Origin of the sequence: Lentzea alba (assembly GCF_011067745.1) — a bacterium.
In the GTDB taxonomy this organism is placed as follows: domain Bacteria; phylum Actinomycetota; class Actinomycetes; order Mycobacteriales; family Pseudonocardiaceae; genus Lentzea; species Lentzea alba.
Genome location: NZ_JAAMPJ010000020.1, coordinates 57,473 through 115,143, shown reverse-complemented (window position 1 = coordinate 115,143; position 57,671 = coordinate 57,473). Strand labels below are relative to the sequence as shown.

Annotated in this window: 45 protein-coding genes and 1 pseudogene (2 of these 46 running past the window's edge); 26 read left to right on the top strand and 20 right to left on the bottom strand. The window is 69.1% G+C overall.

What is annotated here, in order from left to right; all coding sequences use genetic code 11:
- From G7043_RS45675 to G7043_RS45645, 7 genes are all read left to right on the top strand, one after another.
- On the top strand, positions 1–385 hold the final stretch of the coding sequence (locus G7043_RS45675) for a molybdopterin oxidoreductase family protein (RefSeq protein WP_166055789.1). Its footprint begins 1,544 nt before the window's first position; the window shows 385 of its 1,929 coding nt (coding positions 1,545–1,929); its start codon lies off the left edge, out of view; its stop codon occupies positions 383–385.
- The gene (locus G7043_RS45670) at positions 370–1,842 is read left to right on the top strand and encodes an FAD-dependent oxidoreductase (protein WP_166055695.1); all 1,473 of its coding nucleotides are present in this window, start codon (positions 370–372) and stop codon (positions 1,840–1,842) included. The genes G7043_RS45675 and G7043_RS45670 overlap by 16 nt, the downstream gene beginning before the upstream one ends.
- A gap of 99 nt (positions 1,843–1,941) precedes the next feature.
- Positions 1,942–3,246, top strand: a complete 1,305-nt coding sequence (locus G7043_RS45665; protein WP_166055693.1) for an MFS transporter — start codon at positions 1,942–1,944, stop codon at positions 3,244–3,246.
- A gap of 111 nt (positions 3,247–3,357) precedes the next feature.
- A complete protein-coding gene (gene nirB, locus G7043_RS45660) occupies positions 3,358–5,814 on the top strand; it encodes a nitrite reductase large subunit NirB (protein WP_166055691.1) in 2,457 nt (818 codons plus the stop codon).
- A complete protein-coding gene (nirD, locus tag G7043_RS45655) occupies positions 5,811–6,125 on the top strand; it encodes a nitrite reductase small subunit NirD (protein WP_166055689.1) in 315 nt (104 codons plus the stop codon). The genes nirB and nirD overlap by 4 nt, the downstream gene beginning before the upstream one ends.
- The gene (locus G7043_RS45650) at positions 6,122–7,216 is read left to right on the top strand and encodes a uroporphyrinogen-III synthase (RefSeq protein WP_166055687.1); all 1,095 of its coding nucleotides are present in this window, start codon (positions 6,122–6,124) and stop codon (positions 7,214–7,216) included. Before nirD ends, G7043_RS45650 begins: the two co-directional genes overlap by 4 nt.
- A complete protein-coding gene (locus tag G7043_RS45645) occupies positions 7,213–7,866 on the top strand; it encodes a sirohydrochlorin chelatase (protein ID WP_166055685.1) in 654 nt (217 codons plus the stop codon). The genes G7043_RS45650 and G7043_RS45645 overlap by 4 nt, the downstream gene beginning before the upstream one ends.
- Before the next feature lie 93 nt (positions 7,867–7,959).
- Here the strand turns inward: G7043_RS45645 and G7043_RS45640 are convergent, their stop codons facing one another.
- Genes G7043_RS45640 through G7043_RS45630 form a run of 3 tightly spaced genes read right to left on the bottom strand, consistent with a single transcriptional unit; the run spans position 7,960 to position 10,608 of the window.
- Entirely contained in the window at positions 7,960–8,277 is a 318-nt protein-coding gene (locus G7043_RS45640) for an MGMT family protein (RefSeq protein ID WP_166055684.1), read from the bottom strand.
- 13 nt (positions 8,278–8,290) lie between these two features.
- Positions 8,291–9,280, bottom strand: a complete 990-nt coding sequence (locus tag G7043_RS45635) for an alpha/beta hydrolase (protein ID WP_166055682.1) — start codon at positions 9,278–9,280, stop codon at positions 8,291–8,293.
- A 17-nt stretch (positions 9,281–9,297) separates the two neighbouring features.
- Positions 9,298–10,608: a cytochrome P450 gene (locus G7043_RS45630; protein WP_166055680.1), complete on the bottom strand. Its 1,311-nt coding sequence runs from the start codon at positions 10,606–10,608 to the stop codon at positions 9,298–9,300.
- A 179-nt stretch (positions 10,609–10,787) separates the two neighbouring features.
- Here G7043_RS45630 and G7043_RS45625 point away from each other — a divergent pair, with 179 nt between their 5' ends.
- Both G7043_RS45625 and G7043_RS45620 read left to right on the top strand, forming a co-directional pair.
- On the top strand, positions 10,788–11,606 hold the full coding sequence (locus G7043_RS45625) for an SAM-dependent methyltransferase (RefSeq protein WP_166055678.1): 819 nt from the start codon (positions 10,788–10,790) through the stop codon (positions 11,604–11,606).
- A 103-nt stretch (positions 11,607–11,709) separates the two neighbouring features.
- Positions 11,710–13,797 (top strand): putative bifunctional diguanylate cyclase/phosphodiesterase, encoded by a 2,088-nt coding sequence (locus G7043_RS45620; RefSeq protein WP_166055676.1) that lies wholly within the window; start codon positions 11,710–11,712, stop codon positions 13,795–13,797.
- On the opposite strand, the gene G7043_RS45615 is transcribed toward G7043_RS45620, so the two are convergent.
- Positions 13,794–14,789, bottom strand: a complete 996-nt coding sequence (locus G7043_RS45615; RefSeq protein WP_166055674.1) for an alpha/beta hydrolase — start codon at positions 14,787–14,789, stop codon at positions 13,794–13,796. The two genes, G7043_RS45620 and G7043_RS45615, sit on opposite strands and share 4 nt — an antisense overlap.
- A gap of 16 nt (positions 14,790–14,805) precedes the next feature.
- Positions 14,806–16,119: a cytochrome P450 gene (locus tag G7043_RS45610; RefSeq protein WP_166055672.1), complete on the bottom strand. Its 1,314-nt coding sequence runs from the start codon at positions 16,117–16,119 to the stop codon at positions 14,806–14,808.
- A gap of 162 nt (positions 16,120–16,281) precedes the next feature.
- Between G7043_RS45610 and G7043_RS45605 the strand changes: the two genes are divergently transcribed.
- Both G7043_RS45605 and G7043_RS45600 read left to right on the top strand, forming a co-directional pair.
- A complete protein-coding gene (locus G7043_RS45605) occupies positions 16,282–17,097 on the top strand; it encodes an SAM-dependent methyltransferase (protein ID WP_166055787.1) in 816 nt (271 codons plus the stop codon).
- A 102-nt stretch (positions 17,098–17,199) separates the two neighbouring features.
- Positions 17,200–19,296 carry a putative bifunctional diguanylate cyclase/phosphodiesterase gene (locus G7043_RS45600; RefSeq protein ID WP_166055668.1) on the top strand — a complete coding sequence of 699 codons (2,097 nt, stop codon included), beginning with the start codon at positions 17,200–17,202 and terminating at the stop codon, positions 19,294–19,296.
- On the opposite strand, the gene G7043_RS45595 is transcribed toward G7043_RS45600, so the two are convergent.
- Both G7043_RS45595 and G7043_RS45590 read right to left on the bottom strand, forming a co-directional pair.
- The gene (locus G7043_RS45595; RefSeq protein WP_166055666.1) at positions 19,293–20,288 is read right to left on the bottom strand and encodes an alpha/beta hydrolase; all 996 of its coding nucleotides are present in this window, start codon (positions 20,286–20,288) and stop codon (positions 19,293–19,295) included. The two genes, G7043_RS45600 and G7043_RS45595, sit on opposite strands and share 4 nt — an antisense overlap.
- Before the next feature lie 17 nt (positions 20,289–20,305).
- The gene (locus tag G7043_RS45590; RefSeq protein ID WP_166055664.1) at positions 20,306–21,619 is read right to left on the bottom strand and encodes a cytochrome P450; all 1,314 of its coding nucleotides are present in this window, start codon (positions 21,617–21,619) and stop codon (positions 20,306–20,308) included.
- Positions 21,620–21,780: 161 nt separating this feature from the next.
- On the opposite strand from G7043_RS45590, the gene G7043_RS45585 reads away from it, so the two are divergent.
- Positions 21,781–22,596: an SAM-dependent methyltransferase gene (locus G7043_RS45585; RefSeq protein ID WP_166055662.1), complete on the top strand. Its 816-nt coding sequence runs from the start codon at positions 21,781–21,783 to the stop codon at positions 22,594–22,596.
- A gap of 221 nt (positions 22,597–22,817) precedes the next feature.
- Positions 22,818–24,818: a putative bifunctional diguanylate cyclase/phosphodiesterase gene (locus G7043_RS45580; protein WP_242643409.1), complete on the top strand. Its 2,001-nt coding sequence runs from the start codon at positions 22,818–22,820 to the stop codon at positions 24,816–24,818.
- A 45-nt stretch (positions 24,819–24,863) separates the two neighbouring features.
- On the opposite strand, the gene G7043_RS45575 is transcribed toward G7043_RS45580, so the two are convergent.
- A complete protein-coding gene (locus G7043_RS45575; protein ID WP_166055658.1) occupies positions 24,864–25,811 on the bottom strand; it encodes a chitinase in 948 nt (315 codons plus the stop codon).
- Between the two features lie 240 nt (positions 25,812–26,051).
- Here G7043_RS45575 and G7043_RS45570 point away from each other — a divergent pair, with 240 nt between their 5' ends.
- On the top strand, positions 26,052–29,189 hold the full coding sequence (locus G7043_RS45570; RefSeq protein ID WP_166055656.1) for an ATP-dependent helicase: 3,138 nt from the start codon (positions 26,052–26,054) through the stop codon (positions 29,187–29,189).
- Between the two features lie 172 nt (positions 29,190–29,361).
- On the top strand, positions 29,362–32,718 hold the full coding sequence (locus G7043_RS45565; protein ID WP_166055654.1) for an ATP-dependent helicase: 3,357 nt from the start codon (positions 29,362–29,364) through the stop codon (positions 32,716–32,718).
- Position 32,719: 1 nt separating this feature from the next.
- Here G7043_RS45565 and G7043_RS45560 read toward each other — a convergent pair whose 3' ends face one another.
- Both G7043_RS45560 and G7043_RS45555 read right to left on the bottom strand, forming a co-directional pair.
- Complete coding sequence (locus tag G7043_RS45560) at positions 32,720–33,247, bottom strand: hypothetical protein (protein ID WP_242643408.1); 528 nt, start codon at positions 33,245–33,247, stop codon at positions 32,720–32,722.
- 76 nt (positions 33,248–33,323) lie between these two features.
- Positions 33,324–33,704 (bottom strand): DoxX family protein, encoded by a 381-nt coding sequence (locus tag G7043_RS45555; protein WP_166055650.1) that lies wholly within the window; start codon positions 33,702–33,704, stop codon positions 33,324–33,326.
- Between the two features lie 62 nt (positions 33,705–33,766).
- Here G7043_RS45555 and G7043_RS45550 point away from each other — a divergent pair, with 62 nt between their 5' ends.
- Positions 33,767–35,188, top strand: a complete 1,422-nt coding sequence (locus tag G7043_RS45550) for a M20/M25/M40 family metallo-hydrolase (RefSeq protein WP_313888416.1) — start codon at positions 33,767–33,769, stop codon at positions 35,186–35,188.
- Entirely contained in the window at positions 35,185–36,228 is a 1,044-nt protein-coding gene (locus G7043_RS45545) for a potassium channel family protein (protein WP_166055645.1), read from the top strand. Before G7043_RS45550 ends, G7043_RS45545 begins: the two co-directional genes overlap by 4 nt.
- A 60-nt stretch (positions 36,229–36,288) precedes the next feature.
- Here G7043_RS45545 and G7043_RS45540 read toward each other — a convergent pair whose 3' ends face one another.
- The 3 genes from G7043_RS45540 to G7043_RS45530 all read right to left on the bottom strand — a co-directional run bounded on the left by G7043_RS45540 (position 36,289) and on the right by G7043_RS45530 (position 37,957).
- Positions 36,289–36,708, bottom strand: a complete 420-nt coding sequence (locus G7043_RS45540) for an RICIN domain-containing protein (RefSeq protein WP_166055643.1) — start codon at positions 36,706–36,708, stop codon at positions 36,289–36,291.
- A gap of 180 nt (positions 36,709–36,888) precedes the next feature.
- Entirely contained in the window at positions 36,889–37,341 is a 453-nt protein-coding gene (locus G7043_RS45535) for a hypothetical protein (RefSeq protein ID WP_166055641.1), read from the bottom strand.
- A gap of 43 nt (positions 37,342–37,384) precedes the next feature.
- Positions 37,385–37,957, bottom strand: a complete 573-nt coding sequence (locus G7043_RS45530; protein ID WP_166055639.1) for a hypothetical protein — start codon at positions 37,955–37,957, stop codon at positions 37,385–37,387.
- An 80-nt stretch (positions 37,958–38,037) separates the two neighbouring features.
- On the opposite strand from G7043_RS45530, the gene G7043_RS45525 reads away from it, so the two are divergent.
- Positions 38,038–38,706, top strand: coding sequence for a response regulator transcription factor (locus G7043_RS45525; protein ID WP_166055637.1), 669 nt, complete (start codon positions 38,038–38,040; stop codon positions 38,704–38,706).
- Between the two features lie 11 nt (positions 38,707–38,717).
- Complete coding sequence (locus tag G7043_RS45520) at positions 38,718–39,962, top strand: sensor histidine kinase (protein WP_313888415.1); 1,245 nt, start codon at positions 38,718–38,720, stop codon at positions 39,960–39,962.
- Positions 39,963–40,645: 683 nt separating this feature from the next.
- On the opposite strand, the gene G7043_RS45515 is transcribed toward G7043_RS45520, so the two are convergent.
- The 3 genes from G7043_RS45515 to G7043_RS45505 all read right to left on the bottom strand — a co-directional run bounded on the left by G7043_RS45515 (position 40,646) and on the right by G7043_RS45505 (position 44,048).
- Complete coding sequence (locus G7043_RS45515; RefSeq protein ID WP_166055633.1) at positions 40,646–41,539, bottom strand: neutral zinc metallopeptidase; 894 nt, start codon at positions 41,537–41,539, stop codon at positions 40,646–40,648.
- A gap of 12 nt (positions 41,540–41,551) precedes the next feature.
- The gene (locus G7043_RS45510) at positions 41,552–42,751 is read right to left on the bottom strand and encodes a neutral zinc metallopeptidase (RefSeq protein ID WP_278186060.1); all 1,200 of its coding nucleotides are present in this window, start codon (positions 42,749–42,751) and stop codon (positions 41,552–41,554) included.
- Between the two features lie 187 nt (positions 42,752–42,938).
- Positions 42,939–44,048 carry a neutral zinc metallopeptidase gene (locus tag G7043_RS45505; RefSeq protein ID WP_242643406.1) on the bottom strand — a complete coding sequence of 370 codons (1,110 nt, stop codon included), beginning with the start codon at positions 44,046–44,048 and terminating at the stop codon, positions 42,939–42,941.
- Positions 44,049–44,258: 210 nt separating this feature from the next.
- Here G7043_RS45505 and G7043_RS45500 point away from each other — a divergent pair, with 210 nt between their 5' ends.
- Genes G7043_RS45500 through nudC form a run of 4 tightly spaced genes read left to right on the top strand, consistent with a single transcriptional unit; the run spans position 44,259 to position 49,507 of the window.
- Positions 44,259–45,872 (top strand): DUF2207 domain-containing protein, encoded by a 1,614-nt coding sequence (locus G7043_RS45500; protein ID WP_166055630.1) that lies wholly within the window; start codon positions 44,259–44,261, stop codon positions 45,870–45,872.
- Between the two features lie 10 nt (positions 45,873–45,882).
- On the top strand, positions 45,883–47,166 hold the full coding sequence (locus G7043_RS45495; RefSeq protein WP_166055628.1) for a M16 family metallopeptidase: 1,284 nt from the start codon (positions 45,883–45,885) through the stop codon (positions 47,164–47,166).
- Positions 47,163–48,563 carry a M16 family metallopeptidase gene (locus G7043_RS45490; RefSeq protein WP_166055626.1) on the top strand — a complete coding sequence of 467 codons (1,401 nt, stop codon included), beginning with the start codon at positions 47,163–47,165 and terminating at the stop codon, positions 48,561–48,563. The genes G7043_RS45495 and G7043_RS45490 overlap by 4 nt, the downstream gene beginning before the upstream one ends.
- A complete protein-coding gene (nudC, locus tag G7043_RS45485) occupies positions 48,560–49,507 on the top strand; it encodes an NAD(+) diphosphatase (RefSeq protein ID WP_166055624.1) in 948 nt (315 codons plus the stop codon). Before G7043_RS45490 ends, nudC begins: the two co-directional genes overlap by 4 nt.
- Before the next feature lie 209 nt (positions 49,508–49,716).
- Here nudC and G7043_RS49100 read toward each other — a convergent pair.
- Positions 49,717–50,223: pseudogene (locus tag G7043_RS49100) on the bottom strand (NmrA family NAD(P)-binding protein); the annotation flags it as partial.
- Positions 50,220–51,425 carry an FAD-dependent monooxygenase gene (locus tag G7043_RS45475; protein WP_166055622.1) on the bottom strand — a complete coding sequence of 402 codons (1,206 nt, stop codon included), beginning with the start codon at positions 51,423–51,425 and terminating at the stop codon, positions 50,220–50,222. The gene G7043_RS45475 and the pseudogene G7043_RS49100, both read right to left, overlap by 4 nt.
- Positions 51,426–51,481: 56 nt before the next feature.
- On the opposite strand from G7043_RS45475, the gene G7043_RS45470 reads away from it, so the two are divergent.
- Positions 51,482–51,958, top strand: a complete 477-nt coding sequence (locus tag G7043_RS45470) for a MarR family winged helix-turn-helix transcriptional regulator (RefSeq protein ID WP_166055620.1) — start codon at positions 51,482–51,484, stop codon at positions 51,956–51,958.
- Here the strand turns inward: G7043_RS45470 and G7043_RS45465 are convergent.
- The gene (locus tag G7043_RS45465) at positions 51,947–52,966 is read right to left on the bottom strand and encodes a DUF2399 domain-containing protein (RefSeq protein ID WP_166055618.1); all 1,020 of its coding nucleotides are present in this window, start codon (positions 52,964–52,966) and stop codon (positions 51,947–51,949) included. The genes G7043_RS45470 and G7043_RS45465 overlap by 12 nt on opposite strands.
- 53 nt (positions 52,967–53,019) lie before the next feature.
- Between G7043_RS45465 and G7043_RS45460 the strand changes: the two genes are divergently transcribed.
- Both G7043_RS45460 and G7043_RS45455 read left to right on the top strand, forming a co-directional pair.
- Positions 53,020–53,637, top strand: coding sequence for a TetR/AcrR family transcriptional regulator (locus G7043_RS45460; RefSeq protein ID WP_166055616.1), 618 nt, complete (start codon positions 53,020–53,022; stop codon positions 53,635–53,637).
- A complete protein-coding gene (locus tag G7043_RS45455; protein ID WP_207312599.1) occupies positions 53,634–54,374 on the top strand; it encodes a maleylpyruvate isomerase family mycothiol-dependent enzyme in 741 nt (246 codons plus the stop codon). Before G7043_RS45460 ends, G7043_RS45455 begins: the two co-directional genes overlap by 4 nt.
- On the opposite strand, the gene G7043_RS45450 is transcribed toward G7043_RS45455, so the two are convergent.
- Positions 54,371–57,671: the 3' portion of a TIGR02680 family protein gene (locus G7043_RS45450; RefSeq protein ID WP_166055614.1), read on the bottom strand. It continues 815 nt past the right edge of the window; 3,301 of the gene's 4,116 nt are visible here — the last part of the coding sequence; its start codon lies beyond the right edge, outside the window — the gene reads right to left on this strand; it ends in the stop codon at positions 54,371–54,373. The two genes, G7043_RS45455 and G7043_RS45450, sit on opposite strands and share 4 nt — an antisense overlap.

Genomic DNA, 57,671 nt, shown 5'->3' with positions numbered 1-57,671 from the left:
CGCCGAGCCGCCGGACGACGAGTTCCCGTTGCAGGCCACCACCGGACGGGTGCTGCAGCACTACCAGTCGGGCGCGCAGACGCGCCTCATCGGCGAGTTGATGAAGGCAGTTCCCGAGATGTACGTGGAAATGCACCCGGACACGGCTTCCCGGGCCGGCCTCGCTTCCGGCGAGTCCGCCCAGGTCGTGTCCAGGCGCGGAACGGTGACGGCTGTCGTGCGGTGCGTGCCGAGCATGCGCGCCGACGCGGTGTTCCTGCCGTTCCACTTCCCCGGTGACGGGCGGGCGAACCTGCTCACCAACCCCGCGCTCGATCCCACGAGCCGGATGCCCGAGTTCAAGGTCTGCGCGGTGCGATTGGAGCGGGTATGCGACGAGTCGTGATCGTTGGCTACGGCATGGCGGGCGCACGGTTGGCCGACGAGCTGCGCCGCCGTGACCAGGACATCTCCATCACCATCATCGGTGCCGAGCCGCACGCCGCGTACAACCGCGTGCTGCTCTCGACGGTGGTCGCCGGGACCATGACACCGGGTTCGACCCGGCTGCACGACGAGAAGTGGGCCGCCGACCACAACATCGACCTGCACCTGAGCCACGAGGTCGTCTCGATCGACCGATCGTCACGCACCGTGACGGTGGAGGACACGCGGGGAGCTTTCGTTCGCTCTGACAGTACGGAAGGGCCCCGCGTGAGCCTGCCGTACGACGCGTTGGTGCTCGCTACGGGTAGTACGCCGTGGGTTCCGCCCGCCGAGGGGTTGGTCGAGGACGGGAAGCTGGCGGCCGGTGTGGTGGCGTTCCGGACGCTCGACGACTGCGCCGAGATCGAGGCCAAGGCCCACAAGGGTGCACCTGTGGTCGTCCTCGGTGGCGGCTTGTTGGGCATCGAGGCCGCGCGTGGCCTGGCCGGGCGCGGCTGCCTGGTCACGGTCGTCCACCCGGTCGGCCACCTCATGGAACGCCAGCTCGACCCCGGTGCGGGCGGCGTCCTGGCCCGCACCCTCGGTCAGCTCGGCATCGAGTTCCGCCTCAACGCGCTGGCCGCCAAGTACCTGCCCGGTGACGGCCTGATCCTCGACGACGGCACGCACGTTCCCGCTGAGCTCGTCGTGGTCTCCGCGGGTGTGCGCGCCGAAACGTCGTTGGCCGTCGAGGCGGGCCTGGAGGTCGACCGCGGCATCGTCGTCGACGACGCCCTGCGCACCAGCGACCCGCGCATCCACGCCATCGGTGACTGCGCCCAGCACCCCGGCACGGTCTCCGGCCTGGTGCAACCCGCGTGGGACCAGGCCGCCGTGCTCGCGGACCGTCTGACCGGCGCGAACCCGGCTTCCAGGTACCGCGGCACGTCTGTCGTCACCCGGCTGAAGGCTCGTGACGTCGACCTGGCCGCGCTGGGTGACGTCCACACCGAGGTGGACTGCCCGGACTCGGAGGTCCTGTGCTTCCAGGAACCCTCGCGCGGCCGCTACGCCAAGCTCGTGCTGCGCGACGACAGGGTGGCCGGCGCGATCGTCATCGGCGCACCGGACGCGGCCGCCACGATCACCCAGCTCTACGACCGCGGCATCCCCGCTCCGACCGACCGGCTGGCGTTGCTGCTGGGACGGGCGTTGCCGGCGGAAGCCGCGTCGCCGGCCGACTTGCCGTCCAGCGCGGTGATCTGCCGGTGCAACACCGTTTCCAAGGGACAGATCGTCTCGGCCTGGCGTGCGGGGGCGGAAACCGTTCCGCAGCTCGCGGAGGCGACCCGGGCGACCACTGGCTGTGGTGGGTGCAAGGACGCGGTGTGCGGGTTGCTGGACTGGCTCGGAGCCTCACAGCCCGCCTCGGCGTGATGTGCGGTGGAGTTCCCGTCGCCGTCATCGGCCAGAACCCCTCGGTAATCCGAGGTTCTTAGTTTTTCGGCAGTCGCCGAACCCTTGTGGAGGACATTCATGAGCCGCTGGATCGAGCACTGGGAGCCGGAGAAGCCCGAGTTCTGGGAGAGCACCGGCAAGCGGATCGCGCGCAAGAACCTGGCGCTCAGCATCTTCGCGGAGAACCTCGGGTTCAGCGTGTGGGTGCTGATGAGCATCGTCGTCGTCAGCCTCGGCTCGGTCGGCTTCAACTTCAGCGTGGGCCAGCAGTTCTGGCTGCTGATCGTGCCGAACCTGGTCGGCGCGGTGCTGCGGGTGCCCTACACGTTCGCGGTGCCGAAGTTCGGCGGGCGGGCCTGGACCACGATCAGCGCCGGTCTGCTGCTGATCCCGACCGCGATGCTGGCCTACGCGGTGACCACGCCGGGCACGCCCTACTGGTTCTTCCTGCTGACCTCGGCCGCGATGGGTCTGGGTGGCGGCAACTTCTCGTCGTCGATGGCGAACATCTCGTTCTTCTACCCGGAGGGCAAGAAGGGCCTGGCGCTCGGCATGAACGCCGCCGGCGGCAACCTCGGTGTCGCGGTCACGCAGCTCATCGTGCCGATCGTGATCACCATCGGCACCGGGGTCCACCTCGCCTACGCGGCGCTGATCTGGATGCCGTTCATCGTGGTCGCCACGATCTGCGCGTGGTTCTTCATGGACAGCCTGACGCAGGCCAAGCCGGACGGCCAGTCCTACAAGCTGGCCATGTCGAACATGCACACGTGGGTGATGTCGTTCCTGTACATCGGCACGTTCGGCTCGTTCATCGGCTTCTCGTTCGCGTTCCCGTCCCTGATCAAGATCAGCTTCGTCGACTACAAGGGCTGGGTGGCGCTCGCGTTCCTCGGTGCGCTGATCGGCTCGGTGGCCCGTCCGTTCGGTGGCTGGCTGGCCGACCGGATCGGCGGCGCGAAGGTGACCGCGGGCACGTTCGTGGGGCTCGCGATCGGCACGATCGGCGTGATCGTGAGCGTCGACTTGAAGAACTTCGCGCTGTTCTTCGGTTCGTTCATCGCACTGTTCGTGCTGGCCGGCGTGGGCAACGGCTCGACGTACCGGATGATCCCGGCGATCTTCCGCACGCAGTCCGACGACGACAAGTCGGCCAAGAGGCAGGCGGCCGCGGTGGTCGGCATCGCGGGCGCGATCGGCGCGGCCGGTGGCGTGCTGGTGAACTACGTGTTCAAGCTCTCGCTCGAGGGCTCGAAGACCCTGGCACCCGCGCTGACCGCGTTCCTGGTCTTCTACGGGCTCTGCCTCGCCACGACCTGGTGGTTCTACCTGCGGCGCAACGTGTTCGCGGCCCGGCCGTCGCTGGCCTACGCCGGCGTGTGACGCACGTCGCCTGAACTGCGGAGAGAGTTTCCTTTAACACCCGCGAAATATTGCGGACCTTGGGATGACACGCCGCCCGGTGAGCATAACCGGGCGAAGGAGGTTTGTCCGATGACCCAAACCCTGGTCGTGATCGGTAACGGCATGGTGGGCCACCGGCTCGTCGAGATCCTCCGTGACTCGTCGTGGCGGATCGTGGTGTTCGGCGAGGAATCCCGGCCCGCCTACGACCGTGTCGCGCTGTCGTCCTATGTGGACACCTGGAACTCGGCCGATCTGGAGCTCGGTCCGTTGACCGGCTGCGAACTCCGCCTCGGCGAGAAGGCCGTGTCCGTCGACCGGGAGCGCCGCGTCGTGGTGGGCGCTTCCGGCATCGAAGTCACCTACGACGCGCTGGTGCTGGCCACCGGCTCGGTGCCGTTCGTGCCGCCGGTCCCCGGCAGGGACCTGCCCGGTTGCCACGTCTACCGCACCATCGACGACCTGGACGACATCCGGGCGACCGTGGAGGCCGCTGACCGGCCCGGCCGGCACTCCGGCATGGTGCTCGGTGGTGGCCTGCTCGGGTTGGAGGCGGCCAACGCGTTGCGCGGCATGGGCGTCTCTCCGCACGTCGTCGAGCTGGCGCCGCGGCTGATGCCGATCCAGGTCGACGAAGGCGGTGCCGGACTGCTGAAGCGGCTGGTCGAGAAGCTCGACCTGACCGTGCACACCGGGACCTCCGCGAACTCCATCGAACGTGACGGCACGCGGTTGATCGCCAAGCTGGCCAACGGGCTCGAGCTCGACCTCGACGTCGTGGTGTTCAGCGCCGGCATCCGGCCGCGGACCGATCTGGACCTGGGGCTGGAGCTGGGTCCGCGAGGCGGGTACCTGGTCGACGCCGCCTGCCGGACCGCCGACCCGCGGGTGTTCGCGATCGGTGAGTGCGCTGCCGTCGAAGGTGTGGCGTACGGGTTGGTCGCCCCCGGTTACGCGATGGCCGAGGTGGTCGCGGACCAGATCTCCGGTGGCACGAAGGTGTTCCCCGGCGCGGACGTCTCGACGAAGCTGAAGCTGCTCGGTGTGGACGTGGCTTCGTTCGGCGACGCGCACGCCACCACCGAGGGCGCGCTGGAAGTCGTCGTGAACAACGCGGTCGCGGGCACCTACAGCAAGCTCGTGGTGTCGGACGACGCTCGCATCCTGCTGGGTGGCGTGCTCGTCGGCGACGCGTCGTCCTACCCGTCGCTGCGGCCGTTGGTGGGCAAGGAAGTCCCGGCCGCTCTGCTGCAGCCCGGTAGCGCGGTCGACGTGGAAATGCCCGCGGACGCGCAGGTTTGTTCCTGTCACGCGGTCACCAAGCAGACCGTCACCGACGCGATTCAGTCCGGCGTCGCCTGCGACATCGCCGAACTGAAGGCGTGCACCAAGGCGGGTACGGGTTGTGGCTCGTGCGTGCCGATGCTGAAGAAGCTCCTCACGGACTGCGGTGTCGAGCAGTCCAAGGCGTTGTGCGAGCACTTCACGTACTCGCGGGCGGAGCTGTTCGAGATCGTTCGCGCGACCCAGATCACCACTTTCACGACGTTGGTCGAGAAGCACGGCAGCGGTCGTGGTTGCGACATCTGCAAGCCCGCCGTGGCCTCGATCCTGGCGTCGCTGAACAACGGGCACATCCTGGGCGAGGCCCAGGTCTCGTTGCAGGACACCAACGACAAGTTCCTGGCGAACCTGCAGCGCAACGGCACGTACTCGGTCGTGCCGCGCATTCCGGGCGGTGAGATCACGCCGGAGAAGCTCATCGTCATCGGTGAGGTCGCCCGCGACTACGGTCTCTACACGAAGATCACCGGCGGTCAGCGCATCGACCTGTTCGGTGCGACCGTCGACCAGCTGCCGGAGATCTGGCGACGCCTGGTCGATGCGGGCTTCGAGTCCGGTCACGCGTACGGCAAGGCGTTGCGCACGGTGAAGTCCTGCGTGGGCACGACGTGGTGTCGTTACGGCGTGCAGGATTCTGTCGGCCTCGCCATCGAGCTGGAGCTGCGCTACCGCGGCCTGCGTTCGCCGCACAAGCTCAAGTCGGCCGTGTCGGGCTGTGCCCGTGAGTGTGCGGAGGCGCGCGGCAAGGACTTCGGCGTGATCGCCACCGAGAACGGCTGGAACCTCTACGTCGGCGGCAACGGCGGCTTCACGCCTCGCCACGCGGACCTTCTGGTGTCCGATGTGGACACCGCAGAGCTGATTCGGATCATCGACCGGTTCCTGATGTTCTACATCCGCACCGCCGACCGGCTGCAGCGCACCTCGGCGTGGCTGGAGGGGCTCGACGGCGGGCTGGAGCACCTGCGCGAGGTCGTCGTGGAGGACAAGCTCGGCATCTGCGCCGAGCTGGAAGCCGCGATGGAGTCGCACGTGTCCGACTACGCCGACGAGTGGCGTGGCGTGCTGGAGGACCCGGAGAAGCTGGCGCGGTTCACGTCGTTCGTGAACGCACCCGGCACCCCGGACCCCACGATCTCGTTCCGCGCTGAGCGTGGTCAGCGCGTTCCCGTCCAGCTCGGAATTCCGGAGGTCGTCAGGTGACCGTTGTCTGTGACTTCGACTTGTTGCGTCCCGAGCAGGGTGTGGCTGCCCTGCTGCCCGACGGTTCCCAGGTGGCGGTGTTCCTGACCGCGGACGGTTCGTTGCACGCGTTGGACAACATCGATCCGTTCAGCGGCGCCGCGGTGTTGTCGCGCGGCATCGTGGGCGATCGCGGTGGCGTTCCCGTCGTGGTGTCGCCGGTGTACAAGCAGGCCTTCGAGCTGGCCACCGGCAAGTGCCTGGACGAGCCTTCGGTTTCCGTCGCGGTTCGTGCGGTTCGCGTGCGTGATGGCGTAGTGGAGGTGACATGACCGCGCCGCTGGCGGGCTTCACCATCGGTGTCACCGCCGCCCGCCGCGCCGACGAGCTGATCGCCCTGCTGGAACGCAAGGGCGCCTCCGTCATCCACGGTCCGGCCATCCGGATCGTGCCGCTGCCTGACGACGCCGACCTGCACCAGGCCACGTCGGGGCTGGTGGCAGCGCCGGTCGACGTCGTGGTCGCGACCACCGCGATCGGTTTCCGCGGGTGGTTCGAAGCCGCTGAGGGGTGGGGACTGGCCAGCCGTCTGCACCGCGCGCTGGAGGGCGCCGTGGTGCTGCCACGCGGCCCGAAGGCCAAGGGCGCGGTGCGGGCGGCCGGGCTGGTCGAGGCGTGGTCGCCGTCGTCCGAGTCGAACGCCGAACTCCTGCAGTACCTGCTGCGCATGGGAGTCTCGGGCAAGCGGGTCGCCATCCAGTTGCACGGCGAGCCGTTGCCGGACTTCGTCAACACGCTGCGGGCCGCGGGCGCCGACGTGGTGGAGATTCCCGTGTACCGGTGGGAGCCGCCGGCCGACATGGGCCCGTTGCACCGGTTGATCGACGCGGTGCTGGCCGGCCAGGTGGACGCGCTGACGTTCACCAGCGCTCCAGCCGCGTCTTCGGTGCTGCGGACCGCCGGCCCGCGCCAGGCGGACCTGGTCTCGATGCTGCGACGCGACGTGCTGGTGGTCGGAGTCGGTGCGATCACCGCCGGCCCGTTGGTGGCCGCCGGGATCCCGGTGGTGCAGCCGGCCCGCTCGCGGATCGGGTCGATGGTGCGCGAACTGGCGGTGGAGTTGCCGGCGCGTGCCACCCGGTTGCGGATCGCCTCCCGGGACATGGAGATGCGGGCGCAGGCCGTGGTGATCGACGGCGAACTGCGCCCCGTCGCCCCGGCGCCGATGGCGGTGCTGCGCACTTTGGTGGCGGCTCGCGGACGGGTCGTTTCTCGTCAGGATCTGTTGGCCGCTTTGCCTTCCGGCGGCGAGGAACACGCGGTCGAGACCGCCATCGGGCGGCTGCGGACCGCGCTGGGATCACCGCAGATGGTGTGCACGGTCGTGAAACGCGGTTACCGCCTCGCTATGGAGCCCGCATGAAGCTCGTTCTGGCCTTCCACGGCACGCGCGACCCGCGCGGAGCCGTGGTGTGTGAAGAGATCGCCTCGCTGGTGCGGCCTTCGGTGGACGTGCCGGTCGAGGTCGCCTACGCCGACGTCCGGCAACCGGACGTGCGGTCCGTTGTGGACGGTCCGTGCATCGTGGTGCCGGTGTTCCTGGCCTCCGGTTACCACGTGCGCAAGGACATTCCCGAGCAGATCGGCCTGCGCCAAGACGTGGTGCTGACGTCGCCCTTGGGGTTGGACGCGGTGCCCGCGGTGCGGGATCGGTTGCGGGAAGCAGGTTTCCGCCGCGGCGACGCAGTGGTGCTCGCCGCGGCGGGTTCGTCAGACGCTCGGGCGTTGGCCGACGTTCAACGGGCGGCTCGGTTGCTGGGGGCTTCGGCGGTCGGGTATGTGGCGACCGCGACGCCCCGCGTGCCCGACGTGGTCGCCGATCTCGCGGCCGGGGCGCGGGGGCGTCGCGTGGCCGTTGCCTCGTGGCTCTTGGCACCTGGGACATTCCACGGGTCGCTCGCCGAGTGCGGTGCGGACGTCGTGTCCGAACCGATCGGGGCGCATCCTCTTGTGGTCGATGCGTTGCTGCGCAAGTACTACGAGGCTCGGGCCGTGTTGCTGCAATCAGCATGAGGCTGGTGCTGGTCCGGCCTCAATGGAACTGTTCCACCGGGTGGTTTGTTCGGGGTTGAGGGTCGCTGGGGACCGGCCGTGCGGGTGCCCTGGTCACCAGAGGCCTTCGGCTTCTTCCTCGCGCGCGTCTTCCCAGCGGTACTCGCGGAGGTTGACCTTGCCGTCGAGGTTCGGCACGCCCTCCTCGTGCAGCATCTGGAGCTGGGTGTCGCGCAGGTGCGGGGCGCAGGTGCCGTCGGCCTTCAGCACGCGTTGCCACGGCAGGTCGTGGCCGTCCTCGTTGAGGATGCGGCCGACCAGCCGTGGCGACGGTGCCTTGGCGAGATCAGCGATGTCGCCGTAGGTGGCGACGCGGCCGCGGGGGATGGCCTTGATGAAGTCGCGGATCCGCTCGTGGATCTCTTCGTCCATCCCCCGAGTCTAGCTAGAGGGTCTTCGACCAGTTGGCGACGACGGCGTGGTACTCCGGTGCGTTCGGGGCGTAGTTGATGGAGTGGCCGTAGCCGTTGAGGACGTAGGTGTCGAGGCGCGGCACGGCCGGGAAGAACTGGCCTTCGTCGGCCTTCAGAGCCGCGGCCGAGGAGCAGTCGCTGCCCATCAGTGGGAGGCCGGAGCTGCAGAAGTGGGTGTCGTTGCCCACGACGATCAGGACCGGGACGTTGATGTTGCGGCTGATCGGGATGATGACGGTGTTGAGCAGGATGGTGTCGACCGCTTCGGTTGCGGAGAAGACGTCCTTGGTGGCTTCGTCGAACGAGATGGCGCCGGAGACCAGCGGGCCCGGTTTGTGGAACGCGTTGTAGCGGGTGTCCGGCATCGTGGTGAGGTAGCCGAGGTCCAGGCCGGCCGGGATCATGTTGGCCAGCACGGGGACCACGGTGATGTAGTTCATCTTGTGCGTGAAGCCGGTGACCAGGACGCCGTCCACGTCGCGCCAGGTGCCCGCTTCGATCATCGCCATCGCGGAGCCGATGGAGTGGCCTGCGACGATCACCTTGGCGAAGCGCGGTTTCAGGGTTTGGACGACCTGGTGGACTGCGCTTGCCTGGGTTGAGGCGGTGACGATGGCGCTCAGTGGTTTGGAGCTCTTGCCGGTGCCCAGGCGGTCCAGGGCCAGGGTGGCGATGCCCGCTTTGTTCTGCGCGCGGGTGAAGGAGTGGGTGGCTGGGTCGAAGCCCACGTCCCAGTAGGACCTGTCGTAGGTGCCGCCGGGGATGAGGACTTGCACGGTGGTGGCGCCGCTGGGCACGCACAGCCTGGCGGCCATGGTTTCCTGCGAGGTGATCAGCGGGGTGAGGCCGACTCGCACTGGGTAGCTGACGTCCTGGCAGGTCGTGGCGGCCGAGGCGGGGAGTGGGGCGAGCAGGGTTCCGGTGGCGAGCAGAGCCGCGGCGCACAGCCGGCGGAAACGCATGGTGGAACTACCTCCAACTAGTTGCGGGGGACGGCTTTCATCAGCAGGCCGTCGGGGTACGGGGCGGACGTGAACTTCACGCGCGCCGGACGGGTGGGGACCAGCTGCCAGCGGGCGGCGATGGTCGCGAGGGTGATGACGATCTCGGTCTGGGCGAAGACGTTGCCCAGGCACTGGCGGTTGCCGCCGCCGAACGGGATGAACGCGCCGCGCGGAAGAGCGGACACGAACTCCGGTGTCCAGCGGTCGGGGTTGAAGCGCTGGGGTTCGGGGAAGTAGCGCTCGTCGTGGTGCAGGGCGTGCGGGCTGACGATCACCTCGGCGCCCGCAGGGAGGGTGACGTCACCGAGTTGCACCTCGGTGAGGGTTCTGCGCATCACGAACCAGATCGGGTACTTCCGCAGGGTCTCCTGCACTATCTGTCCTGTGTGGACCAACGAGCTCACGTCGGCGAACGTCACGGGGCGATCGCCGACGACCGCGTCGACCTCGGCGTGCAAGCGGCGTTCGATCTCGGGATGCTGCCCGACCTCGTAGAGCGCCCAGGCCAGGGCGATCGCGGTGGTTTCGATGCCGGCGGTCAGCAGGGTGAGCACTTCGTCGTAGGTCTGCTGGTCGGTCATGCCCACGCCGTCCTCCTGCGCCAGCAGGAGCATCGAGAGGACGTCGCCGTGGTCGGTGCCGTCGGCGCGCCAGCTCTCGATCACCTGCAGCACCACGGCTTTCATGCGGGCGATGGCGGCGTCGAATTCCCTGTTGCCTGGAATCGGGAGCTTTTCGACGAAGGACGGCGACAGCGCGCGGATCATGCCCTGCTGGATGACCGTGAAGATGGACCGGCGGACCTCCTCGACGGCGCGCTGCCCGATCTCGGTCGAGAAGAGCGCCTCACCGACGATGGTGACCGCGAGCTCCTGCATGTCGTTCTCGATGGTGCGGATCTCGCCCGGCTGCCAGCGCGCGGCCAGCGAAGCAGCAGCACGAGCCATCGTCGAGGCATACGCTTCAATTCGTTCCCGGTGGAACGCCGGCTGCATCATCCGGCGCTGTCGCAGGTGGTACTCGCCGTTCGACAGCAGCAGCCCGGTCCCCAGGTACGGCTGGAACTTGTCGAACATCGCGCCCTTGCGGAACTTCGAGCCCTGTGTCACCAGCACTTCGTGGGTCAGCGCGGGGTCGGAGACGAAGTACGCGTGCAGTGGACCGAGGTCCAGGCGCACCACGTCGCCGTGCTCGTGCAGCGCGTCGGTGAACTTGGCGCGCTGGGTGAGCATCGCCGGGGTGTGCCCGAGTAACGGCCAGCGGCGGGGGGCCACCGGGACGGGCATTCGGGCTCCTGCGGAGTTGGACCGAATGGGGACGGACCACCCTAGGAGCCGTTTGGGGGAAGACGACAGTGCCTGAACGGGTGGTTCCGAGTCACTCTGATGGTTCAGTGCACACACCGCTCGGGTGACTAAGCTCATGCGTCTTCCCCCGAACGCCACGAACCGAAGAGGTGTTCCCCGTGGCAGAGACCCAGGACTGGGTGCCGCTCGGCATCGACACGAACGTGCCGAGCATGGCCCGCGTCTACGACTACATCCTCGGCGGCGCCCACAACTTCGCCGCCGACCGCCAGGTCGGTTCCCAGATCGAGAAGCTCGTGCCGGGGCTGCCCAACGTGGCCCGGCTCAACCGGCGGTTCCTCGGCCGCGCGGTGAACTTCCTGATGGACCAGGGCATTCGTCAGTTCCTCGACATCGGTTCCGGCATCCCGACGGTCATGAACGTGCACGAGGTGGCGCAGGACCGCGACCCGGCTGCGCGAATCGTCTACGTCGACAAGGACCCCGTTGCCGTCGCGCACAGCCAACTGATGCTGGCTGACAACGAAAATGCTGCAATCGTGCAGGCCGACATGCGCGATCCGGAGGCCGTGCTGTCGGCGCCCGACGTGCGGCGGCTGCTGCGTTTCGACGAGCCGATCGGGCTGTTGATGCTGCTCATGCTGCACTGGGTGCCGGACGAGGACAGCCCGGAGAAGCTCGTCGCCCACTACCGCGACGCGCTGCCCGCCGGCAGCTTCATCGCGATGACGCACGTCGCCAAGGACCAGATCGACGAGAGCGTCGACCAGGCCGCCGCGGTGGTGAACCGGAGCAAGAGCGCCGACCAGATGCACATGCGCACGCACGAGCAGGTCAACGCGCTGTTCGAAGGTTTCGAAATGGTGGAGCCGGGCCTGGTCGGGTGTGGAGAATGGCGACCGGACGGACCCGGGGACTTCGCCGACGAGGCGTCCATGAACATGTTCTTGTACGCTGGCGTCGGTCGTAAGGACTGAAACCACCCGGTAGTGTCAGAGGATCACACTGTTGGCGCAACGGGCACCGACTGCCGGTAGGTAAACTGCCGAACACTCTCCAACCCATTACAGGGCAACGGGAATGACGAATCCGAGCCGAAGACCCGATGCCGCTCCACCTTCGGACACCGCCGCCGTCCGCGCGCGTGAAGCCTTGGCGCGCAAGTGGAGCTACCTGCTCAGCAGCGTCGTAGTCGTCGCGCTGAGCAGAGACGAGCTGGACGCCGAACTGGGCGGCCAGCTCGACGTGTTGTGCGCGGCACTGCACAACGAGCCGTTCGACCCTGCTCCGTTCGAGGAGGTGGGCGAGCGACTCGTCGCTCTGGGCTACGTGAACGAGCCCGGACTGAAGCGCACGGTCGACGTGCTCGGCAAAGGCCTGCTGGCACTGGAGGAGTTCCGCTCGATCGACCAGCTCACGGTGCGCGTCATCGGCGGAATCGGTGCGCTGACGTGCGGCTTCAGCGCGGCTCGCGGTCGCTCGATCCTGGACCAGCAGGAGAGCATGCAACGCTCGCTGCTCAAGGCCGCCCGCGACGCGCAGTGGGACCAGCGGCAGAGCGAGGCCAAGTTCGCGGGCATCGCGACCTCGTCCACGAACGGCATCCTGATCGTCGGCCTCGACGGGAAGGTGGTGTGGGCCAACGACGCGATCGGCGAGATCATCGGTCGGCCGCCGGAGCCGGGCGTCCGGCTCATGGAGCTCATCGCGCCGAACTCGATCGTGGCGTTCCGCGAGATGATGGAGAAGGTGCTCGCCGAGCGTGACGACTTCGAGCGGGAACCGATCCAGCTGCTGCGTGGCGAGGACGACCTGGCCAAGGTGACGCTCACCGCGTCACTGCTGCGTGACGGCGACAACAAGGCGAGTCATGTCCTCGTGGTCGCCGACGACGACACGGAACTCTCGCTGCTACAAGGAGAACTGCGCAGGCAGTCGCTGCACGACGTGCTGACCGGCCTGCCCAACCGGCAGTTCTTCACCACCCACCTGGAAACCGTGCTGCGCCGCGCCGATCCCGCGTTCGGCATCACGGTGTTCCACCTCGACCTCGACGCGTTCGGCCTGGTGTGCAACAGCCTCGGCGGCCGCGTCGGCGAGAAGCTGCTGCAACACGTGGCGCGCAGGCTGCGCGCGTTGACCTCCCGCGAACGGGCGATGGTCGCGCGGTTCGACGGCGACGAGTTCGGCATCGTCGTGGAGAACTCCGTGGCCACGCCGAACATCGCGACGATGATGGCCACCATCAACGCCGACCTGGCCGAACCGATCTTCGTGGACGACCACGGGCTCGCGGTCTCGGTGAGCGCCGGTGTGGTCCACCAGCCGTCACCCGACGTCGATCCCATCGAACTGCTGCGCATGGCGGATCTGGCGTTGCGGCAGGCCAAGAAGGACCAGCGCGGCCAGTGGGAGTTGTTCCACGGCAACCAGGACACCGAGGTGAGGCGCGACCACGCGCTGGCCGTCGTGATGCCGGGAGCGTGGGAGCAGGGCGACATCGGCGTGACGTACCAGCCGGTCCGCGTGCTCGCGACCGGTGAGCTGGCGGGCGTCGAGGCGGTGCTGCACTGGGACCTCTCGGACCGGTGCGCCGCGCTCGCCGACGCGACGGGCCTGATCCTGCCGATGGGCGAGTGGCTGATCAGGATCGCCGCCGGCCAGGCGCAGTGGTGGCGCCAGCGCGGTGAGCTCGACGCCCAGTTCGGCGTCCGGCTGACCCGGCACCAGTCGACGGACGCGGACCTGGTGTCCCGCGTCGCGAAGGTGCTCGAGGAGACCGGGATGCCGCCCGAACGGCTGACGCTGACCATGCCGGTCGGCGTGCTGAACGTGGCCGGCGCGGCGGAGAACCTGAGCACCCTGGCGGACATGGGCATCACGATCGCGCTCGACGACTTCGGCCTCGGGCCGCGCGACCTGGCCTGGCTGTCGGAGCTGCCCATCGTGTCCGTGGCGGTGCCGAAGGACCTGGTGTGGCGTCAGGACCCGCGCTCCGCCACGTTGGTCAAGGCCGTGCACGACCTGGGCGTGAACCTCTGCGTCGACGGCATCGAGACCGCCGAGCAGGCGAAGTGGTGGACGGAAGCGGGCGCCGACCTCGCGATCGGCGCCCACCTCGGGTCCCCGCTGGACGCGGGCGAGTTCCTCAAGAAACTCAAGGACTAGATGCTGCGCTGCCACGCGGTGACTGCCGCGTGGTACCCGGACGAGTCGGGCGCGTAGTTGAAGCAGTGGCCGTAGCCGCTGAGGATGAACGCGTCCATCCGCGGCGCCTGCGGGAAGAAAGGACGCTCGGACGCGATCAGTGCCCCGGTCGACGAGCAGTCGGCACCAAGCGGTGGGGTGCCGCAGAAGAAGTCCGCGGTCGACTGGACCGACATCACCGGCGCGGTGATGGCGCGGCTGGACGGGATCACGATGTTGTTCATGAGGATGGTGGTGACGGCCTCACCCGCCGAAGCGACGTCCTTCGTGGCTTCGTCGAAGTCCATGACGGCGGTGTTCAGCGGACCGGGCCGGTGGAACGAGTTGTAACGGGTGTTCGGCATCGTGGTCACGTAGCCCGGATCCAGGCCCAGCCTGCTCAGCCGAGGGTCGAGCGTGACCGGGATCAGGCTGGCCGCCGTGGGCACCACCCTGACGTAGTCCCACTGGTTGGCCAGGCCGGTGATCAGCACGCCGTCGACGTCGTGGTACGTGCCAGCCTCGGCGATCGCGATCCCCGAGCCGACGGAGTGGCCGCCGACCAGTACCTTCTGGAACCTGGGACGCAGGCTCTGGATCACGTGGTGCACGGCTTCGGCCTGGCTGGCGACGGTGACCAGCAGGCTCAGCGGTTTGCTGCTCTTGCCGGTGCCGATCCGGTCCACTGTCATGGTGGCGATGCCGGCGTTGTTCATCGCCAGCCGTACCGAGCGGGTCTCGGGATCGAGCGGGATGTCCCAGTACGAACTGTTGTACGTGCCACCGGCAACGAGGACCTGGACGGTCGTGGCGTCCTGCGGCACACACAACTTGCCGTACATGGTCTGCTGGGTGAGCCCGAAGCGCACCGGCGTGTACACGTCCTGACAGCTGGTCTGGACCGCGTTCGCCGGAGTGGGTACGGGGACGAGCAATGCGAGCAATGCGGCGGCACAAAGCCGACGGAGACGCATCGGGGACAACCTCCAACTAACGGGGGGCGGCCTTCATCATGAGGCCGAGGGGGTAGAGAGCATTGGTGAACTTGGTGCGCACCTGCTGGACGGGAACCAGCCGGTAGCGAGGGCAGATGGTCGCCACCGCGATGACGATCTCGGTCAGTGCGAAGTGGTTTCCGATGCACTGGTGGACGCCACCGCCGAACGGGACGAACGCACCCTTCGGCAGCTGCCGGACGCGGTCGGGGGTCCAGCGGTCCGGGTCGAAGCGGTCGGGGTCGGCGAAGTTCGCGGGGTTGTGGTGCATCGCGTGCGGGCTGAGGATCACCTCGGTGCCGGGCCGCAGGCGGACGCCCCCGAGGTCGACCTCCTCGGCGGCGCGGCGCATGAGGAGCCAGAGCGAGTACTTCCGCAGCACCTCATGCGCGACCTGGCCGAGGTAGGTCAGCTTCGGCACGTCGTCGAACGTCACCGGTCGTCCGGCCAGTACCTGTTCGATCTCGGTCAGCACCCGCTGTTCGATCTTCGGATTCGCGGCGATCTCGTGGAAGATCCACGCCAGTGCCAGGGCGGTGGTCTCGATCCCCGCGGTCAGCAGGGTGATGACCTCGTCGAAGACCTGCTGGTCGGTCATCGGCTCGCCGGTTTCGGTGTCCCTGGCCAGCATCAGCATCGACAGCACGTCGCCGTGGTCGGTGCCGTCGGCGCGCCAGCTCGCGATGACCTCGTTCACGATCGCGCGCATCCGGGCGATGGCGGCGTCGAACTCGCGGTTGGCCGGGATGGGCAGCTTCTCGAAGAACCCCGGTGAGAGCGCGCGCACGGTCCCGTTCTTGACGATCAGGAAGACCGACCGGCGGGCCTCGTCGATCGCTCGTTTGCCGATCTCGGTGGAGAACAGCGACTCGCCGACGATCGTGACGGCGAGGCCTTGCATGTCCTGTTCGACCTGCCGCACCTCGCCCGGCCGCCACCCCTCCACCAGTTCCCGCGTCGCGCGGACCATGGTGTTCGCGTAGCCTGCGATCCGGTCGCGGTGGAATGCCGGCTGCAGCATCCGGCGCTGCCGCAGGTGGAAGGTGCCGTTCGACATCGCGAGCCCGTTGCCGAGGAACGGGCGGAGCTTGTCGAAAATCTGCCCTTTGTGGAACTTCGGTGCGTCGGTCACCAGCACCTGGTGCATCAACTGGGAGCTGGTCACGAAAAAAGTTCGCTTCGGACCGAGATAGACTTCGACGAGATCGCCCTGAGCTCGTAAATTCGTGGTGAACTCGAATCTTTTGCGCAGCAACGGCAGAGTGTGCCCGAGAAATGGCAGCCTGCCGGGTGCCACCGGGACGGACATCATCGCTCCTCGCGACGTGGAAAGTGATGGACAACCATAGGAGTCGTTCGGCCCAGAGTGACAGTGCCCGATCGGGTGGCTTGCGTTCACACCAGCGGCCGAATCCAGTGCACTTGGTGGCTGACTAAGCTTGTGCGCCCACAACCTGAAGAGGTGATCGTCGTGCCCGACGAGCAGAACTGGGTTCCGCAGAGCGTGGACGTTTCTGTCCCGAGTGCGGCGCGGATGTACGACTACCTGCTCGGCGGTGCGCACAACTTCGCGGTGGACCGCCAGATGGGCGACAAGATCGAGCAATTGCTGCCACACGCGCGCAGTGCCGCCAGGGTCAACCGGGCGTTCCTCGGCCGCGCGGTGCGGGCCATGGTCGACGAAGGGGTGCGTCAGTTCCTGGACATCGGCTCGGGCATCCCGACCGTGGCCAATGTGCACGAGGTCGTGCAGGGGCTGGATCCCGAGTGCCGGGTCATGTACGTCGATCGCGATCCCGTGGCCGTCGCGCACAGCGAACTGATCCTCGCGGGTAACAACCGCACCGGCGTGCTACAGGCTGACCTGCGTGAACCGGAAAGCATTCTGAACAACGGCGAGGTGCGCCGGCTGCTCGACTTCGACCAGCCGATCGGTCTGCTGATGCTCTTCATGCTGCACTGGGTGCCGACCGAGGCGGACCCGTGGAGTTTGCTGAAGCGCTACCGCGAGGCGTTGCCCAGCGGGAGCTACCTGGCGATCACGCACTTCGCCGACGATCATGGCGACGAACGCATCACCGCCGCGGTCGAACGAGTGAACCAGGCGGGCGGAGACCAGGCCAGTCCACTCAGCTGGGAACAGATCGCCGCCTTCTTCGGTGATTTCGAGCTGCTCGAGCCGGGACTCGTCACCTACGCCGAATGGCGAACCTCCGGGCCTGGTGACATCTCCGCCGATCCAGCGGTGAACAGGCTCGCGTACGCCGGCGTCGCTCGTAAGCCGTAGAAACTCGATCGAGCGTCGCTGATTCACGCGGTCGGGCCAAAAGGAACCGGCCGACGGTGGGTAAACTGCCGGGCAATCTGAGCCCATGGTGAGGCAGCCTCAATGCCCAACCCGAGTCGAATACCAGACAGCACGCCGTCGCCCGAGGACAACGTCCGGGCGCGGTTGATGCTGGTGCGGAAATGGTCGTATCGACTGCAGAGCACATCGGCGATTCCAATGGGCCGGGAAGACCTCGACGCGAAACTGAGCGGCTTGCTCGGCGAGTTGTGCGAGATGCTGCACCAAGAACCGTTCGCCAGCGCTCCGATCGAGCGCGTTGGTGTGGATCTCGCGGCACTCGGATACCTCGGCAAGCAAGGGCTGCGCTGTTCCGCAGAGGTCCTCGGCAAGGGACTGCTCGCGCTGCCGGAGTTCCAGCCGGTCGAGCGGCACGCGATCCAGGTCGCGCTCGCGATCGGCGCGCTCGGGACCGGATTCGCCGGCGCCAACACCGAGTCCGTGCTGTCGCAGCAGGAGAGCATGCAGCGGTCGTTGCTCAAGGCGGTGCGTGACGCCAACTGGAATCTCAAGGAGAGCGAGGCCCGTTTCAACGAGGTCGTCACGTCGTCCACCAACGGTGTGCTGATCGTCGACCTCGACGGGCGGTTGCTCAGCACGAACGCGGCGATCAGTGAGATCCTCGGGCGCACCCAGGAGGAGCTCGTCGGCGTGCCATTGCTCGACCTCATCGTCCCCGGCTTCGCCGAGATGCTCCGCACGGCGATGGACGACCTGGTCGCCGGCACCGCGGAGAGAATCAGGCAGTCGCAGCGGATGGTGCGCAAGGACGGTGAGGCGGCGCGGTTGTCGTTGACCGCGTCGCTGTTGCGCGGTGCGGACGACGAGCCGGGCTATTTCGTCGTGGTGGTCGAGGACGGTACCGAGCTCGCGTTGCTGCAGAACGAGCTCAAGCGGCAGTCGTTGCACGACGCCCTGACCGGGCTGCCGAACCGCCAGTTCTTCACCACCCAGCTGGAGATCGCGCTGCGCAGGGCCGATCCCGAGCACGGCGTCACGATCTTCCACCTCGACCTCGACGCGTTCGGCATGCTGTACGACACCTTCGGCGCCCGGATCGCCGAACGGCTGCTGCAGCACGTCTCGCAGCGGCTGAAAGTCCTGCTGGCGAACGAGAAAGCGATGATCGCCCGGTTCGGCGGTGACGAGTTCGGCGTCCTCATCGAGAACACCGCGACCACTCCGGACATCGGCGCGATCATGAAGGGCGTCAACGACGACCTGCTCGAACCGACCTTTGTGGACGGTCGCGGGCTGGCGGTGTCGGTGAGCGCGGGCGTGGTGCACCAGCCGGGCCGCGACACGGAGCCGGTCGACCTCCTGCGCGCCGCGGAACGGGCGTTGCGCAGGGCCAAGACGGGCCGGCGCGGGCAGTGGGAGTTGTTCCACGCCGGCCAGGATTCCGAGGACCGCCGCGATGACGCGTTGGCCGTGGAAATGCCCGCGGCGTGGGAGAACGGTGAGATCTCCGTGCGGTACCGGCCGATCGTGCGGTTGGCCGATGGTGCGGTCAGTGGTGTCGAGGCGGCGTTGTACTGGGATCGTCCGGGGTTCGGCCACGACCGGTGCGCCGGACTGGCCGAGGCGACGGGGCTGATCCTGCCGCTCGGCGAGTGGCTGCTGCGGGTCGCGGCCGGGCAGTCGACGTGGTGGCGGCAGCGCGGGCAGTTCGACCAGCCGCTGGCCGTGCCGCTCACCGCGCACCAGGCGGCCGACGCGGACCTGGTCTCGCGCGTGGTGGGAGTGCTCGAGCAGACAGGGTTGGCGCCCGACCAGTTGATGGTCAGCATGCCCTGCGGGGTGTTGGCGATGGCCGACGCGGCGGACAACCTCACGGTGCTCGCGCGCATGGGTGTCCGGACCGCGATTGGCGACTTCGGGTTCGGGGCACGGGATCTCGCGTGGCTCGCGGAGCTGCCGATCGCGACCGTGGTGGTGCCGAAGGACCTGGAGCGGCGTCAGGATCCTCGTTCCGTGGCCCTGATTCCGGCCGTGCACGAGTTGGGCGTGAACCTGTGCGTCGACGGCATCGAAACCGCCGAGCAGGCGAAGTGGTGGACGGAAGCGGGCGCCGACCTCGCGATCGGCGCCCGCTTCGGGTCCCCGCTGGACGCGGGCGAGTTGTTGCAGCAGCTCTAAATGCTGCGCTGCCACGCAGTGACGGCATCGTGGTACCCGGCCGAGTTCGGCGCGAAGTTGAGGCAGTGGCCGTAGCCGGCGAGGACGAAGCCCTCCAGCCGCGGTGCGTTCGGGAAGAACGCCCTCTCGGAGTCCGCCAGCGCCTCGCCGGACGAGCAGTCGGCACCGAGCGGAGGGGTGCCGCAGAAGTAGTCCTCGCGGGCCTGCGCGGACAGCACCGGTGCCGTGACGGCGCGGCTGGACGGGATCACGATGTTGTTCATGAGGATGGCGGTGACGGCTTCACTCCCCGCGAAGACGTCCTTTGTGGACTCTTCGTAGTCCATCACCGCGGGGTTCAGCGGACCGGGCTTGTGGAACGCGTTGTAGCGGGCGCCTGGCGCCGTGGTCAGGTAGCCGGGGTCCAGGCCTAGCCTGTTCAGGCGCGGGTCGAGCGTGACGGGGATCAGGCTGGTCAGTGCGGGCGTCACCCTGGTGTAGTCCCACTGGTTGGCCAAGCCGCTGATCATCACCCCGTCGACGTCGTGGTACGTGCCCGCTTCCGCGAGCGCGACCGCGGAACCGATGGAGTGGCCCGCGATGAGCACCTTCTGGAACCTGGGGCGCAGGGTCGTGATCACGTGGTGCACGGCCTCGGCCTGGTTCAGGGTGGTGATCAGTGCGCTCAGCGGTTTGCTGCTCTTGCCGGTGCCGATCCGGTCCACCGCCATGGTGGCGATGCCCGCGTGGTTCATCGCCTGCCGCACCGAGCGGACGTCGGGGTCGACCGGGATGTCCCAGTACGTGTTCGTGTAGGTGCCGCCCGGGACGAGGACCTGGACCGTCGTGGCGCCCTGGGGTACGCAGAGCCTGCCGTACATGGTCTGCTGGGTGAGCCCGAAGCGCACCGGCGTGTACACGTCCTGACAGCTCGTCTCGACCGCGTTCGCGGGAGCGGGCACGGGAACGAGGAGTGCGAGCAATGCGGCGGCGCAGAGCCGACGGAGACGCATTGGGGAACAACCTCCATCTAACGGGGAACGGCCTTCATGAACAGGCCGACGGGGTAAACGGCGTTGGTGAACTTCGAGCGCGGCGGCTGCACGGGGACCAACCGGTAGCGGGGACAGACGATCGCCATCGTGATGACGATCTCGGTCAGGGCGAAGTGGTTCCCGATGCACTGGTGGATGCCGCCACCGAACGGGACGAACGCGCCCTTCGGCAGCTGCCGGGCGCGTTCGGGCGCCCAGCGGTCCGGGTCGAAGCGTTCGGGATCGGGGTAGAGCGCGGGGTTGTGGTGCATCGCGTGCGGACTGATGATCACCTCGGTGCCCGGCGGCAGGTGGGTGCCGCCCAGGTCGACGTCCTCCGCGGTGCGGCGCATGAGGAGCCAGATCGAGTACTTCCGCAGGACCTCCGTGGCCACCCGGCCTGCGTAGGTCAGCTTCGGCACGTCCGCGAAGGTCACCGGGCGTCCTGCCAGCACGTCGTCGATCTCGGCCAGCAGCCGCTGTTCGACCTCGGGGTTGGCCGCGATCTCGTGGAAGACCCACGCCAGCGCCAGGGCGGTGGTCTCGATCCCGGCCGACAGCAGCGTGATGACCTCGTCGAACACCTGCTGGTCGGTCATCGGCTCATCGGTCTCGGGATCTCTGGCCAGCATCAGGGTCGACAGCAGGTCGCCGTGGTCGGTGCCGTCGGCGCGCCAGCTCGCGATGACCTCGTTCACGATCGCGCGCATCCGGGCGATCGCGGCGTCGAACTCGCGGTTGACCGGGATGGGCAGCTTCTCGACGAACGCCGGGGACAGCGCGCGCACGATCCCGTTCTTGATGATCACGAAGACCGAGCGGCGCGCCTCGTCGATCGCGAGCTTGCCGATCTCGGTGGAGAACAACGACTCGCCGACGATCGTGATGGCGAGCGCCTGCGCGTCCTCCTCGACCCGGCGCACCTCACCCGGCCGCCACCGGTCCACCAGCTCGTGCGTCGCGCGGGTCATGACGTCCGCGTAGCCGGCGATCCGGTCGCGGTGGAAGGCCGGCTGCATCATCCGGCGCTGCCGCAGGTGGAAGGCGCCGTTCGACATCGCGAGGCCGTTGCCCATGAACGGGCGGAACTTGTCGAACAGTTGACCTTTGTGGAACTTCGGCGCGTCGGTGACCAGCACCTGGTGCATCAGCTGCGGGCTGGTCACGAACAACGTCCGCATCGGGCCGAGGTAGATCTCCACGAGATCGCCGTGACGTCGCAAATTCGCGGTGAACTCGAATCTTTTTCTGAGCATTGGCAAGGTGTGCCCGAGAAATGGCAGCCTGCCGGGTGCCACCGGCACGGACATCATCGCTCCTCGTGGCATGGAAAGAAGTGGCCACAATATGACCGTTCGGCCCAGGACGACAGTGCCCGATCGGGTGGCATGTGTTCACTCCGGTGGTGTAACCCCGGCTGCTTCGTGCCTGCCTAAGCTTGTGCGTCCAAAAACTCGAAGAGGTGGCCGCCGTGTCCGATGAAAAGAACTGGGTTCCGCAGAGCGTGGACGTCTCCGTGCCGAGTTCGGCGAGGCTGTACGACTACATGCTCGGGGGTGCGCACAACTTCGCGGTGGACCGGCTGATGGGGCAGAAGGTCGAGCGCGACATGCCCCAGATGCGCAGCGCCGCCAGGATCAACCGGGCGTTCCTCGGTCGCGCGGTGCGCTTCATGGTCGACCAGGGCGTGCGCCAGTTCCTGGACATCGGTTCCGGCATCCCGACCGTGGCCAACGTGCACGAGGTCGCGCAGGCTGCGGCGCCCGAGTGCCGGGTCGTGTACGTCGACCGCGATCCGGTGGCCATCGCGCACAGCGAGCTGATCCTCGCCGACAACGACCTCACCGGTGCGGTGCAGGCCGACATGCGCGACCCGGACAGCATCCTGAACAGCGCCGAGGTGCGCCGGCTGCTGGACTTCGATCAGCCGATCGGGCTGCTCATGCTGTACATGGTGCACTGGGTGCCGACGGAAGCGGATCCGTGGGGACTGATGAAGCACTACCGCGAGGTGCTGTCCAGCGGGAGCTATCTGGCGATCACGCACCTCGCCGCCGATCACACCAACGAGGGGGCCAGGGCGGCGATCGCCCGGATGAGCCAGGCGGGCGGGCAACTGGCCGTCGAACGCAGCCGGGACGAGATCGCGGCGTTCTTCGGTGATTTCGAACTGGCCGAGCCCGGCCTCGTCAGATTCGCCGAATGGCGGCCTTACGGACCCGGTGACATATCAGATGATCCCAGCGTGAACGACATCGCGTACGCCGGAGTCGGGCGCAAACCATAGAAAACGCCGATCGAGCGAGTGAATCACGCGGACGGTCGAGAGGCGACCGACCGTCTGTGGGTAAACTGCCCGGGATCTGAGCCCATTGCGAGGCAGTCCCCGGAATGTCGTACTCAAGTCGAATACCAGACGTCACGCCCTCGCCTCAGGACAATGCCAAGGCGCGACTCGCGCTTGCCCGGAAATGGGCGTATCGGCTGCTCAGCACGGTGTCGATCCCCATGGGCCGGGACGCTCTCGACGAGGAGCTGAGCAGCCGGCTCGACGTTCTGTGCGCGATGCTGCACGAGAAGGAATTCCCCGCCGCCGCGGCAGAACAGGCCGGGGCGGAACTGGCGGAACTGGGGTACCTCGGCCACCGAGGGCTGCGGTGCACCGCCGAGGTGCTCGGCAAGGGCCTGCCGGCGCTGCCCGAGTTCCAGCCCGTCGAGCGGTACGCGGAACGGGTCGCGCTCGTGATCGGCGCACTCGGGAGCGGCTTCAGCGCGGCCAACACCGAGTCGGTGCTCACCCAGCAGGAGAGCATGCAGCGGTCGCTGCTCAAAGCCGTGCGCGACGCCAACTGGAATCTCAAGGAGAGCGAAGCCCGGTTCAACGAGGTCGTCACGTCGTCCACCAACGGTGTGCTGATCGTCGACCTCGAAGGGCGGCTGCTCAGCACGAACGCGGCGGTCGGCGACATCCTCGGGTACAGCCAGGAGGACCTCGTCGGGGTGCCGCTGCTCGACCTCATCGCGCCGGGATTCACCGACGTGCTGCGGGAAGCGATGGCTGAGCTGGTCGCCGGCAGCGTGGAGCGGATCAGGCAGTCGCAGCGGATGCTGCGCAAGGACGGTGAGGCGGCGCGGCTGTCGCTGACCGCGTCGCTGTTGCGCGGCGCGGACGACGAGCTGGGCTACTTCGTCGTGGTGATCGAGGACGGCACCGAGCTCGCGTTGCTGCAGAACGAGCTCAAGCGGCAGTCGTTGCACGACGCGCTGACCGGGCTGCCGAACCGGCAGTTCTTCAGCACCCAGCTGGAGATCGCGCTGCGCCAGGCCGGTCCCGAGCACGGCATCACGATCTTCCACCTGGACGTGGACGCGTTCGGCATGATCTGCGACAGCTTCGGCGGCCGGGTCGGCGAGCGGCTGTTGCAGCACGTGGCCCAGCGGTTGAAGGCGTTGCTGGCCGGCGAGAAGGCCATGATCGCCCGGTTCGGCGGTGACGAGTTCGGCGTCTTCCTGGAGAACACGGCGGACACGCCCGCCATCGGCGTGATCATGAAGAGCATCAACGACGAGCTGCTCGAACCGACCTTTGTGGACGGTCACGGGCTCGCGGTGTCGGTGAGCGCGGGCGTCGTGCACCGGCCGGACACGGACGCGGAGCCGGCCGATGTGCTGCGGGCGGCGGAACGGGCGTTGCGCAGGGCCAAGACGGGGCGGCGCGGGCAGTGGGAGCTGTTCCACGCCGGCCAGGACGCCGAGGACCGGCGGGACGACGCGCTGGCCGTGGAGATGCCGGCCGCGTGGGAGAACGGCGAGATCAGCGTGCGGTACCGGCCGGTCGTCGAGCTGGCCGGCGGTGCGGTGAGCGGAGTCGAGGCGGCGTTGCACTGGGACCGTCCGGACTTCGGCGTGCTGGACCACGACCGGTGCGCGGGACTGGCGGAAGCGACCGGGCTGGTGTTACCGCTCGGTGAATGGCTGCTGCGAGTCGCCGGCGGTCAGTCGGTGTGGTGGCGGCAGCGCGGGCACTTCGACCGGGCGGTGGCCGTGCGGCTCACCGCGCACCAGTCGGCCGACGCCGATCTGGTCTCGCGGGTCGTGAGGGTGCTCGACCAGACCGGACTGGCGCCCGACCAGTTGATGATCAGCATGCCCGGCGGGGTGTTGCCGATGGCCGACGCGGCCGACAACCTCACGGTGCTCGCCCGTCTTGGCGTGCTGACGGCGATCGACGATTTCGGACTCGGGCCGCTGGACTTCGGCCAGCTCGCGTCGGAGCTGCCGGTGCAGGCCGTGCGGGTCGCGCGCGGTCTGGTGGCGACGCGGTCTCCTTACGTGGCGGCGTTGTTGCCGCTGGTGCGGGAGCGGGGTGTGGCGGTCGCGGTCGACGGGATCTCCAGCGCGGAGCAGGCCCAGTGGTGGCGTGCGGCGGGAGCGGACTTCGCCACCGGCGACCACTTCGGCGTGCCGCGCCCGCCGGGGGAGTTCCTGGAGGAGCTGGAACCCCGGTGACCGGACGGGGTCGGGGGCACGTCCGGTCACCGGAGGAGCTCGTCGCTACCCGGTGAACTTCGCCAGCGCCTTGGTGAACTCGTAGGTCTGCTGGTTGATGCCGCTGCAGGAGGAGCTCATCGCCCCGCAGTTGCCGCGGTCCCGGTTCACGGCCCAGAACGAGACGCGCGCGAGGTGCTTCGAGTTCGCCCACGTCACGATGTCGCGGAAGTTCTGCGGGGTGACGGTCTCGCCGGTGTCGGTCTTGCCGTTCATCGACGACAGGCCGCTGCGCCGGTACGCCGCGTCGTCCGTGAGCCCGAAGGTGGACTTGACGTGGTTCTTGAGGCCGTCGACCGCGCTCTTGGTGTAGGCGAACATGTCGCCGCCGCTGCCCCAGTCGAACGGCATGACGGCCCACGTGTCGATCGGTGCGCCGAGTTCCTTGGCGCGGGTGACCAGGCGCTTGCCCCAGGAGTTCGGGCCGGTGCGGTCGGTCGGCATGGTGATGACGGTCTTCACGCCGGGGTTGTTCTGCTTGATGATCTTCAACGCGCCGAGCACGCGGTCCTGGACCGTGTTGTTCTCGAACTCCTGCGCCTCGATGTCGATGTCGATCGCCTTGAGCGCGTAGGCGTCGATCACCTTCTGGTAGGCGCCGGCGAGAGCGCTGGCACTCGAGCACTTCTGGCCGAGCTTGTTGCCGGACCAGCCGCCGATCGACGGCACGGCGTCGCCACCGGCCGCGCGGATGTTGTTGATCAGGGTCTTGTCCGACCCGGTCAGCGAGCGGGTGCCGTCCCACTTCGGGTTGCAGCCGCCGTCGCTGAGGATGAAGGCGAGGGTGAACGACTTGATGCCGGTCTGCTGCATCACCGTGGCGGGGTTGGGCTGGCCGCCCCACTGGTACAGGTACGGCGCCGCGAGCACGGGGTTGACGGCCGCCTGCGCGGTCGTGGGCAGCATGATCGCCGCGCACGTGGCAGCGACTGCGCCGACGAGGAACCGCTTCATCAGTCCTCCAAGACTGCTCGGTCCAGGGCGGCGGAGCTGGCAGTGAGGGGGCTCACAACGTGTTCAAAAGTGGACTAGACCACCTCTATCTGTCAAGAAGGTAGTCGAAAACCGGGTAGTGGTTGATGAGGGGAGCTTTCATCAACCTCAGGTTGATGAAAGCTCCCCTCATCAACCTTCAGCGTGCTCCGATCGGCGGGCATCGCTGATCTTGTCGGTGCAGCGTGGTGAAATCGAGTCGTGGCACTTCCACCCCAGCTGGTCCGCCGGAAGCCGGAGACGCGCCCGCGTCCCCGGTGGGACGCCGCTGCCCAGCGGGTCTTCGGGCACGAGGGTTTCCTGCGGGTGCTCGGCGGTCCCGGCACGGGCAAGACGACGTTGCTGGCCGAGCTGGCGGCGCACGTCGTGCTGGAGCAGGGGGCTGACCCGGAGAACGTGCTGGTGCTGACCGCGAACCGCCGTGCGTCCGTGGCGTTGCGCGCGCACATCACGCGGTTGCTGACGGGGCGGTTGTCGACGATCCGCGAGCCGTTGGTGCGGACCGTGCACTCGTACGCGTTCGCGGTGCTGCGCAACCAGGCCGTGCTGCTCGGCGAGCCGCCTCCCCGGTTGCTGTCCGGGCCTGATCAGGACGCGATGGTCCGCGAACTGCTCGCCGGTGACGTCGATCTGGGCGCGCTGCAGTGGCCGGAGCGGTTGCGGCCGGCGTTGGAGCTGCCGGGGTTCGCGCACGAGCTGCGCGACCTGCTGTTGCGGGCGGCCGAACGCGGTCTGGGGCCGGAGGACCTGATCGAGCTCGGTGGGGAGCACGGGCGGGACGAGTGGGTGGCGGCCGGCCGGTTCGGGGCGCAGTACGAGGCGGTGAACCTGCTGTCCGGCATGGACTCCGCGACGGCGTACGCCCCCGCGTACGACGCTGCCGAGCTCGTGTCGAGCGCCTATGCGGCGTTCGTGAACGACGAGGAGCTGCTGTTCGGCGAACGGCGGCGGGTGCGGTACCTGCTCGTCGACGACGCCCAGCACCTCGATCCGATGCAGTACTCGCTGATCAGTTCGCTGGGGTCGGGTGCCGCGCGGTTCGTCCTGGCCGGTGATCCGGACCAGGCGATCTTCACGTTCCGCGGTGCCGATCCGGAGATCCTGCGGGACGTGCCGGGCGAGACCGTGGTGTTGCGGCAGTCGCACCGGATGACGCCCGAGGTCCGGGACGCGGTGGCCCGGCTGGCTGCCCGGCTGCCGGGTGCTTCTCCCGCGCGTTCGGTGCTGCCGGCCGACGGTGAGGGGTCGGTGCAGGTGCGGTTGCTCGCGTCGTCCGCGCAGGAGGCTTCCTGGGTGGCCGACCAGTTGCGGCGCTCGCACCTGGCCGATGAGGTGCCGTGGTCGCAGATGGCGGTGGTCGTGCGGTCGGCGACGTTGTCCTTGCCGGTCTTGCAACGGGCGTTGCTCGCCGCTGGTGTGCCGGTGGCGGTGCCGTCGGACGAGTTGCCGTTGGCGCAGCAGCCTTCCGTGCGTCCGTTGCTGGCTCTCGTTCGTGCCGCTGCTTCGCCCGGGTCGCTGGACGAGGACACGGCGGCGATGCTGTTGTCGTCCTCCTACGGTGGCGCGGATCCGTTGGCGCTGCGGCGGTTGCGACGGGGTCTGCGGCGGCTGGAGATGGCTGCCGGTGGTGACCGGCCGAGCGGTGAGTTGCTGGTCGAGGTCGTGGAGACCTCGGACCGGCTGGCCGCCCTGGAGGACGCGGAGTCGCTGCCCGCGCGGCGGATCGCGCACCTGCTGGCGTTGGCGCGCAAGGCGATCGAGGCCGGGAAGTCGGTCGAGGTCGTGCTGTGGGACCTGTGGACGGCGACCGGTCTGCAGGAGCGCTGGGTGGCGCAGTCGGCCCGGCGCGGGATGCCGGGCATGCAGGCGGACCGCGATCTCGACGCGATCGTGGCGTTGTTCGAGGCGGCCGCGAAGTACGTCGACCGGCTGCCCGGCTCTGGCGTCGCCGGGTTCGCGGACTACCTGGAGTCGCAACGGATCGTCGGCGACACGCTGGCCGCGGCCGCTCCGACCGGCGAGGCGGTGTCGGTGCTGACCGCGCACTCGGCGGCCGGTCGCGAGTGGGAGGTCGTCGCGGTGCCGGGCGTGCAGGAGGGCAGCTGGCCTGATCTGCGGCTGCGCGGCACGGTGCTGGGCGTCGAACGCATGGTGGACGTGCTGGCCGGCCTCGAACCGTCGGTGTCGGCGGTCGCGCCGATCCTGGCCGAGGAGCGCCGGCTGTTGCTGGTGGCCGCTTCCCGGGCCCGGTCGAAGCTGCTGATCAGCGCCGTCCGCGGGGAGGACGAGCAGCCGTCGCGGTTCCTCGACGAGATCGAGTCGTCCGCCGAGGACGAACGGAAGCTGCACCGGCCGCAGCGCGGTCTGGTGCTGGGCGAACTGGTCGGTGAACTGCGCCGGGTGGTGTGCTCGGACACGGAGGATCCCGCGCGCCGGTCGCGCGCGGCCGAGCAGCTGGCCCGGCTGGCCGAGGCCGGGGTGCCCGGCGCGCACCCGGAGTCCTGGTACGGATTGGCCGAGGTGTCGATCGACGCTCCACTGTGGACGGAAGACCAGAAGGTCAGCGTGACGCCGTCGACCATCGAGGTGATCACGAAGTGCCCGCTGCGGTGGGTGGTCGAGCGGCACGGCGGCCAGGACCCGGCCGAGCTCGCCTCGGTGACCGGCACGCTGGTGCACGCCTTGGCGCAGGCGGCCGCGTCGGGCGCTGACTCCGCGCAGCTGCGCGTGAAACTGGACGAGGCGTGGGCGGCGGTCGACGCCGGAGCGCCGTGGTTCTCCCGCCGCGAACGCCTGCGCGTGGAGAAGATGCTCGACACGTTCCTCGCCTGGTTGGCCATGAGCCGCAGCCAGCTCACCCAGGTCGCGGTCGAGGAGGAGATGGTCGTCGAGGTCCCGAAGCGCGACGGCGGCCCGTGGCTGCAGGTGCGCGGCCGGGTCGACCGCCTCGAACGCGACGAGGACGGCCGCCCGGTCGTGATCGACCTCAAGACCGGCAAGAGCCCGGTGTCGCGCGAGGCGTCGCAGGAACATCCGCAGCTGGCCGTCTACCAGCTGGCGTCGTCGCTGGGCGGCTTCACGCACATCGGCCTGGGCACCGAGCCCGGCGGGGCGCGGCTGCTGTACGTCGCGAAGGAGGACAAGAAGACGGGTGCGGTCGAACGCACCCAGGCGCCGCTGGACGAGCAGGGCGTCCAGGCGTGGCTGGAGGTGGTGCAGGGCGCCGCGGAGTCCGTGCTGGGCCCGCAGTACACGGCGCGCGAGAACGCGGACTGCGACCGCTGCCCGGCGCGCACGACGTGCCCGGTCCACCCGTCCGGGCGGCAAGTGAGTGAGTAAGTGGTGTTTGACCTGCACGTTTCAGTGTTCGAAATGGTCGGCGAACACACCGGGCCGGGTGGTGCGGACGCGTACGGGCCGGGTAGGAAGATGTGTGGGTGACGTTGCTCAGCACCTGTGACCGCGCTGCCGCCTTCGGGGCCGGTTCCGTGCTGCGCGAGCTGGGTGCCCGATGACCGTCAGCCCGTTTGAGATCGCTGAGGCGCTCGGGCTGAACAAGCCGACCCCCGAGCAGGCCGAGGTGATCGCCGCACCCGCGCAGCCCGCGCTGGTCGTGGCGGGCGCCGGCGCGGGCAAGACCGAGACCATGGCCGCGCGCGTGGTGTGGCTGGTCGCGAACGGCCTGGTGCTGCCGGACCGGGTGCTGGGCCTCACGTTCACGCGCAAGGCGGCGCGTCAGCTCGCGGACCGGGTGCGGGCGCGGTTGCGCAGGCTGGCCGGATCGTCCTTGTTGGACGACCTGGATCCCAGCGGTGAGCGCAAGATGGCCGTGCTGACCGGTGAGCCCGTCGTGCTGACGTACCACGCGTACGCCGGGCGGCTGGTGACCGAGCACGGGCTGCGGCTGCCGGTCGAGCCGGGCGTGCGGCTGCTCACCCAGACGGCGTCGTGGCAGCTCGCGCACCGCGTGGTGTCGACGTGGGCGAAGGACCTGGACACGGACAAGGTGCCTGCCACGGTCACCGGCTACCTGCTGTCGCTGGCCGGTGAGCTGGGTGAGCACCTGGTGACGCCGGAAGAGTTGGAAGCGCACGCCGCCGAGCTGTGCGCGTTGATCGAGAACGCTCCGAAGGCGCCGCGGCAGCGCGACGCGTTGCCGGAGAAGTTGCGCGAAGTCATTGCGGCACAACGGTTGCGGGTTGCCTTGCTGCCGTTGCTGGAGGCGTACCAGCAGCGCAAGCGCAAGGAAGCCGCGCTGGACTTCGCGGACCAGATGTCGCTGGCCGCGCAGCTCGCCGCGTTCCCCGAGGTGTCTTCCGGTGAGCGCGAACGCTACGGCGCGGTCCTGCTGGACGAGTACCAGGACACCGGGCACGCGCAGCGGGTGCTGTTGCGGTCGTTGTTCGGTGACGGCGAGCCGATGCCGGTGACGTCGGTGGGCGACCCGGCGCAGGCGATCTACGGCTGGCGCGGGGCGTCCGCGGCGAACCTGCCGCGCTTCGCCGACGACTTCCCGCCGACCAGGAAGTTCGGGCTGCTGACCAGCTTCCGCAATCCGCCGGAGGTCCTGGAACTGGCGAACGCCGTGTCGTTGCCGCTGCGCCAGGCCGGTCTGGACGTCGACGAACTGCGCGCGCGGCCCGGTGCCGGTCCCGGTGACGTGCGTCTCGCCCTGCACGAGGACATCCGCCAGGAGCTCGACTGGATGGCGGACAACTTCGCGGCGCAGTGGGAGGCGCACCTCGACACCGAAGGCGTACCGCCGACCGCCGCCGTGCTGGTGCGCCGGCGTTCGGACATGGCGGCGATCGCGGCGGCGTTGCGCGAGCGCGGGTTGCCGGTCGAGGTCGTGGGTCTTGGCGGGTTGCTGGACGAACCCGAGGTGCGCGACCTGGTCTCGGCGCTGCGGGTGCTGGTAGATCCCTTGGCCGGAACCGCTGCCGCTCGGTTGCTGACCGGTTCGCGCTGGCGGCTGGCGGCCGTCGACCTGGCCGCTTTGTGGTCACGGGCGCGGGATCTGGCCGGTGTCGCGCCGCGACAGTCCGTTGTGGACGATCCACTGCTGGTGCTGGCGGACGCGCTGCCCGGAGAACACGCCGAGCAGGCCGGCCTGGCCGACGCGCTGGACGATCCCGGTGACCCGGACGCCTATTCGCAGGACGGCTACCGGCGGATCCGGCGGCTCGGCGGCGAGCTGGCGGCGTTGCGGCGCAGGCTCGACCAACCGCTGTCCGAACTGGTGGCGGACGTCGAGCGCACGCTGCTGCTGGACATCGAGTCGATGTCGCGTCCCGGCATGGTCGGTCGCGCGCACCTCGACGCCTTCTCCGACGTGGTCACGGACTTCGCGGCGGCCAGCCCGTCCGCGACCTTGCCGTCGTTGCTGGACTACCTCTACACCGCCGAACACGCCGAGGACGGCCTGGAACCCGGCGAGGTCGAGGTCTCCGAGGACCGCGTCCAGATCCTCACCGTGCACTCCGCCAAGGGGTTGGAGTGGCGGATCGTCGCGCTGCCACACCTGGTGCGCGACGTGTTCCCCGGCCGCAAGAAGTCCTCGTGCTGGCTCAAGTCCGTGACCGAGCTCCCCGCGTCGCTGCGCGGCGACTCGGCCGACCTGCCGGTGTTGAAGCTGTCCGCCGGCTTCAACCGCAAGGAGGTCGACGAGGCGCTGGCCATCCACGCCGAGGAGTTCGAAGACCGCCGCCTGGTCGAGGAGCGCCGCCTGTTCTACGTCGGCGTCACGCGCGCCGAGCACACCCTGTTCATGTCGGGCCACTGGTGGTCGGAGTCCGGCGAGAAGCCCAAGGGCCCCTCGGTGTTCCTGCAGGAGATGCACGAGGTCCTGCAGCGCGACAACCCGCCCGGCGACATCTCCGCGTGGGCTCCCGAACCCGAGGCGGACACCCCGAACCCGCTCGCCGAGGACGTGAAGACCTCCCAGTGGCCCGCCGACCCCCTGGGCAAACGCCGGGACGCCGTGGTCGAGGGCGCCGCGATGGTGCTGGCCGCGCTGGACGCGCTGCGCAACACCCCGCCCGAGCCGTTGCCGCTGATCTTCGAAGAGGTCGCGCCGGAGGTCGTCGAGGAGGACTACCCGCCGCCCACCGACGAGCCTCCGGACGACGACTTCCCGCCGGAGCCCGAACCGCTGCCCGACGACGTGGTGCCCGACGACCCGGAGATGCCGGAAGAAGACGACCCGGACGGCTGGGCCCGCGACGTCGACGTGCTGCTGGCCGAACGCGCCGCCGCCCAGAACCGCCGGGAACAGGTCGAGCTGCCCGACCACCTGTCGGTCTCCCAACTGGTGGAGCTGGCCAAGGACCCGGACGCCCTGGCGCGCCGGTTGCGCCGGCCGTTGCCGTTCCCGCCGAACCCGCTGGCGCGCCGCGGCACCGCGTTCCACACGTGGCTGGAGAACCGCTTCGGCGCCACCCGGTTGCTGGACATCGACGAGCTGCCCGGCGCGGGTGACTCCGACGCCGCTCCGGACGCGGACCTGGAGAAGTTGAAGGAGGCGTTCCTGCGGAGCGCCTGGGCGGACCGGACGCCGCATGACGTCGAGGTGCCGTTCGAGGCGGAGTTCGACGGGATCTCGGTGCGGGGCCGGATGGACGCCGTGTACCGCGATCCGGACGGCTGGACGGTCGTGGACTGGAAGACCGGCGCGGTGCCGGACGCGGACGCCCTGCCGGCGCTGTCGGTGCAGCTCGCCGCGTATCGGCTGGCCTGGGCCGCGCTGGTGGGAGAGCCGTTGGAGAACGTGCGGGCCGCGTTCCACTACGTGCGGCACGACCACACGGAACGGCCGGCGGACCTGCTGGACGAGCAGGGGTTGAAGGACCTGATCCGGTCCGTGGAGTGAGTCAGGCTCCGGCGGGAGCGTGCGAGGCCTTCAGGACCCGTTCGTAGAGGACCTCGAGCAGCCACCGGCCGAACAGGGACGGGCCGAACTCGGGCGAGCGGTCCTCCGGCGGCACCATCAGGTCCGCGGTGGAGTCGTCGGCCACCACCACGCCGATGCCGTAGTAGTCGAGTTCGATGTACGACCAGGCCTGGGACTCGTCGGTGCGGGGGAGCATCACCGCGCACGGGGCCAGGGTCAGCAGGGTGCCGCACGACTGGAGGGCGCGGTCTGTCGTGGACTCGCTGACCAGGACGCCCACGAGTTCCACGGCGGCCACCGGGAGGCGGTCGTGGGCCTCCGGTTCGAACCAGGAGCGGAACCAGGACGGGTCGGCTCTCGGCGGCCAGCCGTTCTGGGTTCTCCACTCGTGCACTTCGGGCAGCAGACGCACCACCGCGGACACCTGCTGACCCAGGACGGCGACGTCGGGAACGACGACTCCGTCCCAGCCGAGCGCGGTTGCGGCGCGCTGAAGAAGCGTGTGCACAGGGCGCATCCTAAGGTTCCTCGCGCGGAAAATGACAGCGTTTGCGGGATACTTGGTTAAGGATTACCCAGGGTGTTCATGGAGCGGCTTTGGCCACTTTCCAGGCCCAAGCCACGAGCGGGATCTGCAATGGCAGGCGACCATACGCCAGGGCCCGCGCCTTCGGCGACTTGTCGCGGAAATCGCGAGCCATTTTCACATTTGCCGGGAAGACGGCGATGAACAACGCGGCGGCGGCCAGCCCGCCCAGACGGCGCGTGCGGGGCACGGCCACCGCGGTCGCGACCGCGAGTTCGGCGACGCCGGACGCGTAGGTCCACTGCCTCGGGGTGCCGGGCAACGTGCGGGGGACGATCGCGTCGTAGAACTTCGGCCTGGTGAAGTGGGTCACTCCCGCCAGGCCGAGCAGTGCGGCCAGAGCCATCGCCGACCGCGCTCGGGAACGGTTCGGTTCCATGCGGTCACCCTGTCATGCCTACGCCGCGTAGGCGAGGTGGGCCTGGCCTATTCTCCACGAGCGTGGCAGGTGATTCTCATCATCCCGAACGTCGTCCCGAACGCGCCGCGATCGCCGCGCTGACCGAGTCCTTCGTGGCCGGGCTCTGCGAGTGGATCAGGATCCCGTCGATCGGCGTCGACCCGGCGCACCGCGTTGACGTGCTCAGATCCGCCGAGTGGCTGGCGGATCGGCTGCGCGAGGACGGCTGGCCGGAGATCCGGATCTGGGGCGAGGGACCGGCGCTTCCGGCGGTCTACGCGTGCTGGCCGGCCGCGGATCCCGAGGCGCCGACCGTGCTCGTCTACGGTCACCACGACGTGCAGCCGGTCGATCCGGTCGAGCGCTGGCACCACCCGCCGTTCGAGCCCGTGATCAGCGGCGACGAGATCAGAGGGCGCGGCGCGAGCGACGACAAGGGGCAGGTCGCGATGCACCTGCTCGCGGTGAAGGCGCATCTGGCCGCGACCGGGCAGGACGCGCCGAGCGTCACGCTGAAACTCTTCATCGAGGGTGAGGAGGAATCGGGTTCTCCGCACCTGCGAAAACTGCTCGAAGACCACAAAAAGGACCTCGACTGCGATCTTGTCGTGTTCACGGACACGGCGTTGCACGAACGCGAGGCGCCCACCGTCAACACCGGGCAGCGGGGTGTTCTCGGCGGGGAGATCACCTTCTTCGGCGGCACCGAGGACGTTCATTCCGGGCGCGCGGGCGGTGCGATTCCGAACCCGGCGACGGCGCTGGCGAAACTGATCGCCGCGCTGCACGACGACAACGGCCGTATTCAGCTCGAAGGGTTCTACGACGACGTCCTGGAACCGTCCACAAAGGAGCGCGAGGACTACGCCGAGCTGCCGTTCGACGAGCGGAAGTGGCTGGCGCACAACGGAGGCGGCGCGCAGGCGGTCACTGGCGAGCCCGGTTACACCACGCTCGAACGGATCTGGGTCCGGCCGACCGCCGAGGTCAACGGGATCAGCAGCGGCTACACCGGTCCCGGCCTGAAGACGATCATCCCCGCGACCGCGACGGCGAAGATCAGCTTCCGGCTGGTGCCGGACCAGCACCCGGCGAAGGTGAAGGACCAGCTGGAGGAGTTCGTCGCGAAGCACACGCCGGCGGGCATCCGGGCGGAGGTCAGCTTCCGGGGCGAGGGCGTGCCGCCGTACGCGATCAGCCCGGACGACCCGGCCAACGCGACGGTCAAGGAGGCGCTGGAGCTCGCGTTCGACCAGCCGGTCAGGTTCGCGCGGGCCGGCGGATCGGGGCCCGCGGCGGTCTTGCAGGCGTGGCTCGGGGTGCCCCTCGTGTACCTCGGCGCGACCTTGCCGGATGATCGCGTGCACGCGCCGAACGAGCGCGTTGTGGTGCCGTTGCTCCTCAAAGGCGCGGAGGCGGCTGCTCACCTGTGGCGGATGTTGCCCGAGAGGTTGACCCGATGAGCCTGTCTGACGAGGCGTCGCATTCGCTCGTCGGCGTGATCAGGATGCCTGACCAGGCGCAAAGCCCTGGCCGCGCGATCCTCAAACGCGTCGTCGGTGCGATGGGCGCGCTGTTGCTCGCGGTGCTGATCGTCTACCTGGACCGCGACGGCTACCGCGACGTCAACGAGGACGGCGTCTCGCTGCTCGATTCCTTCTACTACGCGACGGTGTCTCTCTCGACGACCGGCTACGGCGACATCACGCCCGCGTCGTCGTCGGCGCGGCTGGTCAACGTTCTGGTCATCACGCCGTTGCGGGTCCTGTTCCTGATCGTGCTGGTCGGCACGACACTCGAAGTTCTCACCGAGCGCTCCCGGCAGGCGTTGCGCATTCAGAAGTGGAGGCGGATCGTGCGGGACCACGTTGTGGTCGTCGGCTACGGCACGAAGGGACGGTCGGCGGTCGCAGCGCTGCTCGGTGACGGTGTGGAGCCCGGCTCGATCGTCGTCGTGGACACCGTGCAGGAGTCGCTCGACGCCGCGTCTGCCATCGGGCTCGTGACCGTGCATGGTTCCGGTACGCGCAACGACGTGCTGAGGGTCGCCGGTGCGGCCCGAGCGCGCGCGATCGTCGTTGCCCCGAACCGGGACGACACGGCGGTGCTGGTGACGTTGACCGCCCGCGAGCTCGCGCCCAAGGCGCAGATCGTGGCGTCGGTGCGAGAGCGGGAGAACGAGCACCTGCTGAAGCAGTCCGGTGCCGACTCGGTGGTCGTGTCGTCGGAGACCGCCGGCCGGCTTCTGGGCATGGCCACGGCGACGCCGTCGGTGGTGGCGATGGTGGAGGACCTGCTCACGCCCGACGCGGGGCTCGCGATCGCGGAGCGGGACGTCGAGAAGAGCGAGATCGGCGGGTCGCCGCGGCACCTGCCCGACATCGTGCTGGGCGTGGTGCGGGGCAAGACCCTCTACCGGGTGGACGCTCCCGAGGCGGACGCGATCGAGCCGGGGGACCGGCTGCTGTACGTCAAGAAGGTGACTCCTCCCGGCGAGGAGTAGACAGCACGCCGACATCCTGCCTCGGCGTCGCCGAGGCAGGATGTTCGACTCATCAGCGGATCAGGATGGGGCCAACTGGGCCCAGGCCTGGTCCGGGTAGCCGGCGCACTCGGTTTGCACCAACTGGGCGTTGTCGTTGTTCCCGCGGACGAGCAGGCACTTGCCGCTGTTGACGTTTCGCAGCCAGAAGTAAACGGCGGGCGTATAAGGGATGATCTCCCAGTACTGGTCGGCGTAGTCCAGGCACGTGAACTGGACTACGGGTGCCTCGTTCGCAGAACCTCGGACGAGCAGGCACTTGCCGCTGTTCATGTTGTAGATCTGGAACTTTCCCCCGCCCTTGGCGGCGAGGTTCCACCTCTGGTCTTGGTAGGCCAGGCACGTGTACTGGACGATGGGCGTGTTGTCGGCCCCGCCCCGGGCCAGAGCGCACTTGGTGCTGTTCCAGTTCACGAGCCGGAAGCCGAGGTCGATCTCCACGTCCGTCTGCGTTGGTTCCGCGCTCGCGGGCTGAAAGACGCCGGCCAAGGCGAGTGCTACTCCGAAAAATGCGGTCGCGATTCGAATTCTTGCGCGCTTCACAAAGCCCCCAGGCTGAAAAGTGAACACTGGGAACCACGGTATTGCGGAGTTCGGAAGAGCGGAATAGACCGAACGGAGCTAAGAAACCCGCTCCTGCCGCGGAGTGGGCAGCACCGCCGGCGCTCGCAGAGGCGCATAGCGGAAGAGGAATGCGTAGAAGCCGCCCGCCAGGGCTGCCATGCACAGCAGCAACGCGGTGAGACGGCGCCCGACCGGCAGTCCGGAGGGGACCGAGGAGGCGGAGGAGACCATGTCGTTGCCGGTCGTGACGATCTCGACGGTCTCGCCCTTGCTGTGGCCGCAGCCGTCCAGCTTGGCCTGTTTCTTCTGACCGCCGGCGTCCCATTCGACGGTGTCCATGCCCTGGCCGCACGCGCCGGTCTCGACGACGGTCGCGGCCACGGGTCTGGGGGGTTCCTCGGCGCCGAGCACCTTGGCGGGCACCAAGAGCGCGACCGCGACCCCGATCCCGACCAGTCCTACGACCAGCAGGATGAACACCCATCTGTCCGGGCTTCGCGGAACCGCCACACTGCGATGTTCGCAGACGCGGCGGTCCGCGTGGAGCCCAGGTTTATTTCGGCAGCTGGCGCAGCTGCTCGACCTTGATGGTCTTGCCGTCGGACACGGTCCCGGTCACGGTGACGAGGTCGCCGTTCTTCGGCTTCTCGCTCACGGCCGACAGGTCGAGAGGCGTCTGCAGGCCGTCCACCTGCACCAACGTGGCGTTGTTGCCGTTGACGTCCTTGATCGTGCCGCGCTCGTTGGCCTTGGCCAGGGCCACGTTGAGCGCCTTGCCGTCCTTCACCCGCACGGTCACGCGCTGGTCGGCCTTGAGCCCGGCGAGGTCGCCGCCGCGCAGCTTCGTGGAGCCGTCCGTGGTCAACGACACGTCGCTGCCGTCGTCCTTGGTGATGGTGAGCTTGCCGGTCTCGACCGACTTCACGCGTCCGACGACGAGCGTGCTGTCCTTCAGTTTCGCCTTGTCCGGGCGGCCCGGCTTGCCAGGACCGCCGGGGTGACGTTCCGCGAACGCCGCGTTCGGCGCGCTGTCGTGGCCTTCGGCCGCTGTCGCGACCGCGATGCCGCCGACGGTGAGCCCGACGGCCGCGACGATGGCGCCGGCCCACGCTGATTTCTTCGACATGGGGCACAGCGTGCGCGCGCAATCTGAGCGTGAGCTGAAGGCGAGTCGCCCGAAGTCCGGATGATCAGCAGAATGGTGAGGTGTCCGCCAGGGTGTTGGTGATCGAGGACGCCGAGGCGATCGGCGCCGCGGTGTCGTCCGCGTTGCGCGAGTCCGGGTACGAGGTGCAGCACCGGCTGGACGGGCGCCAGCTGGAGGCCGACCTGGGGCGGTTCCGCCCCGACCTGGTCGTGCTCGACGTGATGCTGCCCGGCCGCGACGGTTTCCAGCTCCTCGAGGTGATCCGTCGTGCGTCCGGCGCCGGGGTGGTCATGCTGACCGCGCGCGACGGCGTGCCGGACCGGTTGCGCGGGCTGTCCGGCGGTGCCGACGACTACGTGGGCAAGCCGTTCGTGCTGGCCGAGCTGGTGGCGCGGGTGTCCGCCGTGTTGCGACGCCTCGGCCGGACGCCCTCGACGGTGCAGGTCGGTGACCTGGTGGTGGACGCCGATGCGGGCGTGGTGATGCGCGCTGATCAGACGATCGAGCTGACCGCGACCGAGCTGCGGCTGCTGGTGTACCTGGCGGCTCAGCGTGGGCGGGTGGTGTCGAAGACGCAGATCTTGACCGCCGTGTGGGGTTACGAGGACTACGACCCGAACCTCGTCGAGGTCCACATTTCCGCCGTGCGACGCAAGTTGGAGGAGCACGGACCACGGCTCGTGCACACCGTGCGAGGCCTTGGGTACGTGCTGCGGGCCGACGAATGAGTTTGAAGACGGTGTCCCTGAGGCGCCGGGTCGCGGTGTCGGTGCTGTTGGTGCTGTTCCTGGTGCTGGTGGCGTTGGTGATCGCGGTGGACCGGACGTTCGAGGGGCAGTCCAACAAGGACGTCGACCTCGTGCTGCGCGACGCCGAGTCGCGCGCGGCCACGATGATGCTGCGCGGGTCGCAGCCGCGGGAGGTCGTGCGGCAGCTGACCAAGCGGAACGTGCACGTCACGGTGGAGTTGCCGAACGGGACCCGGTTCGGGGAGGCGCCTGACGAGGGGTTGTTCCAGCGCAAGAACCAGGTGATTCGCGGGGCGAAGTTCACGTTCTACGCGGACACCGAGGCCATTTCGCAGGCCCAGGGGCGGTTGCGGAAGCTGCTGATCATGCTGGGGATCGGCGCCATCGTGATCACCGGGGTGTTGATGATCTGGGTGGTTCGGCGGGCGTTGGCGCCGTTGGACGCCATGACTTCGTTGGCTCAGGCGATTGCGGCTGGGCATCGGGGTGGGCGGTTGAATCCCTCGCGCACCGATACCGAGTTGGGGCGTACCGCGGCGGCCTTTGACGGGATGTTGGACTCGTTGGAGGGGTCGGAGCAGCGGACTCGCCGTTTTGTGGCGGATGCCGCGCACGAGTTGCGGACGCCGATCACTGGGGTGCAGGCGGTGGCCGAGGCTTTGGTGCAGGCTCCTGTTGACTCGCCTGATCGGGATCAGATGTCGTTCCTGCTGGTGCGGGAGGCTCGGCGGGCTGGGCGGTTGGTGGACGACCTGTTGGCGCTCGCTCAGTTGGACGCCGGGTATGAGATGCAGCGGGAGTCGGTGGACTTGCTCGGGCTGGCTGAGGCTGAGGTGGCCCGGACTCGGTTCGTGGCGCCGGACTTCGACATCGCTGCCGATGGGGTTTCGGTGACCGTTCTTGGCGACGGGCAACGGCTTGCGCAGGTGCTGGCGAATCTTGTGGACAACGCTCGGCAGGCGACTGGGCCGGGTGGTCGTGTGCGGATTCGGGTGGATCTGACCGGGTTCACCGTGTCTGACGACGGGCCTGGGGTGCCTGAGTCCGAGCGGGAGCGGATCTTTGATCGGTTGGTTCGGCTGGATGATGCTCGGGATCGGCGGTCTGGGGGGTCTGGGTTGGGGCTCGCCATTGCTCGGGGGGTCGTTCGGGCTCACGGTGGGGAACTGACTTGTGAGCCTTCTGAGGGTGGAGCGGTTTTTCGGGTTGTGTTGCCTGAGGCGCCGGTTTCGTAGGGTTCCCCGGTTGCGTAGTGGGTCAGGTTGCGTTGGCGGGTTCCTGTTGCGTGCTTCCACCTGGGTGGACTCCGTCCCCCAGACCCCAAGGGCCCGGCAAAGTCCCGTCAGGCCATCCGCCTGGCTGCCGATGGCGTCTGCAAGTACCACCACCCCAACATCAACAAGCACTTTGCTACCACCAACTGGTCTTGCCGATCCCGGCTCAGCCATGTTCGGTAGTCGCCGAACATGTTGGGTGTAGTTAGCGGCGATTTGATCAAGGGTTGGTGGTGAGCCTTTTCCAACTTGTTCGTGCTGGTCCGCGATGTTCCGTCACCAGCAGATGACGAGATGGTAGTAGAAAACCGCCGACGCAAGCGTTTGCTGATCACGCCAGCTACTACCAACTTCCCTCACCAACACCATGAGAGCGCAACCAGCCCGACACTCACGTTCCGACAGCAGGACCAGCTGAAACAGGATGGAAAAGGCTCAGTACTTGCAGGCGCCCCGCCAGCAGAAACGACTTTGCCGGGGCCCTGCCCCAGACCCCCCGACAACCGATCAAAGACCGGCCAGCGCCGCACGCGGGTTGATGGCACGCCCGTTGCTTTTGGCGGCTGCGCGTTGCGTAGTTTGGTTGCGTTGGTGGGCTTGCGTAGTGCGGGGGTTTTTCGGCCCGGCTTCGCCTTCGCCGTTGGCTATGCGACTTGTTGAGGGGTTGCCGAGAAGGTATTGCAGGCTGTTGTCGAGTTTGCCTTGAAGCCTGCTGTTGCCCATTGCGCTTGGTTGGTGGCTGAGCCGTGCGCGTTGTTTTCTGGCTCTTCCTCGATGGCGTACTGGAAGTCGTCCTGCGCTTGGCGGGCCAGGCTGGTGGGGACCGAGCCTCTGCCTGCTGCGCTGGCCAGGAACATGCCCGCGAAGCAGTTTGCCTGGAGTTCGATTCGGCGCGACATTTCCAGGCCCGCTGGGGTCTTTTCGCCTGCGTCGGTGATTTTCAGGTCGGCGGCGCGCAGCAGGCCGGTCAGGGCTTGTACGTGGTGGCCGTACTCGTGGGAGAGGGTGGCCAGGTGGGTTGCTGGGGCGTCGCCGCCGCCGTTGTCGCGCAGGCGGGCGGTGGGCATGTAGATGGTTCTGTTGCGGCCGCAGTAGTAGGCGACGGCGTGGTCGCTTTCCGGGGCGGCGCCGCACGGGCCGTCTTTCAGTTCTGGGGAGGCGTCCAGCGACGGCTTTTCGAAGGGCAGGTTCGTTGCCGTGAGGAGGGGGCCCCAGGCTGCGTCCAGGCAGTCGACGCCTGCCGCGTAGTAGGCGGCCAGTTGTTGGTCGGAGACGCCGAAGGGCGGTAGGGCGCAGGTGTTCTGGGCCAGGGAGGCCGGCTTTACCAGGAACGGGTGGTCTGCCAGGCGGTAGACGGCTCGGGGGCGGATCGGGGTGGTCGGCTCCGTTGACGGGGGCGTGGCCGGGCGGGAGCCTGCCAAGGGGTGGCCGGTCACCAGTCTGGGGCGGCTCAGTTGACCGATTCCGAGGACGAACGCGACCACCAGCACGAACACTCCCGCTAGCAGCACCGGGTTGTTCTTGGCTGGTTGGGTCACGTTCGCCCCTTTCTAGGAGACGGTGCCGGCGTCGGCTGCCCAGGTGTTGCAGGCCGATGCCTGGTTCGTCTTGTAGCCCTGGTTCACCCAGTTCGCGTTGTTCTGCGGTGAGCCGTGGTCCTTGGTCGGGTAGATGTCGTAGTCGCCTCGGTTGCCTGCGTCGGACAGGGCGACCCTGATGACGTCGATGGGGATCGCTCCGTGCGACAACGGGGCTAGTGACATCCCGCCGAAGCAGGTTGCCTGTAGCTCCATCCGGCGGTTCAGGTCGAGGCCCTTCGGAGTATCCCACCCTCCCGCGTCGTACTGCGCGCGGTCCGAGGCTTTCAGCATTCCGGTGAGCCACTGGATGTGGTGGCCGTACTCGTGGGCCAGCTGGCCCAGGTACTTGCCGGGGTGGTTCGGGTTGTTCGGGTTGCGTTCGGCGGCGTAGGCGTTCGCCGTCCAGTAGATGCCGCCCTGGCAGTAGCGCGCGGTCTGGTCCGGGCGGACGGTGCCGCACGGGTATTGGGCGGTTTCGGTGATGACGTGCAGCTCAACGGGCTGGTACGGGAGGTTCGCGGCCTGCAGGGCGGGCTTCCACATGCTCTCGATGCACGGGAGTGCCGCTCGCAGGAAGGCGTCCTGGCCTGCCGGGGAGTAGTCCATGGCGGGGAGCGGGCAGGCCGCGATCGTGTTCGCGCCGAAGTTCGCCTTCAGGAACGGGTGGTCCGCCAGCGCGTAGACGGCCTTCCCGCCTGCCTGGGTCTGGCCGGTGGAGGGGGACTTGGACGACGGCGGGCGCGACGGCGGGCCGGCTGTTGTCGTCGTGGTCGGCTCGTCCGTGGTGGTGGGCGCGGTGAACGTGGGGCTTTGGGGCGTGTAGTTCGAGTAGCCCGTGTCGTTCACCTTGTTGTTCAAGGTGGCCGCGAAGACGCCGACCGCGCCCAGACCGAGGACCACGACGCCGCCCAGGACCAGCGCCAGGATGGGGCCGTTGCTCTTCTTGCGCGGCTGCATCGGCGGGTACGGGCCGTAACCGGGCTGGTAGCCGCCGCCGGGTGGGGCGCCCCACGTCGGTTGCGGTGGCGGCATGACCGGGCCCGGAGGTGGCGGGCCGTACTGCTGGTACTGGCCGGGCGGTGGGCCGTAGGTCGGCGGTGGGCCCTGGGGCATGCCGTGGGGAGGGGGCGGTGAGCCTGGTGCCGGACGCTGCCCGAGCGGTGCGGGCATGGGCGGCGGGCCTACCGGGCGTGGTGGCGGCCAATTGCCCGGCGGCGGTGGTTGCGTCATCGCCTGAGGTCCCCCCATTGGTGAGCCTGGGTCGGGTACGAGCATATGCGGAGCGAGATCACGTGTCCCCCGACCGGGCTAATGCGTCCCGTCCGCGTTCTTGAGACGCGCGGGCATGGGGATCGGTTCACGAGACGTCGCCGGCGCTTGCCGCCCAGGTGTTGCAGGCCTTGATGTCGTTCTGCTTGTGGCCGTGCATCACCCAGCGCTCGTTGTTCGGCGCGCTGCCGTGGTCCGGCCTGCGGTCGTAGTCGCCGCGCTGGCCCGCGTCCGACAGACCGGTGTTCACGACATCCATCGGCACGACGTTCTTGTGCGAGAACGGCGCCAGCGTCATGCCGCCGATGCAGGTGGCCTGCAGCTCCAGCCTGCGGTTGAGCTCGAGACCCTTGGGCGTGTCGAAGCCGCCGACGTCGTACTGGGCCTGGTCCGCGGCGCGCATCAGGCCGGTCAGCCACTGGACGTGGTGGCCGTACTCGTGGCTGAGCTGGCCGAGGTACACGCCGGGGTGACGGACCGTCGAGCCGCCCTCGTTCGAGTAGAAGTTACCGGGCCAGTAGATGACTCCCCGGCAGAACATCGCGGTCGAGTTGGCCTGGCGCGAACCGCACGGCGTCTGCGTGGTGCCGGTGAACACCTGCAGTTCGACCGGCTGGTACGGCAGGTTCGCCGCCTTCAACGCCGGCTGCCACGCCTTCTCGATGCACGGCAGCGCGGCCGAGAGGAACCGCTCCTCGCCCGCCGGGTTGTACTCCATCTTCGGCAACGGGCACGCGCCGAAGTCGTTCGCGCCGACGCCGGTGCTGAAGATCGGGTGGTCGGCGAGCTTGTAGACGGCCTTCGGGCCCACCGGGGTCGGCTGCGTGCTCGACGTCCGGGTCGACGACGTGCGCGTGGACGTCGTCGTGGTGGTCGTTGTCGTCGTAGTTGTGTAGGTGCCGGTCGGGCTGTACGTCGTGTAGTTCGAGTAGCCCGTGTCCTTCACCTTGTTGTTGAACGTCGCCGCGAACACACCGACGGCACCTAACCCGATGATCACCACGCCACCCAGCACTAGCGCCAGAATCGGGCCGTTGCTGCTCTTCCGGCGCGGCGGCAGCACCGGGTACGGCGCGAAACCGGGCTGTGGCTGGTAACCCCAAGTCGGTTGGGGCGGCGGCATCACCGGACGCGGCGGCGGCAGCGGTGCGTAGCGGGGTGGCGGCAGCGGCGGGCGCATCTGCGGCGGGGGCACCATCGGCGGACGCTGGCCGGGTGGAGGTCCCTGAACTGGGCGGGGAGGCATCGGCGGCCCGTACGGAGGTGGTGCGGGCACGGGCGGTGGGCCGACCGGGCGTGGCGGTGGCCAGCCCGGATGCGGTGGTTGCGTCATCGCCGAAGATCCCCCAGATGGCGTCTGTACGAAAGTCCGCCGGAGCATATGAGGACTCCGCTATTGTCCGCAGCCGTGTTGAAGAACTGGGGAGTGGCGATCTTCGCCGCGGCCGCGCTGACGTCCACGACGGCTGCTGGCGCGCTCGCGCAGCCGCTTCCCGGCACTGTCAGCACCGAGGTCCGGATGAAGCTGGAGCGCGACGCCAAGCTCACCGTCACCGAGACCGTGACCGTGCCGGACGGCAAGACGGTCAAGCGGACCGTCCCCTTGCGACTCGCCGTCGGCAACGATCTCGAGCGCCAGTACCAGGTCACCGACGCCAAGGTCGACGGCAGCGGCAGCGTCGAAGCGGTCGGTGAGAAGTTCTCCGTCGTGTTCAAGGGCGGCAGGACCACGCTGACCTACACCGTCGTCGGCGCGGTCGCCCCCGTCGGTGACGCGCTGGAGGTCCGCTGGCAGGTCGCCGGTGGCTGGGACACCGAGCTCGACAAGGTCGCCGTCTCGTTCTCCGCCCCCGACTCACCCACATCGGTGAACTGTCTCGCGGGCCCCGTCGGTTCGTCGCAGCCGTGCACCAGCGCGGACCTCGCGGACGGCAAAGGCGTGCGGGCGCAGGAGATCAAGCTCGCCGCGGGCGAACGCGTCGACCTCGCGATCGGACTGTCCGCCGGTGTCGTGCCGCCGAACGCGGTCGTGGTCGAGGAGTCCGGCCTGGCGGCCGCGTTCGCGCTGACGCCGGTGAGCGGCATCGCGCTCGGCGGGCTGCTGGTGTTGCTGCTGGGCGGTGTCGCGCTGCTCTGGTACCTGCGCGGCCGGGACGCCGCGGCGCTCGCGAGCGAGGTCGGCGCGGTCTCCGTGCTGGTGCGCGACCAGAGCGGCCGGGTCGCGTTCGCGTCGCCCGACGGCGTGCTGCCCGGCCAGGTCGGCACCGTCGTCGACGAGCACGTGGACGTCGTCGACGTGACGGCCACGGTGATCGACCTCGCGGTCCGCAACTACGTCTGGATCGCCGAGACCGAGGGCCACGACTGGCAGATCGTGCGCCGCAACCCGGCCGATGCCTCGTTGTCCGGCTACGAGAAGGCCGTCTACACGGCACTGCTGCCCGACGGCGTGGACGCGGTGACCGTGTCCGAGCTGCGTGGCCGGGGGATCGATCTCGCGCGGGTCCGCGACGAGCTGTACGCCGACGTCGTGGAGAAGCGCTGGTTCGTGCGCCGCCCGGACGCCGAGCGCAGCCTGTTCTGGTGGGTGGGCATCGTGATCGCGGTGCTGGGCGTGGTCGCCACGGTCGTGCTGGCGCTGACGATCGGCAACGCGCTGTTCGGGCTCGCCGTCGCGGTCGGTGGTGTCGCGCTCACGTTCGGCGCGCGGTCGATGCCCGCCCGCACCAAGCGCGGCAGCGAGTTGCTGGAGCACGTGCGCGGTCTGCGCGGGTATCTCCACGGCGTGACGCCGGACGACGTCCCCGAGGGCGACCGCGAGCTCGTGTTCTCCCGTTCGCTGCCGTACGCCGTGGTGCTCGGCGAGACCGAGCGCTGGCTCGCGACGTTCGGTCAGCAGGACCTCTACTGGTACGGGAACGCGACCGATTTCCGGCGCAGCTTCCCCGCGTTCCTGGGGGCGCTCGACGGCGTGCTCGCCCAGGCGGGCCACCTGCGATCGCTCCGGACGCCGAACCCGTAGGCTGGCGCACATGGCCTCACCCGAACTGCACAGGTTCACGTTGCCCAACGGCCTGCGGGTGGTGCTCGCCCCCGACGCCAGCGCACCGGTCGTCGGCGTCAGCGTGCACTACGACGTCGGCTTCCGCTCCGAGCCCGAGGGGCGCACCGGTTTCGCGCACCTCTTCGAACATCTGATGTTCCAGGGCAGCGAGAGCCTCGAGAAGCTGGCTCACTTCCGCCATGTGCAGTCGTCGGGCGGCACGTTCAACGGGTCCACGCACCCGGACTACACGGACTACTACCAGGTGCTGCCCTCGGCGGCGCTGGAGCGGGCGCTGTTCCTCGAGGCGGACCGCATGCGCGCCCCGAAGATCACCGAGGAGAACCTCCGCAACCAGATCGACGTGGTGAAGGAGGAGATCCGGCTCAACGTGCTGAACCGCCCGTACGGCGGGTTCCCCTGGATCCTGCTGCCGCCGGTGCTGTTCAAGACGTTCGCCAACGCGCACAACGGCTACGGCGACTTCGTCGACCTGGAGAGCGCCACGGTCGACGACTGCGCGGAGTTCTTCGACACCTACTACTCGCCGTCCAACGCGGTGCTGACGGTCGCGGGCGACCTCGACGTCGAGACCGCGAAGACGTTGGTGGAGAAGCACTTCGGCGACGTGCCCGCGCGGCCGAAGCCCGAGCGCCCGTCGTTCGCGGAGCCCGCCCCGCAGGGCGAGGTGCGGCAGGAGCACGGCGACGCGCTGGCCCCGCTGCCCGCGATCGCGATCGGCTACCGCGTGCCGGACCCGGTCACCGACATCGACGGCTACCTCGCGTACCTGGTGCTCGCCGGCGTGCTGGCGGACGGCGACGGGTCGCGCCTGCAGCAGCGTCTGGTGCACCGCGAGGGCATCGTGATCGACCTGAACGCCGGCTGCGGCCTGTTCGGGCCGCTGGAGGCCCGCGACCCCGACACGTTCAGCATCACCGCGATCCACGCCGCCGAGGTCCCGGCCGAGCAGGTCGTCGCGGCGATCGACGAGGAACTGCAGAAGCTCGCGCAGGAGCCGCCGTCGACCGAGGAGCTCGCGAAGGTCACCGCCCGCTGGGCGTCGACCATGCACAAGGAGCACGACCGGCTCACGAACCGCACGCTGGGCCTCGGCTCCGCGGAGCTGCTGTTCGGCCGCGCCGAGCTGATCTACGAACTGCCCGAGCGGATCGCGTCGGTGACCGTGGACGAGGTGTCCGCCGCGGCCAAGGCGCTGCGTCCCGACGCCCGCGCCCTTCTTCTCGTCAAGCCCACCGGAGGAGCCCAGTGACCGCGTCTGTTTCGGCGGCCAAGACCCACCGTTCCGCCGAGGAGATCGGGCGTACCGCTACCGGCCCGCGCCCGTTGCCGGAGCTGGGCGAGCAGAAGGCGGCCGCCGATCTGTCCACTGTGGACACGGTGCTGCCGAACGGCCTGCGCGTCATCGCCGTGCGCCGCGCCACCGTGCCGATGGTCGAGCTGCGGCTGCGCGTGCCGTTCGCCGACCCGGCCGCGTCGAGCGTCGGTTCGGCGCACGCGGCGCAGGCGGAGATCCTCGCGAACACCGTGCTGACCGGCACCGCGTCGCGGTCCCGCGTGGAGATCGACACCGAGCTGGCGCTGGTCGGCGGCGAGCTCGACTCCGTGGTCGACCCGGAGCGCCTGAGCTTCACCGGCAACGCCCTGGCCAGCGGCCTCGGCACCGTGCTGGACGTGCTGCGCGACGTGCTGACGTCCGCGTCGTACCCGGCCGACGAGGTGGAGCGCGAGCGGGCTCGCCTGGTCGAGCGCATCACGATCGCCCGGTCGCAGCCGAGCGTCATCGCGCGTGAGGCGTTGCAGAAGGTCCTGTACGGCGACCACCCGTACGCCAAGGAGATGCCGGACGCCGACGAGGTCGCCGAGGTCTCCCGCGAAGACGTGGTCGCGTTGCACCGCAAGGCGTTGCTGCCGCGCGGCTCGGTCTTCGTGGTCGTCGGCGACGTCGACCCGGCCGAGGCCGTCGCGCAGATCGGCGAGGCGCTGGCCGAGTGGCAGGGCGAGGGCGAGGCCGTCCAGCTGCCGCCGCTGCCGCCCGTGACCGGTGGCGACGTGCTGCTGGTGCACCGCGCCGGTGCCGTGCAGTCGCAGATCCGCCTTGCCGCACAGGCGATTCCGCGCACCGACGAGCGCTACCCGGCGCTGCAGCTCGCGAACCTGGTCTACGGCGGGTTCTTCTCGTCGCGACTGGTCGAGAACATCCGCGAGGACAAGGGCTACACCTACAGCGCGCGCTCGCACCCCGAGTTCACCGTGCACGGTGCCACGCTGCTGGTCGACGCGGACACGGCTTCGGACGTGACGGCGGCGGCGCTGCTGGAGACCCGCTACGAGCTGGCGCGCCTCGGCATGGTCCCGCCGTCGGAGTCCGAAGTGGACGTCGCCCGCAGCTATGCGATCGGCACGCTGCTCACCACCACGTCCTCGCAGTCCGGTCTCGCGTCGTTCGTCGTGAACCTCGTCGCGCTCGGCCTGGGCATCGACTGGCTGGTGGCGCACCCGCAGCGGCTGCAGGCGGTCACGCCCGAGCAGGTCGCCGCGGCGGCGCTGGAGTTCTTCGCGCCGGGCAACTTCACCGGCGTGCTGGTCGGTGACGCCGAGCAGCTGAAGGCGAAGCTGTCCGCGTTGGGCGGGGTTGCGTTCCAGTGACCTTCGACCTGGTCGGCCTTCCCGCGCTGTCGCGGTCCGCGATCGACCGGTGCGAGCCGTTGCGCGGCGACGAGGAGAAGCTCGCCGCGCTCTGGCCCAAGGCACGGATGATCGTGGTCGACACGCGGGGCCGCACGTTGGTCGCTGATCGCGGCACGCGGCTCGCTGACCGGCCCGCGACCGAGTTCGGCGACCAGCCACCGGTGAACGCCGTCCTGCTGGGTGAGCAGGACGGCGTGGCGTACTTCGCCGTGCTGATGCCCGCCGAGGCAGGCGAACAGGTGCCGGCCAGCCGCGCGTGGGGTCCGCCGGAGCTCACGGACGAGCCGCAGTGGCTCGACCTGCGGCAGGCCGGTGCGACGCTCGACGACATGTCGGCGGGGCTCTTCACGACCGCGGCGGCGTTGTTCCAGTGGCACCGGCTCGGGAAGTACTGCGCCAAGTGCGGTGCGCGGACCGTGCTGGAGAAGTCCGGCTGGATCAGCGTCTGCTCGGGCTGCGAGCGCGAGGAGTACCCGCGCACCGACGCGGCGGTGATCTGCCTGGTGCACGACGGCGCGGATCAGGTGCTGGTGGCCCGCGGTCCGGAGTGGCCGGAGGGCCGGTTCTCCGTGCTGGCCGGCTTCGTCGAGGCCGGCGAGTCGCTGGAGGCCTGCGTCGCGCGGGAGATCCTGGAAGAGGTCGGGATCTCCGTGCGGGACATCCGCTACCTCGGGTCCCAGCCGTGGCCGTTCCCCCGGTCGTTGATGATCGGGTTCGAGGCCGTTGCCGATCCGGCGGAACCGCTGCGGCTCGCCGAGGGTGAGATCGCCGAGGCCAAGTGGGTTTCCCGGGCCGACGTGCGCCGGGCGATCGAGGTGCCCGGCAGCGTTGACGGACTCGGGCTCGCCGGTGGCGCGTCGATCGCGTTCCGGATGCTGCAGAGCTGGAGCCAGTCCGCGTAGCTGTGCCAGCGGATCTCGGGGAGCTCCGCGTGCAGCGCCTCGAGATCCAGGTCCAGCCCGACGTCGGTGAAGTAGCGGAACATCGCCGCCAGGTCGGGCGAGTAGACCTCGGCCTGGGCGCGGGAGACCTCGACGAACTCGGTGTGCCGGAGAGCGGCCATCTCCGGGCCGGTGAGCTGGTCTCCCGCGATGTCCAGGCGGCGGTTGCGGAACCGTTCGGGCTGCTCGAACGCCAGCACGGCCACCGCGGCGATGTCTTCCGGTGCGATCAGGTGCAGTTTCAGGGTCGGCGGGATCGGCAGGGCCACCGGACCGTGGTGGCTCATGAAGGCCGCCGGGCCCAGCACGGTCCACTGTGGATGGTGGGCGGCCAGGTGCCGTTCGATCTCCGCCTTGGTGTCGAAATGCGGGATGCCGGTGGCGCGGTCGGCGTTGGTGGCGGACGTGAAGACGACGTGCGGGACGTGCCGTGCCGCGTCGATCGCCGCTTTGCCCTGAGCCACTTCGCCGGGGCCGCTCAGCGGGGTCATCAGGAACAGGCCGTCGACGCCCGCGAACGCCGTGCTGAGCGAGGCCGGGTCGTCGAAGTCGCCGTGGACGTCGTCGGGGTGCCGCGGGTTGCGGGTGACGCGGCGGACGTCGTGGCCGCGTTCGGACAGGAGCCGGGCGACGGCGCCGCCCTGGGTGCCGGTCGCGCCGGTGACTGCGATTTTCACGGTGTGTCGATCCTCGAGATGTAGCCGTCGGGACGGATGGTGGCGCTCTTGCCGTCGAGCGCGATGGTGGTGCCCTTGCCGTCTGCGAGATCCAGGCCCGGGACGAACGTGCCGGCCAGCGGGTGGTCGCAGTCCGTGTCGTAGCGGATGTCGGTGCCCTGGACCATGGCGGAGACGCGGCGCTTGACCTCTGGGAGGTCCAGCAGGTCGCTGAACAGCGCGTAGAGCTCCCGGGCCTGCGGATCGGGGCGGGTCAGGGCGACCTGGGCCATGGTGTTGCGCAGGACCCGTTCGGCCACCGGGTGGCGTTCGGCGGTGTAGGTGTCGATCAGGGCCGAGTCGCCGGTGGCCAGCTTCCAGCCGAGGTTCAGGGCGTCCTGGAGGCCCAGGTTGAGGCCCTGGCCGCCGAACGGTGAGTGCACGTGAGCGGCGTCGCCCGCCAGCAGGACGTTGCCGCGACGGTAGGTGGTGGCCTGGCGGGTGTTGTCGGTCCAGACGGTGGCGGTGTGCACGGCGGTGATGCGGACGTCGCGGCCGCTCACCCGGCGGAGGCTGGCTTCGAGGACTTCCCCGGTGACCTCACGCGTCGCGGGCGGGCCGTCGTACTCGATCATCATGATGCGGCCCTTGAGGGGACCGGAGGCGTAGACGCCGGTGGGGGTGTGGTTCCAGCCCCGGTCCAGGTCACCTTCGAGGTCGACGATCGCCTGGTAGCCGGTGAGGCTGGGACCGGTGCCGGGGAAGTCGATGCCGGCGAGCTTGCGGACGGTGCTGCGCCCGCCGTCGCAGCCGACGATCCACTCCGAGTCCAGGTCGAGGGTGGTCACGTCGACACCGCGGTGGATGGTCACGCCCAGTTCCCGGGCGCGCGACTCCAGGAGGCGTTCCAGGGCCTGCTGGCTCAGCATGACGAGGTCCTGACCGTCCAGTTTGAACAGTCCGGCGAAGTGGCCCGTGCTGCGGCGGTACCAGGAGAGGCGGGAGGTTTCGGCCTCGCTGGCGGCGGTGACGGCCGGCCCCAGGCCGCGCATGGCGAGCATGTCGTAGGTGCGGCCGCTGATCATGTGAGCCTTGATGGTGTCGGCCTGGGTGGTGAGGCGTTCGAGCACGGTGGTGCGGACGCCGTGGAGGGCGAGTTCGCAGGCGAGCAGCAGACCGACCGGGCCCGCGCCGACGACGGTGGCTTCAGAGGACGTTTTCATGCTCAACATTTGAGCGTGAAAACATCGCGCGGTCAAATCTGTTTTAGGATGGGATGGTGACGGAGCCGATCTACTCGTGGCTGTACGTGCAGCAGGGCGTGGACGCCGTGAAGGCCGCTATGGGGCAGCGGATGGAGGCGGAGGCCGGGTGCTCGCTGCTGGAGCACGTGGCGCTCTACCAGCTGCACCACAACGGTGGGCGGCTGCAGATGTCGGAGCTCGTCGAGCTGCTGGACGTGAGTCCGTCCGGGGTCACGCGGCTGATCGAACGACTGGTCAAGCGGGGGTGGGTGGTTCGCGAGCAACCGGCCGACAACCGGCGGCTCGTCTACGCGGTGCTGACGGACGAGGGCGAAGAGGCGTGCGTCGGGACCACCGCGCGGGTGTACCGGGCGTCGCTGGCCGAGGAGTTCACCGAGCTGTTGAACGACCGCGACCTCGCCGACCTGCGGCGGATCGGGCGCAAGTTGATGGAGGGGCACGGCCGGTGGGACGTGAAGCGGTTCGCGCCCTCGGAGCCGTCAGAGCAGTGACGGCAGGACGTGCTCCTCGGTGACCATCAGGCCCGTGGTGGCCATGGTCTCGGCCAGATCGGGGTCCCAGCTCGCGGTCTCCGGGCGGGCGTTGAGGGTCGGGAGTTCCACGCCGCGCGCGATCAGCGTGGCCACGGCCTCGCGGTAGTCGGCCGCTGACATGCGCCACGCCGTGCCGCCGGTCCAGGCGAGGACGTCGTTGGTGGTGCGAATGCCGTCGGGCGTGAAGTCGTTGTGGCAACGGACGGTCTTGCCGTCGAGGTGGTGCTTGGCCTGGGGCGTGAGTCCGTTCGGGAGCACCATCAACGGACCGGGCACGCCGGACTCGAGCAGGCGCGGGCTGCGGACGACGGTGATCTCCGCGGCTTCGAGGGTGTCGTTCAGCGTCAGGTAGCCCTGGGACGTCAGCACCGGGTTGCGGTAGGCGTCGGGCAACACGCCACTGCGCTCCCAGTCGGTGCCGGCCAGCGCCAGCGCCCTGCCGACGATCCGGGCGAGCGGTCGGCCGTCGTCGAGATCGTTGCCCGCCAACGCGAAGCGGGTCGTCCAGCGGCGGGGTTCGGGATTCAGGCGAGCCAGGATCTGCGCGGCCTGGTTCGCGATCATCGGCAGCGCGGGCTGCGGGATCTTGCCGTACCGGCGGACGTGCTCGATCCACTCGGCGGCCCAGGGGGCCTGCAACAGACCATGCTCGCGCAACGCGAATTTCACCACGGCGTCCGCGGTCGGTGCTTCTTCCGAAGAGGACATGCCGACCGGCCTGCCGTGCACGGATTCCAGCACCTCGGGCAACGTGCTGCCGTGCGCACGGAGGTGTTCGTCCAGGCGCGCCAACGAGATCTGGCGGCGAGCCGGGTGTGCCACCGGCTTGCGCAGCAGTTCGCCGAGAGCGGCCGCGGTGCCCGCGTCCTCGACGCGGAAGCTGAACGCCGACCGGCCGCCGCCCTCCAGCGTCTCGCGCGCGAGGCGCCAGAACTCGGCCAGTTCGGGGCGGTCGTACTCGATCACGTCCCCAACTTAGGCCTTGACAGTTCGCGGCGGTGAGCGGACCGTACCTAACCATGAGCGTTCTGCCTAATCGTGATAGGCAAGCCGAACGGCGTGAGGCAACCCGTCGGGAGATCGTCGACGCCGCGTGGGAGATCGCGCGCCGCGACGGGCTGGCCGCGGTCACGTTGCGCGAGGTCGCGGCCATGATCGGGATGCGCTCACCGTCGCTGTACTCGCACTTCGACTCGAAGAACGCGATCTACGACGCGATGTTCGGCCAGGCCTGGACCGTCTTCCTGGCCGAAGCCGAAGCGAGCTTCGACCACCTGCCGGAAGCGCCGCGCGAGGCGCTGCTGTCGATCGCGAGCCACTTCTTCGACTTCTCGATCGCCGACCTCGCCCGCTACCAGCTGATGAACCAGCGCTCCATCCCCGGCTTCGTGCCGTCCGAGGCCGCCTACGCCCCGTCGGTCGAGGTCATGAGCCTGCTGCAGCGCACCTTCCACCGCCTCGGCATCACCGACAGCGCCGACCTCGACCTCTTCCTCGCGCTGGGAGGCGGGCTGCTGGACCGGCAGTTCGCCAACGACCCCGGCGGCGACCGCTGGGTCCGTCAGCTGCCCCGCGTGATCGACATGTTCGCCGACGAACTCGACCTTCCCGGACCTCCCCTGAGGAGTAGAAGATGACCACCGCACTCGATTCGAGACCGCGCGCGTCCGCGCTCGACCGCGACACCGCCATGCGTCTGGCGAAGACCGAGTACGAGCGCTTCCTCGCCCTGCTCGAAGGTCTCGCGCCCGAGGACTGGGCCACACCCACCGGCTGCCCGGGGTGGGACGTGCGGGCGATGGCCGCGCACCTGCTCGGCATGGCCGAGATGTCCGCGTCGATGCGGGAGAGCATGCGCCAGGTCAAGCTCGCCCAGTCCCGTGACGGCGTGTTCATCGACGAGCTGACCGCCCTGCAGGTCGGCGAACGGGCCACGATGACGCCCGCCCAGATCGTCGCCCGCTACGCCGAGGTGAGCCCGCGAGCGGCCAAGGCACGGCGGCGCACCCCGTGGTTCGTGCGCGGCCGGAAGATGCCGGGCACGCAGTCGGTCAACGGCCGGGACGAGGCGTGGACGCTCGGGTTCCTGTCCGACGTGATCATGACCCGCGACCCGTGGATGCACCGCGTCGACATCTCGCGCGCCACCGGCGCTCCGCTGGTGCTCACCGCCGACCACGACGGCGTGCTCGTCGACGACGTGGTCCGCGAGTGGGCCGCGCGGCACGGCCGGCCGTTCACGTTGCGCCTGACCGGACCCGCCGGTGGGACCTGGGGCGAGGGCGGTCCGGAACTGGAGTTCGACGCGGTCGAGTTCTGCCGCGCGCTCTCCGGTCGCGGGACCGCCCCGCTGGACACCGAAGTTCCGTTCTAGGGATCGACCCGGTCGAGCACCGCGCCGTCCCACGTCGTCTGCGTGCACGCGACACCACGGCCGTTCTTCGGTCGCAGCACGTCGAAGATGTGCATGCGCGGGATCTTGTCGGACACGCCCCAGCCGCTCGGCCAGGTGATCACCCAGTCCATGTCGAGGTCGACCAGCAGGCCCAGCATGCGCGCGATGGTCGGGTCGTCGAGCCGTTCGAAGGCCTCGTCGAGCAGGACCAGGCGCAGCGGGTCGAACTCGTCGCTCACCGCGTCGTAGAAGCTCGCGGCGGCGGCGAACAGCGTCACGTAGGAGATCAGGCGGGTCTCACCGGACGAGAGCTGGCGCAGTCGCCGTTCGCGCGGGTTGCCGTCCGGGCCGGTGTCGGCGACGGTGACCGTGAACTGGTGCCACGTCCGGTAGTCGAGGGCGCGCGACAGGATCTCGGCGTAGCCGCCGGAGTGCGTGTCGCGCTCGTTCTCGATCCGTTCGGTGAAGACGCGGCGCAGCGTGGCGTCCTGCTCGGCCGTGCGTTCGCCGAACGGCAGGCGCACCAGCGCAAGCGCTTGCCTGGTCTGGTCGTCGAGGGCGCTGGACGACTTCCAGGCCAGCTTGACGTGCACGCCCTGGCTGGACCGGGCCTGGCCGAGCACCTCGTTCATGCGCTTGGTGAGGTCCTCGGCGACGGTGATCTGGCCGCGCAGCCACTCGGCGAGGTCGCGGATCAGGTAGTCGGCGAAGATGCCCTGGTACTGCTCGTCGAGGAACCCGCGCTGCTCGGCCAGCTTCGTGGTGACCTGGCGGGCGGCGACGGCGACGGGTTTCGCGCCCTCCTCGCCGGTCACCGTCACGGTCAGCAGGCCCGCGTGCTGCTCGGCGGCGATGTCGTGGCTGCCGGCGAGCGAGGTCTGCAACGCCTGCAGCTTGGCGATCACGGTGGCCTCGGTGCCGCCGCGGCGGTCCGGGGTGTCGGCGATGGCCTGGCGGACGGCGGCTTCGAGGGCGGCGCCGGTGGGCGGTGCGTCGCCGCCGGGCTGGTCGCTCACGCCGAGGTCCGGGCACGCGGCCGCGACCAGCCCCGGCGCGCGGACCGTCGCCGAGAAGTTGGCCCTGGCCCGTTCCATGGCTTCTGCGGCGTCGGCGACCTGCGTGGAGTTGGTCTCCAGCAACGCTTCCAGCTTCGCCGCCTGCTCGCGCGCGGTCGTGATGCTCTCGCGCACGCCCTTGAGGTCCTCGCGCATCCTCTTGCGCGACTTCTCCAGCTGCGTGAGCTGTTCGCTGATCTCCTTGGCCTCGCCGCCGACCGCGTCGGTCAGTTCCGCGAGCGTGCCGGCCTGGGCGGCGTAGTCGACGCACCGGCTGTCGGCGTCGGCTTCCGCGCTCTGCCGGTCCGCGACGGCCTCGTGGTAGCGGTGCGAGGCGTCGGTGAGGTCGGAAATCGTGCCCTGGCACCGCCTTCGCACCGCGTCACCGAGCAGGTCGGCCGTCCGCTGGGCTTCTGACGCCGCGGCCTGTGCCTGGCGCAGAGCCTCGGTGTCACTCGGCAGACCGGCATCGCCTGCCTGCCGAGTGAGTTCGCCGCGCGCCGCTTCGAGCCGGGAATTGGCGTTGTCCAAGGCGTCCCGCAGCTCGAACATGCGCTGCTGGGATCGTGCCGCGGACTCCTCGGCGGCCTGGACGCGGCTGTGCTTGGCGATCAGTTCACCGTCGCCGGGGAACGCCGCGACGTGCGCTTCCCAGGTGGCGACGTGCTCGTGGGCGCGGGCCAGTTCGTCCTCGGCGGCACCGAGCTGGGCGCGCAGGTCGGCGAGTTCCTCTTCGAGCGCGGCGATGCGGCGGCCACGGGCGGCTTCGCGTGCGCCCGCACCGATGAACTCGGCCTCGGGCTTGGTCCAGCGGCCGGTCAGCACACCCGCGCGCCAGTCGCCGGTGGTGGTCATGTCGTCCAGCGACACCGCGCGCAGCAGGTCGGCGACGATCGACTCGAGCACCGGCGAACCCTCGACGGCCGGCACGAGCACATCGGCCAACGAGCGCCCGCTCACCGCCTCACGCGCCACCGCGAACACATCGCTTCCAGGTTGATGAGGGGAGCTTTCATAAACCTGAGGTTTATGAAAGCTCCCCTCATCAACCGCTACCCAGGCGTCCAGGAGGCCGCTGGCTTGTAGGGCGGCTTCCAGGCCGGCGCGTTCGGAATCGGACAAAGTGGGCGCGAAGTCCACCAGGCGGTAGAAGGGCGCGCCGGCAGTCGTGTCGCGCGAGGGTGACGTGTACTGGCCTGGGGCCGGCACCCGTTCGTTGCCCGAACGCAGGCCGACCAGCTCCTCGTCGAGCGTGTCGAGTCGTGCGCGCAGGTCCGCGCGCTGCTGCGTGAACGCGTGCGCGGCGTCGCGAGCGGCCTGCACCAGCGGGCCGACCCACTCGCGGGCCGTCGTGCTCAACGCCTTGGCAGCGGCCGGATCGGTGGTCTGGGGCAACCTCAGGGCGTCCGCGGGGCGTTCGTCGAGCAGCGGGCCGCTCGACGTCCACACCTCGACCTGCTCCAGCCAGGTCTGCACGACCTCGGCCAGCTCCTGCAGCTCCTGGTTGCGCAGGGAGGTCGACTCGGTCGCGCTGAGCTGGGCGTCGCGAGCCTTCTGCCGCAACGACTCCACCTCGCGCTGCTGCGCGTCCAGGGCCAGCGCCTGTTCGTGCAGCGCCATCGCGAGCGCACCTCGTTGGCGCGCAAGGGAAGCGATGCCCGAGGTCTGGTCGACGACCGACGACAGCGCGGTCAGCACGTCCTCGGTCGCGGCGGCGGGCGGCACGCGGCGTTCGATCGGCAGCGGCCCTGCCTCGGGATCCGGCTTGGCGCGGACGGAATCCGTGGTCACGGTGGCCTCGGCGGCGGGGACCTGCGGGACGTCCGGCGCCAGATCGGAGTCCATGCCGGCCAGGCGCAGGTTCTCGCGCAGCGGGTCGCTCAACGCGTCGGCGGCCTGGAGGTCTTCGGCGAGCCTGCGCAGGAGCCGCAGCACGTTGTCGACCGACGCGTCTTCCTGGGCGCGCTGGCGATGGGCCGTTTCGAGGGCGGCAACGGCGGAAGAACGCTTCTCCGCCACCAGGTTCTCGCGCGTCTTGAGGTCCTGCAGGTCGCGGAACGCCGGCAGTTCCTTGAGCGCCGCGATGGTCTCCTCGGCCTGCTGCTCGCCGGTCTCCATGTCGACAAGTGCCTGCTCGGACGCCGCGCGCTCCATCCGCGTGACGTCCAGCTCCTGCGTGAGCTTCGCCTGCTCGCGCTGCAGCTTCGTCACCGACTTCTCG

What these genes read in the sequence shown, in the direction of transcription:
- G7043_RS45575 (WP_166055658.1), bottom strand. Translation starts at nt 25,811, where the DNA reads ATGAAGCGGTTCCTCGTCGGCGCAGTCGCTGCCACGTGCGCGGCGATC.
- G7043_RS45670 (WP_166055695.1), top strand. Translation starts at nt 370, where the DNA reads ATGCGACGAGTCGTGATCGTTGGCTACGGCATGGCGGGCGCACGGTTG.
- G7043_RS45475 (WP_166055622.1), bottom strand. Translation starts at nt 51,425, where the DNA reads ATGAAAACGTCCTCTGAAGCCACCGTCGTCGGCGCGGGCCCGGTCGGT.
- G7043_RS45555 (WP_166055650.1), bottom strand. Translation starts at nt 33,704, where the DNA reads ATGGAACCGAACCGTTCCCGAGCGCGGTCGGCGATGGCTCTGGCCGCA.
- G7043_RS45620 (WP_166055676.1), top strand. Translation starts at nt 11,710, where the DNA reads ATGACGAATCCGAGCCGAAGACCCGATGCCGCTCCACCTTCGGACACC.
- G7043_RS45530 (WP_166055639.1), bottom strand. Translation starts at nt 37,957, where the DNA reads ATGTCGAAGAAATCAGCGTGGGCCGGCGCCATCGTCGCGGCCGTCGGG.
- G7043_RS45635 (WP_166055682.1), bottom strand. Translation starts at nt 9,280, where the DNA reads ATGCGTTTCCGCCGGCTGTGCGCCGCGGCTCTGCTCGCCACCGGAACC.
- G7043_RS45455 (WP_207312599.1), top strand. Translation starts at nt 53,634, where the DNA reads ATGACCACCGCACTCGATTCGAGACCGCGCGCGTCCGCGCTCGACCGC.
- G7043_RS45495 (WP_166055628.1), top strand. Translation starts at nt 45,883, where the DNA reads ATGGCCTCACCCGAACTGCACAGGTTCACGTTGCCCAACGGCCTGCGG.
- G7043_RS45505 (WP_242643406.1), bottom strand. Translation starts at nt 44,048, where the DNA reads ATGGTGCCCCCGCCGCAGATGCGCCCGCCGCTGCCGCCACCCCGCTAC.
- G7043_RS45630 (WP_166055680.1), bottom strand. Translation starts at nt 10,608, where the DNA reads ATGCCCGTCCCGGTGGCCCCCCGCCGCTGGCCGTTACTCGGGCACACC.
- G7043_RS45580 (WP_242643409.1), top strand. Translation starts at nt 22,818, where the DNA reads ATGGGCCGGGACGCTCTCGACGAGGAGCTGAGCAGCCGGCTCGACGTT.
- G7043_RS45460 (WP_166055616.1), top strand. Translation starts at nt 53,020, where the DNA reads ATGAGCGTTCTGCCTAATCGTGATAGGCAAGCCGAACGGCGTGAGGCA.
- G7043_RS45640 (WP_166055684.1), bottom strand. Translation starts at nt 8,277, where the DNA reads ATGGACGAAGAGATCCACGAGCGGATCCGCGACTTCATCAAGGCCATC.
- G7043_RS45650 (WP_166055687.1), top strand. Translation starts at nt 6,122, where the DNA reads ATGACCGCGCCGCTGGCGGGCTTCACCATCGGTGTCACCGCCGCCCGC.
- G7043_RS45610 (WP_166055672.1), bottom strand. Translation starts at nt 16,119, where the DNA reads ATGTCCGTCCCGGTGGCACCCGGCAGGCTGCCATTTCTCGGGCACACT.
- G7043_RS45600 (WP_166055668.1), top strand. Translation starts at nt 17,200, where the DNA reads ATGCCCAACCCGAGTCGAATACCAGACAGCACGCCGTCGCCCGAGGAC.
- nirB (WP_166055691.1), top strand. Translation starts at nt 3,358, where the DNA reads ATGACCCAAACCCTGGTCGTGATCGGTAACGGCATGGTGGGCCACCGG.
- G7043_RS45645 (WP_166055685.1), top strand. Translation starts at nt 7,213, where the DNA reads ATGAAGCTCGTTCTGGCCTTCCACGGCACGCGCGACCCGCGCGGAGCC.
- G7043_RS45590 (WP_166055664.1), bottom strand. Translation starts at nt 21,619, where the DNA reads ATGTCCGTGCCGGTGGCACCCGGCAGGCTGCCATTTCTCGGGCACACC.
- G7043_RS45510 (WP_278186060.1), bottom strand. Translation starts at nt 42,751, where the DNA reads ATGCCCGCACCGCTCGGGCAGCGTCCGGCACCAGGCTCACCGCCCCCT.
- G7043_RS45545 (WP_166055645.1), top strand. Translation starts at nt 35,185, where the DNA reads ATGAGCCTGTCTGACGAGGCGTCGCATTCGCTCGTCGGCGTGATCAGG.
- G7043_RS45665 (WP_166055693.1), top strand. Translation starts at nt 1,942, where the DNA reads ATGAGCCGCTGGATCGAGCACTGGGAGCCGGAGAAGCCCGAGTTCTGG.
- G7043_RS45615 (WP_166055674.1), bottom strand. Translation starts at nt 14,789, where the DNA reads ATGCGTCTCCGTCGGCTTTGTGCCGCCGCATTGCTCGCATTGCTCGTC.
- G7043_RS45565 (WP_166055654.1), top strand. Translation starts at nt 29,362, where the DNA reads ATGACCGTCAGCCCGTTTGAGATCGCTGAGGCGCTCGGGCTGAACAAG.
- G7043_RS45595 (WP_166055666.1), bottom strand. Translation starts at nt 20,288, where the DNA reads ATGCGTCTCCGTCGGCTCTGCGCCGCCGCATTGCTCGCACTCCTCGTT.